53 protein-coding genes and 1 tRNA gene (1 of these 54 cut by a window edge) are annotated in these 55,849 nt (G+C 61.6%); 30 read left to right on the forward strand and 24 right to left on the reverse strand.

Annotation, left to right across the window (positions count from 1 at the left end; translation table 11 throughout):
- Window positions 1-20: 20 nt before the first annotated feature.
- The 4 genes from fusA to ACNA0I_RS17765 form a co-directional block, all read right to left on the reverse strand.
- A complete protein-coding gene (fusA, locus tag ACNA0I_RS17750; RefSeq protein ID WP_415807336.1) occupies window positions 21-2,132 on the reverse strand; it encodes an elongation factor G in 2,112 nt (703 codons plus the stop codon).
- Between the two features lie 510 nt (window positions 2,133-2,642).
- Window positions 2,643-3,110 (reverse strand): universal stress protein, encoded by a 468-nt coding sequence (locus tag ACNA0I_RS17755; protein WP_415807337.1) that lies wholly within the window; start codon window positions 3,108-3,110, stop codon window positions 2,643-2,645.
- A 91-nt stretch (window positions 3,111-3,201) separates the two neighbouring features.
- Entirely contained in the window at window positions 3,202-3,549 is a 348-nt protein-coding gene (locus tag ACNA0I_RS17760; protein ID WP_415807338.1) for a protein tyrosine phosphatase family protein, read from the reverse strand.
- Between the two features lie 76 nt (window positions 3,550-3,625).
- Window positions 3,626-5,023, reverse strand: a complete 1,398-nt coding sequence (locus ACNA0I_RS17765; RefSeq protein WP_415807467.1) for an aminotransferase-like domain-containing protein — start codon at window positions 5,021-5,023, stop codon at window positions 3,626-3,628.
- A gap of 156 nt (window positions 5,024-5,179) precedes the next feature.
- Between ACNA0I_RS17765 and ACNA0I_RS17770 the strand changes: the two genes are divergently transcribed.
- The 3 genes from ACNA0I_RS17770 (at window position 5,180) to ACNA0I_RS17780 (ending at window position 7,846) form a co-directional block, all read left to right on the forward strand.
- Window positions 5,180-6,103, forward strand: coding sequence for a DMT family transporter (locus tag ACNA0I_RS17770; protein ID WP_415807340.1), 924 nt, complete (start codon window positions 5,180-5,182; stop codon window positions 6,101-6,103).
- Between the two features lie 46 nt (window positions 6,104-6,149).
- A complete protein-coding gene (locus tag ACNA0I_RS17775; RefSeq protein ID WP_415807341.1) occupies window positions 6,150-6,785 on the forward strand; it encodes a LysE family translocator in 636 nt (211 codons plus the stop codon).
- A 146-nt stretch (window positions 6,786-6,931) separates the two neighbouring features.
- The gene (locus ACNA0I_RS17780; protein ID WP_415807468.1) at window positions 6,932-7,846 is read left to right on the forward strand and encodes an alpha/beta hydrolase; all 915 of its coding nucleotides are present in this window, start codon (window positions 6,932-6,934) and stop codon (window positions 7,844-7,846) included.
- A gap of 181 nt (window positions 7,847-8,027) precedes the next feature.
- Here the strand turns inward: ACNA0I_RS17780 and ACNA0I_RS17785 are convergent, their stop codons facing one another.
- Window positions 8,028-9,038 (reverse strand): LacI family DNA-binding transcriptional regulator, encoded by a 1,011-nt coding sequence (locus tag ACNA0I_RS17785; RefSeq protein WP_415807342.1) that lies wholly within the window; start codon window positions 9,036-9,038, stop codon window positions 8,028-8,030.
- A 365-nt stretch (window positions 9,039-9,403) separates the two neighbouring features.
- Between ACNA0I_RS17785 and ACNA0I_RS17790 the strand changes: the two genes are divergently transcribed.
- The 7 genes from ACNA0I_RS17790 (at window position 9,404) to ACNA0I_RS17820 (ending at window position 16,609) form a co-directional block, all read left to right on the forward strand.
- Entirely contained in the window at window positions 9,404-10,498 is a 1,095-nt protein-coding gene (locus tag ACNA0I_RS17790) for a Gfo/Idh/MocA family protein (protein WP_415807343.1), read from the forward strand.
- Window positions 10,499-10,537: 39 nt separating this feature from the next.
- Window positions 10,538-11,452 (forward strand): sugar phosphate isomerase/epimerase family protein, encoded by a 915-nt coding sequence (locus ACNA0I_RS17795; RefSeq protein WP_415807344.1) that lies wholly within the window; start codon window positions 10,538-10,540, stop codon window positions 11,450-11,452.
- 77 nt (window positions 11,453-11,529) lie between these two features.
- Entirely contained in the window at window positions 11,530-12,726 is a 1,197-nt protein-coding gene (locus tag ACNA0I_RS17800) for an aldose 1-epimerase family protein (RefSeq protein ID WP_415807345.1), read from the forward strand.
- Window positions 12,723-13,493 (forward strand): SDR family NAD(P)-dependent oxidoreductase, encoded by a 771-nt coding sequence (locus ACNA0I_RS17805; RefSeq protein WP_415807346.1) that lies wholly within the window; start codon window positions 12,723-12,725, stop codon window positions 13,491-13,493. Before ACNA0I_RS17800 ends, ACNA0I_RS17805 begins: the two co-directional genes overlap by 4 nt.
- Before the next feature lie 11 nt (window positions 13,494-13,504).
- The gene (locus ACNA0I_RS17810; protein WP_415807347.1) at window positions 13,505-14,701 is read left to right on the forward strand and encodes a CaiB/BaiF CoA transferase family protein; all 1,197 of its coding nucleotides are present in this window, start codon (window positions 13,505-13,507) and stop codon (window positions 14,699-14,701) included.
- Window positions 14,698-15,846 carry an extracellular solute-binding protein gene (locus ACNA0I_RS17815; protein ID WP_415807348.1) on the forward strand — a complete coding sequence of 383 codons (1,149 nt, stop codon included), beginning with the start codon at window positions 14,698-14,700 and terminating at the stop codon, window positions 15,844-15,846. The genes ACNA0I_RS17810 and ACNA0I_RS17815 overlap by 4 nt, the downstream gene beginning before the upstream one ends.
- Complete coding sequence (locus ACNA0I_RS17820) at window positions 15,839-16,609, forward strand: enoyl-CoA hydratase/isomerase family protein (RefSeq protein WP_415807349.1); 771 nt, start codon at window positions 15,839-15,841, stop codon at window positions 16,607-16,609. The genes ACNA0I_RS17815 and ACNA0I_RS17820 overlap by 8 nt, the downstream gene beginning before the upstream one ends.
- Here the strand turns inward: ACNA0I_RS17820 and ACNA0I_RS17825 are convergent.
- Window positions 16,606-17,520 (reverse strand): ChbG/HpnK family deacetylase, encoded by a 915-nt coding sequence (locus ACNA0I_RS17825; protein WP_415807350.1) that lies wholly within the window; start codon window positions 17,518-17,520, stop codon window positions 16,606-16,608. The two genes, ACNA0I_RS17820 and ACNA0I_RS17825, sit on opposite strands and share 4 nt — an antisense overlap.
- Window positions 17,521-17,793: 273 nt before the next feature.
- On the opposite strand from ACNA0I_RS17825, the gene ACNA0I_RS17830 reads away from it, so the two are divergent.
- The 8 genes from ACNA0I_RS17830 (at window position 17,794) to ACNA0I_RS17865 (ending at window position 25,776) form a co-directional block, all read left to right on the forward strand.
- The gene (locus ACNA0I_RS17830) at window positions 17,794-18,480 is read left to right on the forward strand and encodes a GntR family transcriptional regulator (RefSeq protein ID WP_415807351.1); all 687 of its coding nucleotides are present in this window, start codon (window positions 17,794-17,796) and stop codon (window positions 18,478-18,480) included.
- 27 nt (window positions 18,481-18,507) lie between these two features.
- On the forward strand, window positions 18,508-20,220 hold the full coding sequence (ilvD, locus tag ACNA0I_RS17835) for a dihydroxy-acid dehydratase (protein ID WP_415807352.1): 1,713 nt from the start codon (window positions 18,508-18,510) through the stop codon (window positions 20,218-20,220).
- Window positions 20,217-21,116: an NAD(P)-dependent oxidoreductase gene (locus ACNA0I_RS17840; protein ID WP_415807353.1), complete on the forward strand. Its 900-nt coding sequence runs from the start codon at window positions 20,217-20,219 to the stop codon at window positions 21,114-21,116. The genes ilvD and ACNA0I_RS17840 overlap by 4 nt, the downstream gene beginning before the upstream one ends.
- Window positions 21,113-21,907, forward strand: coding sequence for a hydroxypyruvate isomerase family protein (locus ACNA0I_RS17845; protein WP_415807354.1), 795 nt, complete (start codon window positions 21,113-21,115; stop codon window positions 21,905-21,907). Before ACNA0I_RS17840 ends, ACNA0I_RS17845 begins: the two co-directional genes overlap by 4 nt.
- Window positions 21,904-22,854, forward strand: coding sequence for an SDR family oxidoreductase (locus ACNA0I_RS17850; RefSeq protein ID WP_415807355.1), 951 nt, complete (start codon window positions 21,904-21,906; stop codon window positions 22,852-22,854). The genes ACNA0I_RS17845 and ACNA0I_RS17850 overlap by 4 nt, the downstream gene beginning before the upstream one ends.
- A gap of 57 nt (window positions 22,855-22,911) precedes the next feature.
- A complete protein-coding gene (locus tag ACNA0I_RS17855; protein ID WP_415807356.1) occupies window positions 22,912-23,937 on the forward strand; it encodes a TRAP transporter substrate-binding protein in 1,026 nt (341 codons plus the stop codon).
- A 64-nt stretch (window positions 23,938-24,001) separates the two neighbouring features.
- Window positions 24,002-24,487 (forward strand): TRAP transporter small permease, encoded by a 486-nt coding sequence (locus ACNA0I_RS17860; RefSeq protein WP_415807357.1) that lies wholly within the window; start codon window positions 24,002-24,004, stop codon window positions 24,485-24,487.
- Window positions 24,484-25,776: a TRAP transporter large permease gene (locus tag ACNA0I_RS17865; protein WP_415807358.1), complete on the forward strand. Its 1,293-nt coding sequence runs from the start codon at window positions 24,484-24,486 to the stop codon at window positions 25,774-25,776. Before ACNA0I_RS17860 ends, ACNA0I_RS17865 begins: the two co-directional genes overlap by 4 nt.
- Window positions 25,777-25,821: 45 nt before the next feature.
- Here the strand turns inward: ACNA0I_RS17865 and ACNA0I_RS17870 are convergent, their stop codons facing one another.
- Genes ACNA0I_RS17870 through ACNA0I_RS17885 form a run of 4 tightly spaced genes read right to left on the reverse strand, consistent with a single transcriptional unit; the run spans window position 25,822 to window position 29,799 of the window.
- Window positions 25,822-26,595 (reverse strand): enoyl-CoA hydratase/isomerase family protein, encoded by a 774-nt coding sequence (locus ACNA0I_RS17870; RefSeq protein WP_415807359.1) that lies wholly within the window; start codon window positions 26,593-26,595, stop codon window positions 25,822-25,824.
- A gap of 1 nt (window position 26,596) precedes the next feature.
- Window positions 26,597-27,565, reverse strand: coding sequence for a Bug family tripartite tricarboxylate transporter substrate binding protein (locus tag ACNA0I_RS17875; RefSeq protein ID WP_415807361.1), 969 nt, complete (start codon window positions 27,563-27,565; stop codon window positions 26,597-26,599).
- Window positions 27,566-27,604: 39 nt separating this feature from the next.
- A complete protein-coding gene (locus ACNA0I_RS17880; protein WP_415807469.1) occupies window positions 27,605-28,609 on the reverse strand; it encodes an NADPH:quinone oxidoreductase family protein in 1,005 nt (334 codons plus the stop codon).
- Between the two features lie 5 nt (window positions 28,610-28,614).
- Entirely contained in the window at window positions 28,615-29,799 is a 1,185-nt protein-coding gene (locus tag ACNA0I_RS17885; RefSeq protein WP_415807363.1) for a CaiB/BaiF CoA transferase family protein, read from the reverse strand.
- A gap of 200 nt (window positions 29,800-29,999) precedes the next feature.
- Here ACNA0I_RS17885 and ACNA0I_RS17890 point away from each other — a divergent pair, with 200 nt between their 5' ends.
- The 4 genes from ACNA0I_RS17890 (at window position 30,000) to ACNA0I_RS17905 (ending at window position 34,178) form a co-directional block, all read left to right on the forward strand.
- Window positions 30,000-31,166, forward strand: a complete 1,167-nt coding sequence (locus tag ACNA0I_RS17890; RefSeq protein ID WP_415807364.1) for an acyl-CoA dehydrogenase family protein — start codon at window positions 30,000-30,002, stop codon at window positions 31,164-31,166.
- Between the two features lie 20 nt (window positions 31,167-31,186).
- Window positions 31,187-32,257, forward strand: coding sequence for a hypothetical protein (locus ACNA0I_RS17895; protein ID WP_415807365.1), 1,071 nt, complete (start codon window positions 31,187-31,189; stop codon window positions 32,255-32,257).
- A gap of 22 nt (window positions 32,258-32,279) precedes the next feature.
- Window positions 32,280-33,431: a CaiB/BaiF CoA transferase family protein gene (locus tag ACNA0I_RS17900; RefSeq protein ID WP_415807366.1), complete on the forward strand. Its 1,152-nt coding sequence runs from the start codon at window positions 32,280-32,282 to the stop codon at window positions 33,429-33,431.
- 123 nt (window positions 33,432-33,554) lie between these two features.
- Entirely contained in the window at window positions 33,555-34,178 is a 624-nt protein-coding gene (locus ACNA0I_RS17905) for a TetR/AcrR family transcriptional regulator (RefSeq protein WP_415807470.1), read from the forward strand.
- Between the two features lie 73 nt (window positions 34,179-34,251).
- Here ACNA0I_RS17905 and ACNA0I_RS17910 read toward each other — a convergent pair.
- Window positions 34,252-34,810, reverse strand: a 559-nt coding sequence (locus ACNA0I_RS17910; RefSeq protein ID WP_415807367.1) for a helix-turn-helix transcriptional regulator, incomplete at its 5' end; no start/stop codon positions are given.
- A gap of 675 nt (window positions 34,811-35,485) precedes the next feature.
- Here ACNA0I_RS17910 and ACNA0I_RS17915 point away from each other — a divergent pair.
- Both ACNA0I_RS17915 and ACNA0I_RS17920 read left to right on the forward strand, forming a co-directional pair.
- On the forward strand, window positions 35,486-35,941 hold the full coding sequence (locus tag ACNA0I_RS17915; RefSeq protein ID WP_415807368.1) for a hypothetical protein: 456 nt from the start codon (window positions 35,486-35,488) through the stop codon (window positions 35,939-35,941).
- Between the two features lie 85 nt (window positions 35,942-36,026).
- Window positions 36,027-36,224: a hypothetical protein gene (locus tag ACNA0I_RS17920; RefSeq protein ID WP_415807369.1), complete on the forward strand. Its 198-nt coding sequence runs from the start codon at window positions 36,027-36,029 to the stop codon at window positions 36,222-36,224.
- Between the two features lie 382 nt (window positions 36,225-36,606).
- Here the strand turns inward: ACNA0I_RS17920 and ACNA0I_RS17925 are convergent.
- Together ACNA0I_RS17925 and dnaQ are read right to left on the reverse strand one after the other, a co-directional pair.
- A tRNA-Val gene (locus tag ACNA0I_RS17925) sits at window positions 36,607-36,681 on the reverse strand.
- A gap of 105 nt (window positions 36,682-36,786) precedes the next feature.
- Complete coding sequence (dnaQ, locus tag ACNA0I_RS17930; protein WP_415807371.1) at window positions 36,787-37,518, reverse strand: DNA polymerase III subunit epsilon; 732 nt, start codon at window positions 37,516-37,518, stop codon at window positions 36,787-36,789.
- A 308-nt stretch (window positions 37,519-37,826) separates the two neighbouring features.
- On the opposite strand from dnaQ, the gene ACNA0I_RS17935 reads away from it, so the two are divergent.
- The gene (locus tag ACNA0I_RS17935) at window positions 37,827-38,066 is read left to right on the forward strand and encodes a hypothetical protein (protein ID WP_415807372.1); all 240 of its coding nucleotides are present in this window, start codon (window positions 37,827-37,829) and stop codon (window positions 38,064-38,066) included.
- Between the two features lie 4 nt (window positions 38,067-38,070).
- Here ACNA0I_RS17935 and ACNA0I_RS17940 read toward each other — a convergent pair whose 3' ends face one another.
- From ACNA0I_RS17940 to ACNA0I_RS17955, 4 genes are all read right to left on the reverse strand, one after another.
- Entirely contained in the window at window positions 38,071-41,169 is a 3,099-nt protein-coding gene (locus ACNA0I_RS17940; protein ID WP_415807373.1) for an efflux RND transporter permease subunit, read from the reverse strand.
- On the reverse strand, window positions 41,166-42,314 hold the full coding sequence (locus ACNA0I_RS17945) for an efflux RND transporter periplasmic adaptor subunit (RefSeq protein ID WP_415807374.1): 1,149 nt from the start codon (window positions 42,312-42,314) through the stop codon (window positions 41,166-41,168). The genes ACNA0I_RS17940 and ACNA0I_RS17945 overlap by 4 nt, the downstream gene beginning before the upstream one ends.
- A 180-nt stretch (window positions 42,315-42,494) precedes the next feature.
- A complete protein-coding gene (gene rnhA, locus ACNA0I_RS17950; RefSeq protein ID WP_415807375.1) occupies window positions 42,495-42,956 on the reverse strand; it encodes a ribonuclease HI in 462 nt (153 codons plus the stop codon).
- A gap of 42 nt (window positions 42,957-42,998) precedes the next feature.
- Window positions 42,999-43,775 carry a methyltransferase domain-containing protein gene (locus tag ACNA0I_RS17955; protein WP_415807376.1) on the reverse strand — a complete coding sequence of 259 codons (777 nt, stop codon included), beginning with the start codon at window positions 43,773-43,775 and terminating at the stop codon, window positions 42,999-43,001.
- Window positions 43,776-43,795: 20 nt separating this feature from the next.
- Between ACNA0I_RS17955 and gloB the strand changes: the two genes are divergently transcribed.
- From gloB to fabI, 3 genes are read left to right on the forward strand one after another with little or no spacing between them, the layout of a single operon-like run.
- Window positions 43,796-44,608: a hydroxyacylglutathione hydrolase gene (gene gloB, locus ACNA0I_RS17960; RefSeq protein WP_415807377.1), complete on the forward strand. Its 813-nt coding sequence runs from the start codon at window positions 43,796-43,798 to the stop codon at window positions 44,606-44,608.
- 10 nt (window positions 44,609-44,618) lie between these two features.
- Window positions 44,619-45,998 carry a transglycosylase SLT domain-containing protein gene (locus tag ACNA0I_RS17965; RefSeq protein WP_415807378.1) on the forward strand — a complete coding sequence of 460 codons (1,380 nt, stop codon included), beginning with the start codon at window positions 44,619-44,621 and terminating at the stop codon, window positions 45,996-45,998.
- 54 nt (window positions 45,999-46,052) lie between these two features.
- Window positions 46,053-46,835: an enoyl-ACP reductase FabI gene (gene fabI, locus ACNA0I_RS17970; RefSeq protein WP_415807379.1), complete on the forward strand. Its 783-nt coding sequence runs from the start codon at window positions 46,053-46,055 to the stop codon at window positions 46,833-46,835.
- A gap of 170 nt (window positions 46,836-47,005) precedes the next feature.
- Here the strand turns inward: fabI and ACNA0I_RS17975 are convergent, their stop codons facing one another.
- The 3 genes from ACNA0I_RS17975 to ACNA0I_RS17985 all read right to left on the reverse strand — a co-directional run bounded on the left by ACNA0I_RS17975 (window position 47,006) and on the right by ACNA0I_RS17985 (window position 51,120).
- Window positions 47,006-47,932, reverse strand: coding sequence for a dihydrodipicolinate synthase family protein (locus ACNA0I_RS17975; RefSeq protein WP_415807380.1), 927 nt, complete (start codon window positions 47,930-47,932; stop codon window positions 47,006-47,008).
- 29 nt (window positions 47,933-47,961) lie between these two features.
- On the reverse strand, window positions 47,962-49,284 hold the full coding sequence (locus ACNA0I_RS17980; RefSeq protein WP_415807381.1) for an MFS transporter: 1,323 nt from the start codon (window positions 49,282-49,284) through the stop codon (window positions 47,962-47,964).
- A 99-nt stretch (window positions 49,285-49,383) separates the two neighbouring features.
- Complete coding sequence (locus tag ACNA0I_RS17985; RefSeq protein WP_415807382.1) at window positions 49,384-51,120, reverse strand: IlvD/Edd family dehydratase; 1,737 nt, start codon at window positions 51,118-51,120, stop codon at window positions 49,384-49,386.
- 129 nt (window positions 51,121-51,249) lie between these two features.
- Between ACNA0I_RS17985 and ACNA0I_RS17990 the strand changes: the two genes are divergently transcribed.
- On the forward strand, window positions 51,250-52,236 hold the full coding sequence (locus ACNA0I_RS17990) for a LysR substrate-binding domain-containing protein (protein WP_415807383.1): 987 nt from the start codon (window positions 51,250-51,252) through the stop codon (window positions 52,234-52,236).
- Here ACNA0I_RS17990 and ACNA0I_RS17995 read toward each other — a convergent pair.
- Entirely contained in the window at window positions 52,211-52,609 is a 399-nt protein-coding gene (locus ACNA0I_RS17995) for an OsmC family protein (protein WP_415807385.1), read from the reverse strand. The genes ACNA0I_RS17990 and ACNA0I_RS17995 overlap by 26 nt on opposite strands.
- 256 nt (window positions 52,610-52,865) lie before the next feature.
- Between ACNA0I_RS17995 and ACNA0I_RS18000 the strand changes: the two genes are divergently transcribed.
- On the forward strand, window positions 52,866-53,579 hold the full coding sequence (locus tag ACNA0I_RS18000) for a tellurite resistance TerB family protein (protein ID WP_415807386.1): 714 nt from the start codon (window positions 52,866-52,868) through the stop codon (window positions 53,577-53,579).
- A 23-nt stretch (window positions 53,580-53,602) separates the two neighbouring features.
- Here the strand turns inward: ACNA0I_RS18000 and ACNA0I_RS18005 are convergent, their stop codons facing one another.
- The 3 genes from ACNA0I_RS18005 to ACNA0I_RS18015 all read right to left on the reverse strand — a co-directional run.
- A complete protein-coding gene (locus ACNA0I_RS18005) occupies window positions 53,603-54,433 on the reverse strand; it encodes an IclR family transcriptional regulator (protein ID WP_415807387.1) in 831 nt (276 codons plus the stop codon).
- 117 nt (window positions 54,434-54,550) lie between these two features.
- Window positions 54,551-55,342, reverse strand: a complete 792-nt coding sequence (locus ACNA0I_RS18010) for an SDR family oxidoreductase (protein WP_415807388.1) — start codon at window positions 55,340-55,342, stop codon at window positions 54,551-54,553.
- Between the two features lie 77 nt (window positions 55,343-55,419).
- Window positions 55,420-55,849, reverse strand: partial view of a tripartite tricarboxylate transporter substrate binding protein gene (locus ACNA0I_RS18015; RefSeq protein ID WP_415807389.1) — the final stretch only. Its footprint extends 545 nt past the window's final position; the window shows 430 of its 975 coding nt (coding positions 546-975); its start codon lies beyond the right edge, outside the window; its stop codon occupies window positions 55,420-55,422.

Raw genomic sequence — 55,849 nt, forward strand, 5'->3', positions numbered from 1 at the left:
CCGCCCAACAGCGTCCCCCCTTAACGCCCCCCACCATGCGCAGCAATGACCTGCTCCGCCACCTGGTTAGGCGTCTCGGCATAGTGCTTGAATTCCATCGTATAAGTCGCCCGCCCCTGCGTCAGCGAGCGCAGCGACGTGGAATAGCCAAACATCTCCGATAGCGGCACCTCGGCGCGTACAAGCTTGCCGCCGCCGCCCGCGATGTCCTCCATTCCCTGCACCATCCCGCGACGCGACGACAGATCGCCCATCACGTGTCCCGTGAATTCCTCTGGCGTCTCGACCTCGACTTGCATCATGGGCTCCAGCAGCACCGGCTTGGCGCGCCGCATGCCTTCCTTGAATGCCATCGATGCAGCCATCCGGAATGCGTTTTCGTTCGAATCGACATCGTGGTACGAACCGAACACCAGCGTAACCTTGATATCGACCACCGGATAACCCGCCAACACCCCGGCATTCAAACTCTCGCGCACCCCGCGATCCACCGCCGGGATATATTCGCGCGGCACCACGCCGCCCTTGATCGCATCAACGAACTCATAACCTTTGCCAGGCTCTTGGGGCTCGAGTTTCAGCACCACGTGACCATACTGGCCGCGCCCGCCCGATTGCTTCACGAACTTGCCCTCGACCTCGTCGCAGGTCTTGCGTATGGTTTCGCGGTACGCCACCTGAGGTTTGCCTACCGTGGCCTCGACTCCGAACTCGCGCTTCATGCGGTCGACCAGGATCTCCAGGTGCAATTCACCCATGCCCGAAATAATGGTCTGGCCGGACTCTTCATCCGAGCGCACCCGGAAAGAAGGATCCTCCTGCGCCAATCGATTCAACGCCACACCCATCTTTTCCTGATCGGCTTTCGTCTTGGGCTCGACCGCCTGAGAAATCACCGGCTCGGGGAATGTCATGCGTTCCAGAATGATCACATGCGCCGGATCAGTCAGCGTGTCGCCGGTGGTGACCTCTTTAATCCCCACTGCGGCAGCAATGTCGCCAGCGTAAACCTCGCTGATCTCGCGCCGTTCATTGGCATGCATCTGCAACAGACGTCCCAGCCGTTCCTTTTTACCCTTGAGCGGATTCAACACCGAATCCCCGGATTTGACGACCCCCGAATACACGCGGAAGAACACCAGCTGCCCCACGAACGGATCGGTCATGATCTTGAATGCCAAAGCCGAAAACGGCTCCTTGTCATCCGGATGGCGTTCGAGCTCGCGGTCTTTCTCATCGTGCCCCTTGATGGCGGGCACATCGACCGGCGACGGCAGATAATCGATCACCGCATCCAGCATGGCCTGCACACCTTTATTCTTAAAGGCGCTGCCGCACAGCATCGGCACGATTTCATTGGCGATCGTGCGCTTGCGCAAACCGCGCTTGATATCGTCCTCGGACAGGGTCTCGCCTGCCAGATATTTCTCCAGCAATTCCTCATCGGCCTCTGCGGCCTTTTCAACCATGTGGTCATGCCACCGGCGCGCCACATCCTGCAGCTCGTCCGGAATATCGCGATACTCGAACCGCACGCCCTGGCTCTCGTCGTCCCAGATAATGGACTTCATCTTGACCAGATCGACCACGCCTTGGAAATGATCCTCGGCCCCAACCGGAATCTGAATCGGCACCGCATCGCCCTTCAGGCGGTCGACGATCTGCTTTTGCACCCGAAAGAAATCCGCGCCGATACGATCCATCTTGTTGACGAACGCAATGCGCGGCACGGCATATTTATTCGCCTGCCGCCACACCGTCTCGGATTGCGGCTGCACCCCGCCCACCGCGTCGTACACCATACAAGCGCCATCCAGCACGCGCATCGAGCGCTCGACCTCGATCGTGAAATCGACGTGTCCCGGAGTATCGATGATGTTGATGCGATGTTCAGGATAATTCCCCGCCATCCCACGCCAAAACGCCGTCGTCGCCGCCGACGTGATCGTAATACCGCGCTCTTGCTCCTGCTCCATCCAATCCATCACCGCGGCGCCGTTATGCACCTCGCCCAATTTATGGGTGATCCCGGTATAGAACAGAATGCGCTCAGTCGTCGTGGTCTTGCCCGCGTCGATATGGGCACTGATACCGATATTGCGATATTGATCGATGCGCGTTTTGCGAGTCATAGCCTTTCCTGGTGAATTCAATCCAGTAATCCAGCACAGTCATGGAACTGCGCTCAAAGCATATTACGCCCACAAAATAACGCCCACCCCCTATAGCCCTATCCTCGCAACAGGTTTGCAAAAGGGCGCGTCAAACTGCGCCACGCGTCAGCGAGCAGCGCCTCCAACAAGACCCGTTGAAAATCAAAAGCCGTAGGAGAAAGCTGCTCGGCAAAACCCGCAACGATGGCATTCCCCCACCGCGAGCCGTCGTCCGCCATGTAAAGGCCTCACCGGCCCGTAGAGCACGGATCCCAGTCCGCGCAGCGGACCGAGCCCCCTGCTAACGGGGCGAGTCCGTGCGATAGGGCCGGTGAGGCCTTTACACGGCGGACGGCGGCGCCAAAAGAACGCCACCCTCTCGCCAGCAAAAGCCCATCCGGCCTGAAAAAATTGGTCCCACGCCGCCCGTCGACCTGCGCCCCAGAAAAGAGACGCCGTTTTCGACCCAAGGACGACGCAGAACCCTCGCTATTTCTTCTTTTCTTCTTTAACGCGATAAACCAATACCGCATTGGTAGCCAACGACAGCACCTTCGCCGTCACGCTTCCCAACAGCAAGCGCGACAACCCGCTACGCCCGTGGCTGCCGATAAAAATCAAATCGCATCCGTTCTCAGTAGCCGCCTGAACAATCCCATCGGCCACATTGAAATTGGATACCGCGCGCGAATCGGCCTTGACGCCGGCCGTCTCCGCCCGCGCGAGGATTTGCTTCAGATACTTTTCCGCCTGCTCCGCCGACGCTTTCTCGTAGTCTTCGTCAGTGATGGCATAGGCCGCGGCCATCCCATCAAATCCGATGGTGGCAGCAAAAGGCTGTGTCACATGCAGGGCAACGACCTCGGCGCCGACGGACCGGGCAAAGCAGATACCCGCATTGGCGGCCTGGGCCGAGAGCGGGGAGCCGTCGGTAGGAATCAAGACTTTCTTGAACATAATGCCTGCTCCTGTCTGCTAGTAGGAAATACCATGCTACCGGAAAACGCCGGCCGCAACATTGCGGGCTTTCCGCAATATTTGATGCGGATCAAGGGAGCTGCTGCGAGGCAACGAACAAATTCGTGCAACGCGTCCCGGTACGGCAATATGCCAGCACCGGACCAGGCAACGTACGCAGCAATTCCGCAAATCGGACCACGTCATCAGCCGTCATCGCACTGCCGACCACCGGCTGGTACTCCACCTGCAATCCCGCTTGGCGCGCCGCCTCGGACACATCCGCAGCCGTAGGCTGATCGGGGCCGCCCTCATAGTCGGGACGATTGATGATCACACTTTTGTAACCTGCGGCAGCCACCCCTGCCATGTCTGCGGGCGAGAGCTGCGGGGCCACCGCGAACTGCTCTGTCAATGGGCGAATCTGGACGTCAGACATGAAGATTTCCTCGGGTAAATACGTAGAATGAAAAAACAATCCCTGTAAGCAATCAGTATAGGACGTCCGAACAAGCCTAGGCTGCCAAGACTGCAGACAAGGCCGGCCAAATTCCCGGCGTGTCCACCATCGAAACGGAAAACCGCAACATGGTCGAAGGCGCCTGAGACGGCGAAAACAAGCTGCCAGGCGCCAGCAACAGGCCACGATCAGCCGCTGTGCGGGCCAGCACCTCGGCATCACGGCCGCAATCCGCCCAGACAAACATCCCGGCGTGGGGCTCGTGCGGCACCGTCATTCCCATCGACATCAGTTGGGCCAGGCACTGTTCACGAGCCGTATTGACGCGTGCGCGCACCCGTTCGACATGCCGGCGATACTGGCCCTCGATCAACACCCGATGCACCACTCGCTCGCCCAATTCCGGCGTCGTCAGACCCGCCAGCATTTTCAGGTCCCCCAGTCGGCGCAACACCTCGGCATTGGCCGCCAGGTAACCCACGCGCAAGCTGGCCGCCAGCATCTTGGAAAAACCGCCGGCCAGGATGACCCGGTTCAAACGATCCAACGACGCCAATTTGACGGCGCCGCCGGGATGTAATTCCCCATACGTGTCATCCTCGACCACCCAAAAATCGTGCCGTTCAGCCAGGCGCAAAATATCGTACGCCGCGCCCGCCGACAGGGTATGGCCGGTCGGATTGTGCACCGTCGTATTGGTGATGAATAAACGCGGCTTATGCAGCGCCGCGAGCCTGTCCAGTTGTTCCAGATCCGGGCCATCCGGCCCCCGCGGCACCCCGATCAAGCGCGCGCCGAACGCCGCCAAGCGCCCGAAAATCACGAACCAGGCGGGATCCTCGACCAGCACGGCGTCTCCTGGCTGCACGAAATGCCGGCCGACCAGATCCAGGCCATGCGTCACCCCGTTGGTGGTCAGCAGGTTGTGTTCGGGATGGGCAGGCACACCCTCGGCCTGCAGACGCGACGCCAACTGCTGACGCAACGGGGCGTATCCCTGCGGCGAACCATAGGACACCAGATTGCCGCGTACAGAGCGTCCCACGGCACGGACAGCGGCCGATACCATGTCCGGATCCAGCCAGTCCGCCGGCAAAAGCCCCGCCCCCCCAGGCATGGACGAGGTTGTGGGCTCGCGAAACATACTGCGCAGCAACCACGTCACATCAATGCGGGCTGGCGGTGCCAAGGGATCTGGCTTGGCGACCTCCTCGGCACTCAGCGGCTCGCGACGCGCGCGCACAAAAAAGCCTGCCCCGCGGCGCGACTGCACCAGACCGCGTGCGACCAGGCGATCGTAGGCCTCGACGACCGTAAATCGGCTGACGCCTGTCTGCTCGGCCATCGTACGAATGGACGGCAACCGGGTTCCCGGGCGCAAACCTTGGTCGTCAATACGGCGCGCAACGTCCTCGGCCAACTGGGCCACCAGCGTGGCATCGGCCTGACGCACCGGCCGCCAGTTGGAGGTAGGGGGAGATATTTCAACTGTCATGGTTGTTTTACCAGGCCAGACATCAAAGTGAACTGAAAAAGTGTATAGGTACTGTACCGCTTTATTTGCGTAGAGTGTGGGAAATCACAACGCTCAACCACGCCTGCTGAAATCATGTCGCGCCCGACCACTTATGCTGCGCCCGCCCCCGTTGCTTCGCCACTCTGGGAGGGCTATAGCTACGGCCTGATCGGGGTATTGGTGTTTTCTCTCACCCTGCCCATGACCCGGATCGCCGTGGCCGACATGTCGCCGCTGCTGATCGGCCTGGGACGCGCGCTGCTGGCGGCTGTGCCGGCCGCGTTGCTGCTATGGCTCACCCGCAGCCGGCTGCCCAATCGCGACGAGTGGCCCGGTGTGGTCCTGGCCGCTCTGGGCATTGTCGTCGGGTGGCCACTGACCTCGACACTGGCCATGGCCACCGTGTCGTCCTCGCACGGCGCGGTCTTTAATGGATTGTTGCCGCTTTGCACGGCTATTTTTGCTGCCTGGCGCAGCGGCGAACGCCCGTCGGGCGCGTTCTGGGGCTGGGCCGGCGCGGGGGCCGTGCTGGTCATGACCTATGCCTTGCGCCAAGGCCATGGCAGCCTGCAGACAGGGGATCTGTGGCTGTTGGTGGCCGTCATCCTCGGCGGCATGGGGTACGCCGAAGGCGCCCGGGCCTCGCGCACCCTCGGCGGCGCACGTACGATTTGTTGGGCGCTGGTCATCAGCGCGCCTGTCCTGGCCGGGCCTGTCATCTGGATGGGCGTGGATCTGATCGCGACCCGCGGTTGGCCCGACATGGGCGTACTCGGCGCATTCGCCTACCTGGCGTTCGGGTCGATGTTCCTGGGATTTTTTGCGTGGTATCGCGGCTTGGCGATAGGCGGTATCGCCCGCGTCGGGCAGGTACAGCTGTTGCAGCCCTTTTTGACCGTATTGGCCGCTGCGTGGCTGTTTCATGAGCCGGTTGAGCCGATGACCTTTGTGTTTGCGCTGGCTGTCATTGCCATCATTGCAGGCGGCCGCCGCGCTATTGTGAAAAAAGCGGTATAGCACCTAGCACCTAGCACCTAGTCATTGTCATTGGCCTCGATCCCTCATGTCTCTCGCAACCGCCGTGCCCTCCAGCGAACAACTCTGGCTCTTGCTGGGCCCGCTATCGCTATTCGCCCTGGTCACCTCCATCACGCCCGGGCCGAACAACATCATGCTGGCCTCGTCGGGCCTGAACTTTGGCTTTCGCCGCACGATTCCCCATATGTTGGGGGTGAACCTGGGGTTCACGCTCATGCTGGTCCTGGTGGGGCTCGGCCTGGACACCGTATTTCATCAGTTCCCCTGGCTCTATACCATCCTGAAATACGTGGGCGCTGCCTACCTGCTTTATCTAGCCTGGAAAATCGCCCAATCCGGCCCGCTGGAAAGCGGTCAACAACGCAGCCGGCCCTTCAGCTTTCTGCAGGCCGCATTGTTCCAATGGGTCAACCCGAAAGCATGGATCATGACGGTGGGCATCATCGTCACGTATACCCCCCAAACGGGTTTCTATTGGAACCTGATGCTTGCAGCCCTGGTGTGCTGCCTGGTCAACCTGCCCAGCCTGGGCGTCTGGGTCGCCTTTGGTGCCGCCCTGCAGAAATTTCTGCATCGTCCCCACGCGATACGGATGTTTAATATCGGCATGGCCTTGCTGCTGGTCGCGTCGCTATACCCCATTGTGCAGGACATGATCTAGTAACGATCCGTTGTCGACCTCCCCTCAGCAGCACACACGTCACCATTGCGCTGCGCAGCGGGCTCGCGCCTCGATGACGCGACGCAGTGTATGATCGACAACGCATTCCGTATTCGGCCGCAGAGACTGTGGCTACCACCTTGCTTATGCCTTTGCTGCCGCGATTCTCTTTACGGCGTCTTATCGTCGTCGGTCTGCTGGCTTGTGCCAGCGTGGTGGGCTGCACGCAACTCGATGCCTGGCAGCGGCAAGCGATTTTTTCTCCCGAGCCTGAACCGCAGCGCTGGTGGAGCGAACCACCGACCGGCACGAAGGTCTTTGACCTGACGCTGGCCGACGGCGACAAAGTCCATGCCTGGTATTGGCAACACCCGAACACGTCGGCCCCGACAGTGCTCTATCTGCACGGCGCGCGCTGGAATCTGAACGGTAGCGCCTTTCGTATGTCCGGCTGGACTCGCATGGGCTACTCGGTGCTTGCCATCGACTACCGCGGCTTTGGCCAATCGACACCCCGGTTGCCATCGGAAGACTCCGCGATCGAAGACGCCTCGGCAGCTTTACACGAACTCGCTCGCCGCCAACCCGATCCCGCCAAGCGATTTGTCTATGGCCATAGCCTGGGCGGCGCGATTGCGATCGACCTGGCCTCGCGTCCCGACATGCCTGCCTTTGCGGGGCTCATCGTCGAATCCAGCTTTACCAGCATTGCCGCCATGCTGGGCACGTTGAAATGGGGCAAACTTCCCGGCGCGAGCCTGCTGGTGACGCAGCCCTTTGCCTCCATAGAAAAGCTGGCGACACTGAGCACGCCCATGTTGTTTCTGCATGGCACGGCAGACCGCGTCGTGCCGCACACCATGAGCGATGAGCTTTTCGCCGCAGCCGTCAAAGTCCCGGAAAACCTGAAACGCGTCATCAAAATCGAGGGCGCCTCGCATTCGGGTGCGATCCGCAGCGGTGCGGTCTATGAGACCGCTGTGCGAGACTTCATTCGCGATGCAGGCAAAGCCTATCCAGCTGCAGCTGCCGACAATACCGCGGCCCGATCGGCGGGATGAACACCGCTGCAGTTTTCCCGTTTCTGCCGGCAGGCTTCACACTCGCCAGCCTCACATACGCAAACAAGCATCGAGCTTGAAACGTACCGATTGCCAGCATAGGCATTTTTCTCGTTATGCAAGGCCCATGGTGGTCACGCGGCCCCGGAAAGGGAATTCGTGACCGCCAAGGCAACGCAACTCAACTCGATGGGATGTTTTCGCGAAAAATCACTTGCAGCCGCGGCATATAGGTAGGCTCGGACAAACCTCGGACCGCTGCCGCAAGCATGCTGATTGCTTCGCGCGCCTCGACGCGTGGATTTTGGTCTATCACCGCGTCCATCGTGCGATCCAGGAGAAACTGCCGCGAGGTCGTCGTCAGATCGTGTCCCACAAACACGACTTGGCGCTGCACGCCGGCCTCTTGCAAGGCGCGGCCAATGCCTGAGTTGCCGGCACCGACGTTATAGATGCCTGCCGGCGTGGACTGCTGCAACACCCGCCGAGTCAGCTCATAGGCGCGCGCGCGATCGTCGCCGATTTCCAGCATGCGTTCGATCTTCAGATGCGGGAACTCCTCGTTGAGCAACGCGCGAAAACCCATTTCGCGTTCCTCGTGTCCGCGGTAGGCCAGCGAGCCCAGAAATACGCTCACGCCCTGCGATACGCCAGGGGGCAAAAAGCGTCCCAGCAAGCTGGCGGCCAAACGTCCCGCCGCCCGATTATCGATACCCACATAACCGATGCGCGATGACGTCGGAATATCCGACACCAGGGTACATACAGGAATGCCGCTGACCTGCAATGCCGCGATGGCATCTCGAACCTGGGGGTCATCCAACCCGACCAGCCCGACACCGTCGGTATTGCCCTTCAGTTGATAGAGCTGCGCCGCCAATTTGTCGGCATTAAAGCCCTCGACCAGATGCAATCTCGCCTGAATGTCTGGCCGGCATTGCGCCTCGGCCAGCAGGTGTTGCCGCAACAGCACCATAAAGCTGTTGTCGCCGGCTGGCAGCACAAAATCGAGGCGCATGGCGGTGCTTTCGGACTGGCCCAGCTCGGCGCCGTGACCCAGCTTGCGTGCAATTGCCAAGACGTGATCCCGCGTCTGGCGACGTACGCCTTCGCGTCCGTTCAGCACACGGTCTACCGTGGCAGTAGAGACCCCCGCGGCCTCGGCAATCGTCGTGATGGTGGCTCGCGCCATCGTGGTCACCTTAACGTCATCATCAGTCGGTATAGGGATTGATGATATCACATCAATTTGATTGAAATACATCAAAATGATGGGATCAACTCAAAACGCATCCTCCCCTAGGATTGGTCCCCGTGTGCCAAGACAATAGGAAGCCCTCTGCGCGCCCAGTGATCTCACTGCTCAGCGTCGGCACACGCCTGATCTGGATAGACGAAAGGCACTCTTTCTGTCAATAAGGACTATTTCTGATGTTTATTGATGTTATTTAAAGATTGAAATGATGTAATAATCACCTCTAATTAGATCAATCAAGCGCCTGCTGTGAGTCCGCCCTTTGGCCTGGCTTGCAAGACCGGCCAGCCTCGGAGACCGCCATGCCCCCTCTTACCCTCCTGCCCGATCCACCAGTGCGAGAGCACCAGTTTCGTATTGGATGTATCGGCGCCGGGATGATCATGGCAGAGTGCCATCTCGCGGCCTATCGCGAAGCCGGTTTTCAAGTGGTCGCCATTGCCTCGCGCACGCCGAGCAAAGCTCAGGCCGTCGCGCAGCGGTGGGAGATCGGGCGAGTCCATGACACTCCCCATGCGCTCATCAACGATCCCGGCGTCGACGTCGTCGATATTGCTTTCCCGCCGGATCAGCAACCCGCACTGATCCGCGCCGCACTTGCAGCACCGAACGTCAAAGCGATCCTGGCACAGAAACCATTAGCGTTGTCTTTGCCAGAAGCCATCGCATTGCGTGATGAGGCGCAGCGCGCCGGCAAACTGCTTTCGGTCAATCAGAACATGCGCTATGACCAATCCATGCGCGTGCTCAAGCAGTTGCTCGACCAAGGCGTGCTCGGCACCCCGGTGCTGGCCCAGATAGACATGCACGCCATTCCCCACTGGCAGGGATTCTTAGCTGACTATGATCGGCTCACGCTCTCGAACATGAGCGTGCATCACCTGGATGTGCTGCGCTATCTGTTTGGCGAGCCGACCCATGTCACCACACTGACTCGCAGCGACCCGCGCACGGCATTTCCCCATCACGACGGCATCGTCACCACGACGCTGCAATTCGCATCCGGGCTGATGGCCTTGTCATTGGAAGACGTATGGGCCGGGCCTCGCGGCGAGGGTCATGCCGACGACCAGTACATCCATTGGCGCGTCGAGGGCACCGAGGGCGTGGCCAAGGGCACCATAGGCTGGCCGCACGGCCAACCCTCCACGCTGTCCTACACGTCGAAGCAGGCCACCCAGGGGCAATGGGTCACGCCTGAATGGTCCTCGATGTGGTTTCCGCAGGCCTTTATCGGCGTGATGGAACAACTGCAATACGCCCTGGCCAGCGGCACCGAGCCCGCGCTGACCGTCGCCGATAACGTCAAAACCATGGCGCTGGTCGAGGCCGCATACCTATCCGACGCCGAGCGCCGCACGGTGCGCCTGGACGAAGTTCCGATTCAACACAAGTAAACCAAAGGGGCAGCACCGCCCTCCACCAAGGAGACAAACGTGATTCAAACCGGCATTTTTTCAGGTTATTTCCCCTACGACCTGGCGACCTCGGCCGCCAAGATCCGGGCACAGGGTTTCAACACCGTGCAATTGGACCTGCATTTCAAGGACATGGACCTCAGCGCAGGCCAGATCACGCCCGAAAAATGCAAACGCATCCGCGATACCTTTCGCGAACACAACCTGCCTGTTTCCTGCATCTCGGCCTATACCAACATCGTGCATCCCGAGCCTGCAGAACGGCAACGACGCAATGGCTACCTGAAAGAAATCATCGCGCACGCACAGTACCTCGGGTCCCCTTACGTAATCTCCGAGACCGGCACATTCGCCACCGAGAGCGATTGGGTGCATCACCCGAAAAACAAGACCGAAGAAGGCTGGGAACAATGCCGCTCGGTGATTCAAGGCCTGGCACAACATGCCTACGATCATGGCGCGATATTTTTGCTGGAGACCTATGTCAACAACGTCGTGGGCTCGGTAGAGGAAACGTTGCGCATGTTTGCCGAAGTCAACCATCCTGGCCTGGGGTTGTTGATGGACCCGACGAATTATTTCGAAGACCACAACATCGACGACATGGACAAGACGCTCAACCAAGTATTCGACGCGCTGTCCGACAAGATCTGCATCGCCCACGCCAAGGACGTCAAGCGCGCCGACGGCGACAAATCGGAAAAGCACAGCGACATCGGTGATGCTGACGCTGCAGAAAGCCATACGTTCCGAGGCGTGGGTGAAATCGAATTGCCGGCACCGGGGCTGGGCAGCCTGAACTACGACCTGTATCTGCAGCGCCTGGCCAAGCGCCATCCCAACATCCCCATCATCATCGAGCACTTGACCGAAGACGACGTCCCGCGTGCCAAGGCATTCCTGGACGGCAAGTTGCTGGCCAACGGCGTGTGATCCGTGCACACGCACATCTCTAGTCATTTCCCTTTATCCGGTGCGGCAGCGCGCCGACCTCTGGAGTAGAAGCACCCATGGCACAGTTATATGCCACCGCCATGACCCGGCAACAAATCGAATCGCGCTGCGGACAACTGGCACAGTTTGCCGGCGTGCGGCTCGTCACGCTGCAAGACGGCGTCGAACGTGATATCCGGCTGCTGGAGTTTCGCAGCGGCACGGGCCTGAGATTCACCGTGCTGGTCGATCGTGCCATGGACATCGCCGAATGCGAGTTCCGTGGTTATGCCGTGGGCTGGCACTCGCCAGCGGGCTTTCGCCATCCAGGGCTGCATGAATACGAGGGCGAATCTGGGCTGGGATGGATGCGTTCATTCTCCGGCCTGATGATCACGTGCGGCCTGGATCACATTCTGTTCATGCACGACTCCCCGGCGGACAACTACGTCTATAAGCCGCGAGAAAAAGTGCAGCACTCGATTCATGGCCGCGTCGGGACGATTCCCGCACGTTTGACAGGTTATGGCGAACGCTGGGACGGCGATCGCTGCTTTCTCTGGGCCGAGGGCATGGTGTCGCAAGGCACCGTGTTTGGCGAACATTTGGAACTGCACCGGCGTATCGAAATCGAGGTCGGCACCAACGATATTCAATTGCACGACCGGGTAGTCAATCGCGGCTTTTACCGCACGCCACACATGTTCTGCTATCACTTGAACGTCGGCTATCCCGTGCTGGACGAGGCGTCGCGCTATCTCGCCCCCATTCAGGATGTCGTCTGGGCGGCCCATGCCAATGAATACCGTGCACAAGGCGTAGGCTATCAACGCATGCCCGCGCCGCAGCTGGGATTTCACGAGCAGGTGTGGCAGCACGAAATGAAAGCGGACCAGAACGGCTGCGTGCCGGTCGCGCTGGTGAATGACCGCCTGAACATCGGTATCGAAGTCACCACACGCAAAGATCAATTCCCTTGCCAGTATCAATGGCAGAATTTTCAAGCCGGGCAATATGCCATGGGCATCGAGCCGTCCACCAATCATGTGCTGGGCGAAGGCGCGGCCCGTGAACGCGGCGAACTCATCTGGCTCGAGCACGCAGAGGAACGCCGTTACGACACGTGCATCCGCATCCTGGGCGATGCCAACGACATCGCGCAATGCGAACAACGCATACGCGCCATCGCTCAGCAACCAGGCGACGACTATCCGGCACTCTCGGGCGAGTTTCTGCCCCTGAACGGTGGCACGGATTCGGGAGCCTCGACATGAACCCATCGAGCATGTCGTTTTCCTTGCAAGGCCGTCGCGTGCTACTGACTGGGGCAGGCGGCGGGCTGGGACATGGCGTCAGCCTGGCGCTGCTGCACCAAGGCGCACAATTGTTTGCCGTGGATCGCGATAGCGAAGCACTGCGACAACTGCAAGAGGCCGTGCCTGCCGCCCTCGCCAGTCAATTGCAGACCCTGTCCGTCGATCTGGCCGATACCACTGCCCTGCAGCGCACGCTGGATTCGCTGACGGCCGACCACGCCATCGATGTCGTGATCAACAATGCCGCCATCTACCCGTCCAAACGTTTCGAAGACTACAGCGACGACGACCGTGCGCTGATTCATCGCATCAACGTCTCAGCGGCATTGCAGATCGTACGCGCCACCCTGCCCAGCATGCGGCAACAACAGTGGGGCCGCATCATCAACATCGTGTCCATCACGCTGTCGGGCGGCTGGGAACTGCTGCAGCCGTATGTCGAATCCAAGGGCGCCATGCTGGGCAACACACGGGCCCTGGCACGCGAATTCGGCGCATCGGGCATCACCTGCAACGCGATCTCGCCGGGCGCCTTTCCCACGGCGGCAGAGGCTATCCATCCCGACCTGCCCGGCTACGAACGCATGGTCCTCGATCGCCAGTCCATCAAACGGCGCGGCCACGCCAACGACATCGCGGCTGCCATCGTATTCCTCGCTTCCGAAGAAGCGGGTTTCATCACCGGCCAGACCCTCGCCGTCAACGGCGGCTGGGTCATGCACTGAAAGGTTTCATCATGGGAATTTTGACGGGTTACAAGGTCCTGGATTGCTCGATCGCCATGGCCGGTCCATTTGCCGCACAGCGGCTGGGCGACCTAGGCGCGGACGTGATCAAGATCGAGCCCAAAGAGGGTGAATGGCAACGCCATGCGCCCGCGGGTGGGATCAAGGGCAACAAAATCAATGTGTCCTTTCTTTCTCTCAACCGCAACAAACGATCGCTCGCCGTCGACCTGAAAAGCGAGGACGGCCAGGCCATCATTCGCCAGATGGCAAGCCAGGCCGATGTGTTCATTCAAAACTACCGTCCGGGCGTCGCTCAGCGCCTGGGCGTCGACTATGAAAGCCTGTCGGCGTTGAATCCAAGACTGATTTATGTCTCGATGTCGGGATTCGGCGAAGACGGCCCCTATGCCCGCCGGCCCGGACAGGATCTGCTGTTGCAGGCCATGTCGGGTGCGATGCTGTCGGCCGGCCGCGATGGCGAGGCGCCGCGTGCTGCAGGCCAATACCTGGTAGACGCGGTCACTGCCTACTGCGCCTTTGAGGGCGTACTGGCCGCGCTGCTTCATCGCGAACGCACCGGCGAAGGCCAGAAAGTCGAAGTCAACATGCTGGACGCGATTACAACGCTGCAAATGCAGGAGTTGTCCGTCTTCACAGTAGGCGGCAAGCCGCAGACTCGTAGCGCTGAACCCCATGCGCACAGCTATATTCGCGCGCCCTACGGCACTTTTGCGACGCAAGACGGCTATTTGGCGCTGGCCATGCCTGACATGACCGTGTTGGCGCGCGAGCTGGAACAACCTGCGCTGCTCGACTATGCCGATGAGGCAGCGGGCTGGAATCAACGCGACGAGATTTTCTGCCTGGTGCGCGAAGCGATGACCCAACGCACGACGAAAGACTGGTTCGAACGGCTCAACGCCGCCGGTATCTGGTGCAGCCCTGTGTATGGTTATGCCGAGCTCGTAGCAGACCCGCAGATCGCGCACAACGGGACCTTTGTCGAATACGAACACCCCACCGAAGGCCACGTTAAAACGCCGGGCTTTCCCATTCGCTTTACCAAAACACCTGCGCGCGTGGAGCGCGGCGCGCCCTTGACTGGCCAACATAGTGCGCAGATTCTGCGCGAATACGGCTTCGATGCGGATCGTATCGCGTCCTTTGAAGCGCACGGCGCCATTGTGTGCGGGGAACAGGCATGAGCCGACGTTGGCAAGGACTGACCTGGGATCATCCCAGGGGCTATGCCGCGTTACGAGCCGCCGCAGATCGGACCGGATTGATCGACTGGCATACGCATTCGCTTGAGGGCTTCGAGTCCGCCCCCATCGCGCAATTGTGCGAGCAATACGATCTGATTGTGCTCGATCATCCGCACTTGGGCGAAGCCTTGGCACAAGGCTGCCTGCAACCGCTGGATCGGCTCTTGCCTAACGAAGCACTGCGTTCGATAGAACGCAACAGCATCGGGCTGACCTACGCCAGTTATCACATGGCCGGCCAGCAATGGGCGTTGCCGTTGGACGCGGCAACACAAGTGATGGCGGTACGTCCTGATCTGCTGACGCGAACGGATCATGCCGTGCCTGTGCAATGGCAGGATGTTCTGGCGCTGTCACGCCAAACGAAACAAGTCGCGCTGTCGCTGGCAGGTCCACATGCCTTTCTGACGCTGCTGTCGATGTGTGCTGCGCTGGACCCGGATCTCACTTTAGATGACGGCAAACGCTGGCATCAACGTGAAGTACTTCAACAAGCCTGCGAATGGCTGGCCGAACTTGCCGCACTCAGCCCCGTTTCCGTGCGAGATGCCAACCCGATCGCCCTGCTGCATCACATGACCACGCACGACGATGTGCTGCTATGCCCCTTGGTCTATGGCTACGTGAACTACACACGAACTGCCGCTGGCAACGCATTGACGTTTCATAATGCACCACGCGTTGCATCGAATGCGCCTGGCTCCATTCTCGGCGGCACTGGTATTGCGATTTCGCAGCGTTGCCAGATCGACGCTCCCCTGATCGAGCATCTACTGTGGTTGCTCGGCGAACATGCGCAAACCCATTTCATTGCGCAGCATGCCGGCCAGCCCAGCCACCTATCCAGTTGGCGAGATCCAGGGGTCAACGCAGACAGCAGCCATTTCTATCTCGCCACGCTCGATACATTGAATGCGGCCAGCCTGCGCCCTCGTCATGATGGATTCATCGCTTTGCAAAGCCGCGCGTCGGCATTTCTGCGTGAAGGGCTGTTCAACAGATCCTCGCCCGCAACACTGGCCGACGGACTGAACACGCTGTGCGCACCGCACTCTACGATTGCTGAAAGGAATTTTTGTGACTAACCTCGTCAACCTGCACATTCAGGACCATGTGGCCTGGATCGAACTGAACCGGCCAGAAAAGCTTAACGCGATGACGCCCGAGATGGCCGAACTGCTCGTTCAAGCGATTGAGACTTGCAATCAGAGCGACGACGTACGTGCCGTCGTGTTGACTGGCGCGGGACCCAAATCATTCTGCGCAGGCTCGGATATCGTAGAGCTCGACAGCTATGCCACACCATGGGATTTTCGCAACCGCCGCGACTACTGCGATCTGATTCGCGCGCTCAAAAAACCTGCCATTGCGGCAATCAATGGCTATGCGTTTGGCGGCGGTCTCGAAATGGCGTTGGCATGCGATATTCGCATCGCCTCGGACAATGCCAAGCTCGGCTCTCCGGAGATCAAGCTCGGTTGGATCGGCGGAGGTGGCATGACGGCGCAACTGCTGCATTCGATCGGCGCTTCGAACGCCGCGTTGATGGTCATGACGGGCGACCCTATATCGGCTCAGCAGGCATTGAATTGGGGCTTGGTCAGTGACGTCGTTGCCGCTGATGCATTGCGCGAACGTGCCGCCGCGATTGCCAGCGCGATCGCCGCCCGCGCACCCATTGCAGCCGAAACCGCCAAGGTCAATCTGCGCGCGGCATTGAGCATGCCCATGGAACAAGCCACCGCCTACGAACGCGATCTACAAACCATCTGCTTTGCCACTGCGGATGCCATGGAGGGACGTCGGGCGTTTCAGGAAAAACGTTCGCCTACGTTCCAGCGGCGTTAAGGGTTGATCAAGACCGGCCGCGCCACACGCACGCCGTTCCAGCGCATCCATTCGCCGAGCTCGGGGCGTGCCAGCACCTCGAATTCCGCCACCCGCTGCGATGCCTGCGCATCGCAGCCACCGGGCAACGCCGGGTGGCACATGACCAAGTCGCCATCGCGCGCGTTGTGCAGCCAGCGCTGCAACAGGCGCGAATAACGGCGCCCGCCGCCCTGCTGGTCATACACTCCCAATAACCGGCGATTCGTCCGCCAGCCATCTCGATCCGCCACGCGAGCGACGGCGCTCGCCCCTAGTGCGCCCACCAGGCGTGCCTTGGCCGACTCGCGCAGCGGAATACCATCCTGCATACCCGGCGCCGTATGACGCAGCCAAGGAGCGCGAGAGCCGTAGCGGCACTCCAGCAATTGCAGCAAACGTGGCAACACCCCAGGCAACTGATGCACATGCTGATGCCCGTCTACGTAATCCGGGGCTCGGCCCATCACAGCCTCGAATGCGTCGAACTGGCGCGCCAGCTGCGCATCGATCCATGCCTCGTCCAGACGCCCCGCATAGGCGCGTGCGATCAGGACAGGCAAAGCCATGACCGGCGCCTGGGCGGGGTCTCCCAGGCTCTGGGTCAGATTCAGATGTACGCCTAAATCCAGATCGAATTCACGTAAATCCGGGCCGTGATCGGCAAATGTCTGCCCCTGCGATAAACAACTGACGGCGCTCAGACGCCCGAGCCGAGCGAGTCGCATGACTCCGGCGTCGATGCTGGCGTTCATGCCAAAATCATCGCCGCACACCACAATGCGTTTCCACCACTGCCCGGTGCCCGCGTCCGACGAGGGCCGACCAACGGGCGGCTGGGCAAGTTGGGAGTGGTAATCGAACAATCTGGTAGCGGCGTTATCGTCTGGCATTCTTGGCTCACTTTTCGCCGTGGGACGGGAAATACCGGTAACCATAACCGCACAGCATGTCGTTCTGATTGCAACGCTCAACCGGCGACCCCGAATCAGACCGATGGATGACAGAACGCCTGCGGTCCGTTGTATCACCATGACCTTTCCCATCAGCTACCACTGGCCCGGCTGTGCTAGCCGCCCAGCCGGCGTGCCTAGGGGAAACCTGGATAGGCGGAACGACCGGTTTTTGCCCAAACTAGCATCTTTGATTTTTGATCAAAGATCTAAATGCCCCCGACTCGCACTCTGGAACCCCTGGTCCACACCTCGGTCAACGAAGCCGTCTACCGGCGACTGCGCGACCACCTGATGCGGGGCGACTACGCGGCAGGCGAAGTACTGGGCATCCAGGAGCTCGCCGACGCCTTCGGCACCAGCGCCATGCCTGTGCGCGAGGCGCTGCGCCGGCTGGCAGCTCAACGCGCCCTGGAACCCATGAAAAGCCGGTCGATGCGGGTGCCGGTCATTTCTCGCGCACGTCTAGAAGACATCCGGCGCGCCCGCGTGCTGATCGAAGGTAGCGTGACGGCGTGGGCGGTCGAGCACATCACCGACGACGAACTGGCCGAGCTGCGCGGTTTGGCCGCTCAGATCGGCCAGTCGCTGGCCGATCCGCGCTCGGTGCCGGACGGCCTGGAAACCAACCAGTTGTTCCACTTCACGATCTATCGCGCTGCGCGCTCGGAATCGATGATGGCCACCATCGAAAGCCTGTGGTTGCAATCGGGCCCTTACCTGCGCGCCAGCCGAGAACTGATGCATTCCGATGAACGGCCGTCCGACGAACTCCACGCCACTATCGTGCAAGCCATCGCCCGGCGCGACGCCGACGCGGCTCGCGCCGCCATGGAGCGCGACATTTGCTGGGCGTTCGACCAGCTCACGGCACACCGCACCGCCCTGGCCGGCGCATAGCGCCCGCACACTTCACAAGGAACCCGCATGTCCCTGCACAAGCACCGCTCCCGCATGGTCACTCATGGCTTGACCCGCACGCCACACCGCGCATTCCTGCGCGCCACCGGCTTTGACGATGCGGCCCTGGAGAAATCCATCGTCGGCATCGTCAGCACGCAGGGCGAAAACACACCCTGCTCGATGGCACTGGCCCCGCAAGCCGACCGGGCTCGCCTGGGCGTGGCGGCGGGCGGCGGCGTGCCGGTCAGTTTCTCGACCATCTCGGTATCCGACGGCACCTCGATGAACCACGCCGGCATGCGCATGAGCCTGCTGTCGCGCGAAACGATCGCCGACAGTGTCGAGCTAGTGGTGCGCGGCCATGCCTACGACGGGCTGGTCGCCTTCGCCGGCTGCGACAAGACGCTGCCCGCCATGATGATGGCCATCGTGCGCCTGAACGTGCCGGCGGTGTTCCTGTACGGGGGTGCCACGCTGCCGGGACACGCTTTGGGCCGCCAGGCCACCATCCTGGACACTATCGAAGCAGTGGGCCGTGTCCAGCACGGCACCATGACGGCCGCCGATCTGAAAACCATGGAGCGCACCTGTACGCCGTCGGCGGGATCGTGTCCCGGCCAGTTCACGGCCAATACCATGGCCATGGTGGCCGAGGCCCTAGGTCTGTCGCCGCTGGGCTCGGCCATGATGCCAGCGGTCTACAGCGAACGCCTGGCCATTGCCCAGCAGGCCGGCGAGCGTGTCATGCGCGCGCTGGCGCAAGGCGGCCCGTTGCCGCGCGAGCTGGTCACGCGAGCCAGCCTGGACAACGCCTGTGCGGCCGTTGCAGCGACAGGCGGCTCGACCAACGCCGCGCTGCACATCCCCGCCATCGCGCACGAAGCGGGCATCCGCTACACCCTCGACGATGTCGCCGAGGTGTTCCAGCGCACGCCGCTGATCGCCGACCTGCAGCCCGGCGGTCGCTTTCTGGCCCGCGACCTGCACGAAGTCGGCGGCGTGCCGGTCATGCTCAAGGCCCTGCTGATGGGCGGCTACGTGGACGGTAGCGTGCTCACGCTCGACGGCCGCACACTGGAACAAGCGCTGGCCGATGTCCCCGACCCCGACGGCGAGGTGGTGCGGCCCTGCTCGCGCGCCATTCATCCGTCGGGCGGCGTCACGGTGCTCAAGGGCAACCTCAGTCCGCAGGGAGCGCTGCTCAAGATCGCTGGCCTGAAATCGCTGCAGTTCTCCGGCCCGGCCCGCGTATTCGAGAACGAGGAGGATTGCATGCGCGCCGTTTCGCAGCGCACCTACCAGCCGGGCGAGGTGCTGATCATCCGCAACGAAGGCCCCAAGGGCGGACCCGGCATGCGAGAAATGCTCAGCGTTACGGCGGCCTTGTATGGGCAGGGCATGGGCGAGAAGGTGGCGCTGCTGACCGATGGCCGCTTCTCCGGCGCCACGCGCGGCCTGTGCATCGGCTATGCCGGCCCGGAAGCCGCAGCCGGCGGTCCGATCGGCCTGATCCGCGACGGCGACATCATCCACATCGACGCGCAGGCTAACGCCTTGAATGTCGAACTGAGCGACGCCGAGCTGGCAGCCCGCCGCGCCGCCTACACGCCGCCGCAACAGGCTCGGCTGGCCGGCGCGCTGGAGAAATACGCGCTGCTGGTGCGGCCCGCCCACGAGGGCGCGGTCACGCATTCCGGCAACGTGCAATGGCCGTACGAAACCCCGGAGGCCGAATGAGCGCGACACTGGCATTCTGCGGTACCGGCCTGATGGGCGCGCCTATGGTGCGACGCCTGTTGGCCGCCGGCCATCGCGTCCGAATCTGGAACCGCAGTCCCGAAAAAGCCCGCGCGCTGGCGGCCGACGGCGCCGAGCTTGCCGCTACGCCGGCCGAAGCGGCGCGCGGCTGCGACGGTGTGTTCCTGTGTCTGACCGACGAGCGTGCCGTGCAAGACACCGTGTTCGGCGCGCAGGGCGTGCATCATGCCGCCGGTGCCTGGCTGGTGGACCACTCGAGCATTGCCCCCGACACGGCGCGGCAGTTTGCCAGCCAGCTGGAGCAGGCCTGCGGCCGCGTCTGGATCGATGCGCCGGTCTCCGGCGGCGTGGCAGGCGCACAGGCCGGCACGCTATCCATCATGGCAGGCGGGCCAGCCGACTCGATCGATGCGGCCTCGCGCTACATGCGCGCCTATGGCAGCCGCGTCACGCGCATGGGGCCTGTGGGTGCCGGTCAAGTGGCCAAGCTCTGCAATCAAACCATCGTAGCCAGCACTGTCAATGCCATCGCCGAGGCCGTGGCGCTGGCACAGCGCAGCGGCATCGATGCGGCGGTCCTGAACACCGCTCTGGCGGGTGGTTGGGCCGACTCCACGCTGCTGCAGATTTTTATCCCGCGCATGACGGCGCCGGTGGACCAGTTGCTAGGCACCGTGGCCACTATGCTCAAGGATGTCGAAAACGTCGCCGCGCTGGCACACGCCACCGGCACCGAGCTGGCCGGCCTGAATGGCGTACTCGCCAGCTACCGGATCGCGGCCGCGCAAGGGCTGGGCCCGGCCGACCTGTCCGACATCGTGCGCGTTGCCTGGCCCGAACGCCCGGGTCCGGCCGCACTTCAGGACCCATCATGAAGCTGGCTGCCAACCTTTCGCTGCTCTACCCCGGACTGCCGTTGGCGCAGCGCATGGCCGCGGCCGCCCGTGACGGTTTTGCCGGCGTGGAGATCCTGTTCCCCTATGATCTGGAGCCTCACGAACTGGCCGCCATGTTGCGCGACCACGGCCTGCAACTGGTCCTGATCAATACCCCGCCCGGCCAACCTGGCGAGAAAGGCTTGGCCAGCCTGCCTGGCCGCGAGGTCGATTTCAACCACGCGCTGCAACGCGCATTACAAGTCTGCGAGGCCACGCAGTGCGGCATGATCCACGCCATGGCAGGCGTGCCGGCGGCAGACGTTGCACCGGGAGCTTGCCGCGCCACTCTGATCGACAACCTGCGTCAGGGCGCAGTACTCGCCAGCCGCGCCGGCGTGTCACTGACCCTGGAAGCGCTCAACCGGGCCGACGTGCCAGGCTATTTTTATAACCGTCCCGACCAGGTCGCCGACATCATCGCTGCAGTCGGTCACGACGCAGTGCGGCTGCAGTTCGACCTGTACCACACGCAACGCGAGGCCCTGGACATGGACGCGGCGCTAGACAGCGTGCTGCCCTTGGTGCGCCACGTGCAATTCGCCAGCCCGGCAGGCCGCCACGAGCCCGACCCGACTGTCCCCGCCGTGGCGCGCGCACTGCGCACGCTAGCTCGCCACGGCTACACCGGTTGGGTCGGTTGCGAATACATCCCCGCCGGCGACACATCTGCCGGACTGGCCTGGCGCGAAGCCTACCAAGCCGTACTAGACGCGGACGATACACCATGAACATTCTTGTCACGGGAGCCAATGGCTATGTCGGTCGCGCGCTGGCGCAGCGGTTGTGCGCGCTGCCCGGTCTGCCCGGCTACGGCACGCCGGCCACCATCACGTTGTGCGACCTGACCATGGACGAACCGCCGGCGGACTTACGCGTACGCGTCGTCACCGGCAGTTTCGCCGATCCGTCGGTGCTAGCCGCGATCACCGATCCCGCGCCGGACCTGGTATTCCACCTCGCCTGCGTGGCCAGCGGACGCGCCGAAGAACAATTCGAGCTTGGCCTGCAAGTCAATCTGGCCGGCTCGCTGCAGTTGCTGGAACATCTGCGCCGGCAGGGCAAGTCGCCCGGCCTGATATTCACCAGCAGCATCGCGGTATTCGGCGCGCCACTGCCCGATCGCGTCGATGACGACACACCGACCGCGCCGGCCTTGAGCTACGGCGCACACAAGCTGTCCATGGAAATCCTGCTGGCGGACTATACGCGGCGCGGCTTTCTGCGCGCCCGCTCAGTGCGCCTGCCCGGCATCGTGCCGCGCCCGCCCGCCCCGAACGGCGCCTGGTCGGCCTTCTCCAGTACGCTGATCCGCGCGCTGACCGTTGGCGAACCCTGCACACTGCCAGTCGGCCCGCAAGCCACGCTGTGGCTGATGTCACGGCAATGCTGCATCGACAACCTGCTGCACGCTGCGTGGCTCGCCGCGCAGCCGGTCGGCGACCGCACGGCCTGGACTTTGCCCGCGCTACGCGTGTCGGTACAGGACATCGTGCAGGCGTTCGATGAGCGTGGCGACGGCCAGGCAGGCACGCGGGTGCGTTATGCCCCCGAACCTGCCATCGAAGTGCAATTCGGTAGTCAGCCGCCGCTGTTTACGCCTGCTGCCGATGCCGAGGGTTTTCGCCATGACGGCAGCCTGGCGGCGCTGCTGGACCGTGCGGCGCAAACGCCATAACCCTCCCCCCCCATCGACTCAAACCAAAACACGAAAACCACCTGAGGAGAGACATCCATGATCAAAGCCCTTGCCACACTCGCGATAGCCGGCGCGGCACTCGCCGCCACCGTGCCTGCGTACGCCCAGAAAGTGCAGTTGACCGTATCCAGTTGGCTGCCGCCCACGCATGCCCTGGTAGCAGACTTCATTACGCCTTGGGCGAAAGAGATCGAGCAAGCCACCGACGGCCGAGTCACGCTGCGCCTGCTGCCCAAGGCGGTCACCAATCCGGCGGGCCATTTCGACGCCGTGCGTGACGGCCTGGTCGATATCACGTTCATCTCGCACTCGTACTACCCGGGCCGTTTCCAGTTGACAAAGTTCGCCGTGATGCCGCTCTCCGGCAACACCGCGCAGTCGCGCTCGGTCGCCGCGTGGGACACCTACGAGAAATATCTGCTCAAAGCCGACGAGCACAAGGGCGTGCGGCTACTGGGTATTTACACACACGGCCCCGGCATTGCGTTCACCACCAGCAAATCGATCACCCGCGTCGAAGATTTCGAAAGACTGAAGATCCGCGTCGGCGGCGGCATGGCCACCGACGTGGCCAAGGCGCTGGGCGTCAGCCCCATCGCCAAGCCAGCTCCCGAATCGTACGAACTGCTGAGCACCGGCGTGGTCGACGGCGTGTTCTTTCCGGCCGAATCGTTGGTGTCGTTCAAGCTGGACAGCATCATCAAGCATGCCACGACGTTCCCCGGCGGCCTGTATTCCGATACGCACGCCGTCATCATGAACGAAGACGCCTTTGCTCGTCTGTCCAAGCAGGACCAGGACACCGTGCTGAAGCTGTCGGGCCGGCACCTGGCCGAGCTGGCCGGCAAGGCCTGGGACAAGCATGATGCGGTTGCCAGGAAAGTGATGGACGGCGGCGATATCCAGGTTGTAAAGGCCGACGACGCCCTGGTAGCAGCAGTGCGAGAGCGCACCAAAGGCTTTGAGCAGACCTGGCTGGATGCTGCCGCGGCCAAGGGTATCGATGGACCTGCCGCGTTGGCGTCGTTCCGCGCCGAGCTCAAGCAGCTCGACAGCCAATGACCGAACTCGAATGCGAGGCGTCGGCCCAGACTCCGCGCCTCGTGCCCGTCACACCGAGAATGCTATGAAAACCCTGAACTGCGCGATCACCGTCCTGCTCAAGGCCATCGCCGTAACGAGCCTGTGCGGCATGAGCCTGCTGACGGTCGTCGATGCGACCGGCCGCTACTTGCTCAACTACCCCATCATTGGGTCAGTCGAACTGGTCGAACTGATGATGATCGCGGTGATCTTCTCCAGCATTCCCCTGATGACCCGCTCGCGCGGACACATCACGGTGGACGGCTTCAGCCATCTGTTCTCGGCACGCGCCGTCGCCCTGCAAGACCGGTTCGGTGCAGTGCTAGCCACCGTGGTCAGCGGCTTCCTGGCCTGGGTCACGTGGGGCAAGGCTACCAGCACGGCCGACTACGGCGACATGACCGCCATGCTCGGTATCCCGCTGGCGCCGTTCGTCTATTTCATGGCGGTGCTGCTGGCTCTGGACGCCATCTATCACGCGGCCAATGTCCTGCGCCCCATTGCCGACACCGGGAGCGAAACACCATGATCGAATCCCTGATCGCCCTGGGCGCCATGCTGACGCTGGTGTTCCTGCGCGTGCCAGTCGCCTTTGCCATGGCGCTGGTCGGCTTCATCGGCCTGGGGCTCGTTCGCAATTGGAACTCGGCCTACGCCATGGTTGGATCCGTCATCTATGAAAGCGGTTTTCAGTACCTGCTGTCTGTGCTGCCGCTATTCATCCTGATGGGCAATTTCGTGACCGAATCGCGCATGTCGCGCGAGCTGTATGCGGCCGCCCATGCTGTGTTAGGACACCGACGCGGTGGCCTGGCCATGTCCACCATCGTGGCCTGCGGCGGCTTTGGCGCAATCTGCGGGTCCAGCCTCGCTACAGCCGCCACCATGGCGAAGGTGGCTTACCCCGAGATGCGCCGCATCGGTTACAGCGAGAAGCTGGCCGCCGGCTCGATCGCGGCAGGTGGCACGCTCGGCATCCTGATCCCGCCGTCCATCATCATGGTGGTGTACTGCCTGCTGACCGAACAGAGCATCGGCAAGATGTTCGCCGCTGGCGTGTTGCCCGGCCTCTTGGCCATGGCTTGCTACATGCTGGCGGTAGCGTGGGTGGTGCGGCGTGACCCTGCCGCCGGCCCCAAGGGCGAGCGCCACACCTGGCCACAGATCCGCCACGCATTGAGCCGAGTCTGGGCGGTGCTCGCCCTGATCGCCTTGTTGATGGGCGGCATCTATGTCGGCATGTTCACGCCCGCCGAAGCGGCAGGCATCGGCGCGTTCCTGGGCTTCCTGTTCGCGTGCTGCCGCCGTACATTGAGCTGGCGCACCTTTGTGAATGTAGTAGTGGAGTCGGCCAAGACCACAGGCATGATTTTCGTGGTCATGATCGGCGCGCTGATGCTGGCCAACTTCATCAATTTCACGTCGCTGCCCGGCGACCTGCTCGAGCTGGTCGAACACTATCAGCTCAGTCCCCTGGCCGTGATCTTCGCGATCTGCGCCATCTACATCGTACTGGGCTGCGTACTGGAGAGCATGTCGATGATCCTGCTGACCGTGCCGGTGTTCTATCCGCTGGTGCAGAGCCTGGGCTTCGATCTGATCTGGTTCGGCATCATCGTGGTGGTCGTCACCGAACTCAGCTTCATCACTCCGCCGTTCGGCATGAACGTCTTCGTACTGCGCGGCCTGCTGCCTGGCGTGAGTACACAGACGATTTTCCGGGGAGTGATGCCGTTTGTGGTCAGCGACATCGGGCGCCTGACGATCCTGATCCTGTTTCCGACGATATCGCTATACCTGCCGCGCTTTGTGAGCTAGCGTGGCAGCTCTACAGCAACCGCGCTCAACGCAGCAACAACTCGCTCAACGCCCGTGAAAAACCGGCTTGCGCTTTTCCACAAAGGCTCGGGCGCCCTCTCGACGGTCTTCGCTATCGTAGGGGTCGGGACCTACTGATAGCCGCAGCGCGGCAGATATCGGCAAGCCGATACTTCTGGACGCGACCGCCTTCATGCGCTGGACTGAAAGCGGCGCGTTGTCCGCGATGCGGCGCGCCAGCTGTTCGACCTGTTCCAACAGCTCGGCGGCGGCGCAGACACGGTTGACCAGCCCGAGTTCGTGCGCGCGCTGCGCGCCGATCAGATCACCGGTATAGAGCGCCTCGAGCGCCAGGCCACGGGGAATCAGTTGCGGCAGCACCACGCTGCCGAAGTTGGCGCCCATGCCGACGCGCGCCTCTGGCAGCCCCAGCCTGGCACTATCGGCCGCGACGCGAAGATCGCAGGCCAGGGCCAGTTCGCAGCCCCCGCCGGCAGCCACGCCGTTGATGGCCGCGATCGTGGGCTTGGACATCTCCAGCACGACCTCGTTGAGGTTGCGCGCCGGCCCGTCCATGGGATGCAGCATGCTGCCCGCGCTGTCCAGCTCTTTCAGATCCACGCCGGCCGAGAATGCGCGGTCACCTGCACCGGTATAGACCACTACCCTGACCTCGGGATCCCGATCCAAGACTAGCGAGACGTCAACCAGGCGCGCGAAAGTCGCGGGCGCCAATGCGTTCATCCGGTGCGGACGATTGATGGTGACCCAGGCGATCTGGTCCTGGATGCGCGTCTGGATTTCGTCGGATGTCGTCATGTCAGTTGGCCGGTTGCATGTTGGCGCGCTTCATGACTTCCAGCCATGTCTTGCGTTCGCTCTGCGCGAAAGCGGCGAACTGCTCGGCAGTCAGGCTGCTGGGAGTCACGCTGAGCGCTTCCATTCGCTTGAGCGCTTCGGGACGGGCAGAGGCTTCGCGCATGGCCTTGTTGATGGCATCCACGATCTCGGTAGGGGTGTCTTTGGGCACCCACACACCGTACCAGGCCGTCACGTCGAAATCCGGTATGCCGAGCTCGGCAATGGTGGGCACGTCGGGCAGCTCGGGCATGCGGCTTTTGGTAGAGACCGCCAACGCGCGCAGCTTGCCGCCGCGGATCTGCGACATCACACTGGCAGCAGTGGAGTAGAGTAGGTCCACGTGCCCGCCCATGACGTTGGTCAGTGCAGGGGCGGTGCCGCTGAAGGGTACGTGGGTCATGTTCAGCTTGCCCTGGAAGGCGACTCGCTCGCCCGTCAGGTGCGGCAGCGAGCCCTGCGCGCCGGAGGCGAAGGTGATGTTCTGCGTCTTGGCGGTGTCCAATACTTGCCGGAAGGTCTTGTAAGGCGAGTTCTCGCCGGTGACGACAATGATCGGCGCCGACCCCAGCACGCCCACCGGACGGAAATCCTTCATGGGGTCGAACGACAGGTTGGTGAACATGCCTTCGTACATGACGTGCTGCGAGGTGTTGGCCAGCAGCGTATAGCCGTCGGGCTTGCTCAGCGCCACGAGGCGGGCGCCGATCGTGCCAGCCGCGCCGGGCTTTTGTTCCACTACGATCGGCTGGCCGAGGATAGCGGCGACGTCGTCGATGATGAGACGGGCGAACGTCTCGGTCGTGCCGCCAGCCTGGTAGGGCGAGATCAGGGTAATGGCGTGGCTGGGGTATTTGTCTTGGGCCTGCGCGGTGCTGGCACCGATCGCCAGCAATGCGGCCGCGCCGATCAGGGTGAAGCGCTTGAACATGGTTGTCTCCTTTATGTGTGCTTGGGCAAAAAAGGACCGCTATGGCTGCGGCCGCATGATGACCCTGCCAATCGCCTGTCTGCCGGCGATCATGTGCAGTGCGGTCTTGAATTCAGATAGGGGCAGTGCGGCGTGCACCCGTGGCCGGATCCTGCCCTGCGCGGTCCAGTCGAACAGTTGCGCATAGGCCTGGCGCAGCTTTGCATCGTTGCCGGGAGCGACCGGATGACGCCCCCAACCGAAGTAATAGCCCCAGTAGACGCCGATGACGCTGATGTTTTTTACCAGCACGATGTTGGCGGGCACGGTGGGAATGGCGCCGCTCGCGAAACCCATCGGGATGATGCGGCCGTTCGGCGCGATGCATCGCAGCGAGGTGTCGAAGGTTGCGCCGCCGACAGGGTCGTAGATGACGTCAGCGCCGCGTCCGCCGGTCAGTGCCAGTACGGCGTCGCGCCAGTCGGCTCGGTGGTAGTCAATAGCGTGGTCGGCGCCGTGCTCCAGCACGACATCTTGCTTGGCCTTGGAGCCCGCCGTGGCGATCACCGTGGCGCCCAGCGCCTTGGCCACTTCCACCGCGGCCAGTCCGCTGCCGCCGGCCGCGCCGTGCACTAGCACGACCTCCCCCGGTGCCACGCGGGCGCGCCAGTGCAGCGCGCCGTAGGCCGTGCCGTAGATCGTGGGAAACTGGGCTCCCGCATCGAAGCTGACGCCGTCGGGCAGGTGAAAGACCGTCTCTTCGGGCGCCACCACTTCCTGGGCGTATCCGCCCGACTGCACGCCGGCGATCACGCGCTCGCCGACCCGGAAGCGGGAGGCGCCCGCGCCGGTTTCCACCACGACACCCGCGACTTCCGTGCCGGGTATCAGCGGCAGCGGCGCGCGATTCTGGTGCTTGCCTTCCATGACCAGCAGGCTGGCGAAGCTGGCGCTGCACGCATGTACCTGAATGCGCACCGATCCGGCGCGCAAGGCCGGCGACGGAATGTCTTCCAGCGCCGCCACTTCTGGGCCACCGTACTTCCTGCACACGACTGCTTTCATGGTTTTCATCCTTGCACCGCTCCGCTGGCGAACATGGTTTGCACTTCCTCTTCCGAAAAGCCCGCTTCGTGCAGCACTTCCCTGCTGTGTTCTCCCAAGCGGGGCGTGGGACGGGTTGGCTCCGGCTGAGTGACCGACCAAGTGCTGGTACGTGTCATGCTGCAGATCCGGCCCTCTGTGGGGTGGTCCACTGTGGCGAAGAATCCGGTCTGCCGCAGGTGCGGGTGAGCCAGCAGCGATTCCATGGTTTCTATCCGGGCCACCGGGATATCTGCTTCTTCCAGGCAGGCGATCCAGGCATCGGTGCCGCGCCCGGCGAGTACCTCGGACACGATGGCGTACAAGGCCTCGAGGTTCTCGGTGCGATTCGCCATCTTGCTAAAGCGTGGGTCTTCCATGATTTCGGGACGGCCAACGGCGGAGAAAAACGCACGCCATTGGCGGTCGGTGAGCACCATCATGCAGAGAAAGCCGTCCTGCGTCTGGAAGGGGCGCCGGATGGAGGCATAGCGCTGGAATACTGGCGGACCGATGGGCGGCTCGAACGTCAGACCGGCCATGTGGTCAGCCAGCACCAGCGAGGCGATGGACTCGAACATGGGGACTTCGACGTGCTGCCCCTGGCCGCTCACCGCCCGGTGGTATAGCGCTCCCAGGACTGCGTTGGCCGCACAGATGCCGGTAACGCGGTCGGCCAGCGCCACCGGCGCATAGCGCGCGGGCTCGCCGGGCGCGCGCAGCGAGGCAATGCCGGCAGCCGCCTGGATCAAGTCGTCGTAGGCAGGCTTGTCGGCATGTGTGCCGCCCTGGCCATATCCCACGATGTTCACATAGACGATACCCGGGTTGTGCGCCGCCACCTGTTCGTACGCCAGGCCCAACCGTTGCATGGCCTTGGGCCGCGTATTGCAGACGAGCACGTCGGCGGTTTGCGCCAGCCGCATGAAAGCGGCCCGCCCGCCATCGAGCTTCAGGTCCAGCACGATGCTGCGCTTGCTGCGATTGGTGTGCAAAAACATGGCACCCATGCCGCGATGCCGCGCCGGGCCCAAGTCGCGGATGCTGTCGCCTTCGGGAGGTTCGATCTTGACGACATCGGCACCCATGTCTCCCAGGATCTGCGTGGCGACTGGACCCGACAACGCCGCTGTCATGTCCAGGACCCGTATGCCATTCAACGGTCCGCTCATGTGTTTCGCCTTGTCGGCCGCCGCGCTCCGCAGGTCATGCCGAGTAGTAGTGTTGGATAGAACATACTACCTAGTATCATATTAAATTACGCAATTGACAAGTCGCGATATCACCATGAAAAACTTTCCAACATCCCCTAGAAAATTATAATGATACCAAGTAGTATGTTGCCAAATACTTGTACTTGGAGAAGCAATTCATGGCAACCATTTGGAAACCTTCGTTGGATGACGATGCCCGCAGTTGGCGGGATACGGCCCGTCAACTGACGGATACGCACTTTGCGCCAGCGGCCGACGCAATTGACCGTGATCAGCGCTATCCGGTCGAACACCTGGAACCGTTGCGGCAATCCGGCGTCGGCGGCATGTTCATTCCTCGGCAGTACGGCGGCGGCGGAGCGCCGTTGACGGCACTGGTGGCGGTGGTGGAGACCATTGCTGAGGGCTGCGGCTCCACCGCCGCCATCATGGCGGCACTGTCGCTTGGGGCGTTCCCCGTGCTGCTGGGCGGCACCGAAACGCAGAAGCAGGCGCTGCTGGGCGGCCTGGCTCGCGAAGGAACCGCGGTGAACTTCGCCTTGAGCGAGCGCGGCGCTGGTTCCGATGCCGCAGCCATTCAGACCACGGCCGTGCGCGAGGGCAAGGACTGGCGGATCCGTGGCGAAAAGTGCTGGCTCGGCAACGGCGGGCATTCCAAGCATTTCATCGTGTTCGCCCGCACCGGCGAACCCGGCACGCGCAACAACATCACCGCGTTCTGGGTGCCCCGCGACACCGAGGGCGCCGCGGTCGATTTCTATGAAGACAAGATGGGCATCCGCGGCACCACGACCACCAATTTCAAGGTCGACGTCCGGGTGCCCGATTCCAGCATCGTGGGACAAGAAGGGCTGGGCCTGAAACTGGCCCTGTCGACCCTCAACGTGGGGCGGGTGGTGGTGGCCGCCCAGGCGCTGGGCATAGCGCTGTGCAGCTATCGCGCCGCCAGCGCGTTCGCGGCGTCGCGCCAGACGTTCGGCCGGACCATCATCGACCACCAGGGCGTAGGCTTCATGCTCGCCAATGCCGCCACGCAATTGTCGGCCGCCCGTATGATGCTATACGAAGCCGCGCGAGCCTACGATAAAGGGCAAGACATCAGCACCCTGGGCGCCATGGCCAAACTTTTTACCAGCGAAGCCTCGCACACCGTGTGCGACGATGCGATGCAGATCCTGGGAGGCAGGGGCTATGTGAAACCCAATGCGGTCGAGCGTTGCTATCGCGACCAGCGCATCACCGAGATCTACGAGGGCACTTCGGAGATCCAGCGCGTGGTGATCGCGCGCGCCATCAAACGCGAAGCAGAGGCCGCAGGGTCCTGACCGATCGTGCTATCAAGCCTATGGAGCAGACAGTGAAGCAAGAGCACACCCCAGACGAACCAACCGCCGCCTGGCGCGCGGTGGCCGAGTGGTATCACGCGTATTTCACGGGCATCGTCCTGTACGTGTCGTCGCGGCACGGCACGGCCAGCACCGCAGAACTGGTATACGAGATATTCTGCCGGCAGCGCCGCGAACGCTTTCTTCCCGGCTTGCAAAAGTTGGGCCTGGACAACTTGCCGCACGCCGTGGCAGCAGCCCAATACCACTATCTTTCCAATCATATCGGCGGAGTGTCCGTCGAATACATTTATGAATCCGACCGCAAGGCCTGGATCCGATACGCCGCGCCGCGGTGGATCTGGGCTGGCACAGCCCTGTGCGGCATCGCACCGGAAGTCTCGCAGGCCATGCTGCGCGGCTGGCATGCCCAGAACGGAACGATGTTGAGCAACCCACGCCTGGGCTTCGTATGCACCAAGCAGACCGTAGATGCGCAATCCGGCCTGGAAGGCTACTACTACGAGTACGACCGCGACCTGCTACCCCACGAGCGGCTGCGCTTCGCCCGCGACGAAGACGCGCCAGATTTCGACGCGGCCCAGGCCCCGCAACTGCCCACCGACCAATGGCCAGCGGCCAGATTGGCCAAGGCGCACCGCAACTACGCCATGGAATATGTACGTTCGGCATACCCTACCGCACTGCAGTTGTGGGGCCCTGACGAAGCGGCGCATCGTCTACGGATGGTCGGCCGGATGATCGGTATGCAGTTCTATCACGAAGTGGCGCGCGCGCTGGGTGGAGACTACACGCCCGATGCCGCGGGCTTCGCGCGCTTTGTCGCCGACCTGGGCACTGCGCATGGTGACGCATGCCAAGTCGTTCAACACCTTGACGACAGCCATGAGGTTCGCCAAAACGGGTGGGTATTCATGGATGGCATCAGGGAATATCACCCCATGCTGGCTGACGCCTGGAACGGCCTCATCGAGGGAGCTTTGCAGGCGCACAATCGACGCCTCAATATGACCTTCGATGTTCGTGCAATCGGCCAGGGATACGACCTAGCCTGGAGAATTGGCAACTAGGTCCGTGATGAGGAATAGAAGCATGACCATGCAGCAACATCCCGTTGGAGCGCTTGCGGGCCTGAAGGTAGTAGACGCCGCCAGAGTGCTGGCCGGCCCCTTTGCGGGGCAGATCCTGGGCGACCACGGTGCCGACGTCGTCAAAATCGAAAGCCCGGAGGGCGACGAGTGCCGCGGCTTCGGCCCGCCGTTCGTTAATGAAAGCTCGGCTTATTTCAATGCCGTCAACCGCAACAAGCGCAGCGTCGTTCTCGATCTGGGGCAGGCCAACGAACGCGACAAACTCTTTGCCTTGCTGGAGACGGCCGACGTATTGATTGAGAATTTCAAGCTGAGCACGCTGCAGGCATGGGGCATTCCGCATGCACGATGGTTCGTCGAGAGGTATCCTCGGCTTATCCATTGCCGCATTACCGGCTTTGGCGACGAAGGCCCCTACGGCGGCTTGCCGGGCTACGATGCCGCCGTGCAAGCCATGGCCGGGCTACTGTCGATCAACGGCGACCAAGCGGGCGAACCTGTCCGAATCGGTGTGCCGGTAGTGGACCTGACAACCGGCATGAATGCCGCGATGTCCATCCTGCTGGCCTTGCAGGCCAGACACCGCACAGGGCGCGGCCAGATGGCCGATGTCAGCTTGTACGACAGTGCGGTATCGGTGGCGCATCCGTTCCTGACCAACTATCTGCATTCAGGCAAGGTACCGGGCCCGTCGGGCAATCGACACGCCAACATCGTGCCGTACAACGTCTACCGTACCGCTACCGTGCCGCTATTCGTGGCCGTGGCCAACGACAGGCTGTTTGCCCGGTTGTGCTCGCACTTGAGCGTGTCTGGCCTGCCGTCTGACCCGAGATTCGCCACCAACCGCGCTCGCGTCGAGAACCGCGAAGCGCTGGAAGACGAGCTGTGTCGCGCATTCGCAAACGTCGACGGGGAACAGCTCGGGCCTGTCTTGCTGGCCGCGGGCGTCCCGGCCGCGCCGATCCTGGACATCCGGGCGGTGGCCGACGCCGAGCACGCCAAGTTTCGAGGCATGGTCGTGCGCACGGCCGACTATACGGGACCCGGCATTCCCATCAAGCTCAGCGACACGCCCGGCAGCATCCGAGCCCCCGCGCCGACGCTGGGCAACACGACGATCGCCGCCAACGAAACCTTGTTCAACACTTGAACGTACCGCGCGGCGTACAGCCGGGCTTTGCCGCTATACTGCTGTACGCCGCCAGCCAGATCTGCAAATACCGTGATCCTGACCTCCGAACTCGAAAACTGGGTGGGCATCGACTATGAAAACATGCCCGCCATCCAACTCAAACTGCTGGACGCGGCGGCCAAGGCGTTCACCATCTATGGATTCACCGCAGCGTCCATTGACGTGATTGCCAGCCAGATTGGCGCCACCAAAGGCAGCGTCTACTACCACTATCGCAGCAAGACCGACCTGTTCTTCGCCGTGCACAAGCGCGCGATGGTCATGAATCTGAAGACGCAAGTTCCTGTTGCTTGCGACGACAAGCTCGCGCCGCGGGAAAAACTTCATCGCATGGCCTACTTGCACGCGATGCTGATGATGGACTCGCTGTATTACCAGCGCGTCACCGTCCAGGGTGTCGAGCTGCATCAGTCCGTCAGCACCACGCCCATGGAACGTGAAGCATTGGCTGAAGTCATTGCTATGCGGGATTCCTATGAAGAATTGTTCCACCACGTCGTGACCGAAGGCATCGCGGGTGGACTATTTACTCAATTGGATCCCTCTTTTGCGGTCAAAAGCATTCTTGGAAGCCTCAACTGGATCACTGTATGGTATCGGCCGCGAGAAACTGAGGCCCCAGATCTCAAAGAACGAATAGCGAAACAGCTCGCCACCCAAGCGGTATATGGCATTGCCACCGACTGGCAAATCTCCAATCACTGATCAGCCAAACTCGGCGCTGCCGGTCATCGTGGCCTGCAGGGATACGTAGCAACGCGGCTGAACCGCAGCGCCCCTACAACCCCAACTTCGTCAATAGTTCGATGCGGTGACTCGCCCCCAATCGGTTATAGAGCTGACGGCGATGGTAGACCACTGTGTTGAGACTGATACCCATGCGTTGGGCGATTTGCGATTCCGACAGGCCTCGCGCCAGCCAATAGGCCAATTCATATTGGCGTTGCGGCAGGCGCAGCGCGTTCAATGCCGACATCAGCCGCACGCCGCGCGCTACGTGCTGAGTGATGTATACCCCCACTGCTTCGCCATGACCGAGGGCCGCGGCCAGACGTACGGCGCGTAGCGAGAACCGGCCTTGCGCGTTACACCAATCCATGTACGGCGGGAGCGGCAGAACACCCGGTCGCGGAGTAAGACGCTGCAACAGCGCTTTCACGGCCGCGGGCAATTCAGCACCACGCCGCCAACGCCAGCCGAACGCCAGCGGCATCAGCACCTCGGCCTCCGGGCATATCCACAACGGCCTCGCATCGAGAGTGGCAATCAACAGGCCTTGGCGATGCGCATCCCGCTCGTCCGCATCGAATGCGCCGGGTTGCAGGGCGCGCGCCAAANNNCCTNAGCGTGTTGGAAGGCCTGCGCGCCCGCGGGACGAAAGAGGAACAGCATGCCGATGCCCTGCCCTTGCTGCGTGCGCAATGCCAGGCACAACCAGTCGCCGACACCGGCCGGGCGCATGACCACGTTGTAATAGTCACTGCGAAGCAGCCCCGGATAGGTTCCCCTAAGCATCTGGCTCAGCGTGCGAGGACCGTATTCATGCAGAGCGATATCGCTGGACTGGCGCAAGGTGTTATGGAACATCTGACTTTCGCTGCGCAGGATACACGGATCAAAATGCTCGGGGACTGAAGCCGCAACGCCGGGATCTTCCATGTGCGCTTCCAGCTCGCCATCGCCGCCCGGATAGAAATAACCGCCCGATTCAAAGCCGATCAACTGGTGCATGCTTTGCAGCAAAGGCTGAATCAACTGCGGACCGCCCGTATCCAGACAGGTCATCTGATGCAGGCTTGCCAGCGCACGACTCGTGGAACGGCGGGTAGACATGGACTCTCTCCGTTGGGCTTCCCATCGAAACAACCGCTGGGCGGATTTTATCCACGCGAGGAACAGGCGAGCGCCATCGTTACCATTTTGCGACACCTACCCCGTCGGGGTGGGGCGCGGCACATGACAGACGGGTAGATTGCGGGCCTTCTGTGTGGTTTTCTTGAATGGAAAGAACCATGTCTTTCTCCTGCAACTCTTGTTCTCGGCGCTTTGTTGCGGCCTTATGTTTGATGTTCGCGCTGGCCGCAGGCCAGGTCTGGGCGTCCTCGGATGCTGACCCGGCAAGCTTTGCCCTAACTCCCGCCATGCTGGAGCGTATGGCCGCCGTGACGGTGGAACTAGGCACCGTGCAGCTAGCGGGCGACGGCGACGCAGACGATGACGACGATGACAGCGATGACGCCGAGTCAGTCGAGGGTCTCGCGCGCCGGCTCGATGCCCAGCCGGAGGTACGCGCGGCATTGGCACGGCACGGATTGTCGAGCCAGCAGTATGTTGCGGCCACGCTGGCCGTCCTGCACGCCGGCATGTATCTGGCAGTGGAACAGAGTGCCGGTCCGCAGGCGCTGGCATCGTTTACCTCGCAACAGCGGGACAACATTGAAGTGGTACGTGCACATCGAAAGAAATAGCCGGCGCCGGGCACGAATTTTTAGTCATTCCTTTGCTAACTGATCTCTGCCGATAAAAATGGAAAGCCTCGACCAGAAGAAGAATATGAGAAATGCCCCTATCAGCGCGGGAGAACTGTGCGCGCAACGCACATTACAGGAGGCTCAGCGCTTGATGGGGACACCTCCCAACGCCTTTCGACCACCGAGCGCAGAAGAAGAGCTGAAGGCCTACCTGGCAAGGCGGTACCCAAAACGCCAGGACCGTACCAGCGAGATGCTGGACTACTACTTCAAGCGATAGAACGACAGCGGACTGCCTGACACTGGATCTGCCCTACGACGAGCAGTGTCAGTGACACGGTGAAGACCGATACCGGGCTACACGAACGGAAATTTACATGAGGAGAGGGGGATGGCCGGTTTTCTGATCATTGGATTACTTTGGATGTATGAGGCGGTACAAGAGCGAATCGCCTCGCCACAGCAAAACAACGGCACGTAAGGGGCATCCTGGCTTCCTGACGGTATCTGTAGCGATGATATGGGGAGCTACCGTTAAGGATACCGCCAGCCAAGACGGCATGTCTATGCCCCTTCGTAGAGGACAATAGACAACAAAAAAGCCCCAAGCTATTGAAAACTAGGGGCTTTTAGGCTTTGGGAGACTTCATCAGAGAAGTCTTTGGTGGGTGGTACAAGGTTCGAACTTGTGACCCCTGCCGTGTGAAGGCAGTGCTCTACCACTGAGCTAACCACCCAAAGAAGCGGAATTCTAGCATAGAAAAATCCCGCACCGCAAACACGGCGACACTCTTGGGGTTTTCTCTCGATAACAATGACGCTACCGGGAGCAGCCACCCGTATCACGCGTCGGCGACCACCTCTTTCGGCGCGTCCAGACTACGCCACACGCAGTCACCCCCTACGGATTTATCCAGACTCGCCAAATACTCCTCATGCTCGACCAACTCCTCCGCCGATGCCGCCAACACGGGTAGCGCACTGCCATCAAACGCTTTCAGCGTCACGCCCGCGCCAGTGGACGGCCCGCTGTCGTCGACGTCGATCAACAACGCGTCCTGCCCTCGTGTCATGGCCAGCCAGACTTCGCCCAGCAGTTGCGAGTCAAGCAAAGCGCCGTGCAGCGTCCGGTGCGCATTGGACACCCCGAGACGATCACACAGGGCATCCAGCGAGTTCCGTTTACCCGGATACAGCGTCCGCGCAAACAACAGCGAGTCCGTGATCTTGTCGCACAAGCCGGCCAATTCGCCCCGGCCGATGCGTTTAAGCTCGGCGTTGAAGAACTTGACGTCAAACGCCGCGTTATGGGCGATGAGTTCCGCACCCGCGATGAATTCGAGAAACTGATCGGCCACTTCGCTAAAGCGCGGCTTGTCCGACAGAAAGTCCGTAGTCAGACCGTGCACCGCCAACGCCTCTGGGTCGCTATCGCGGTCCGGATTCAAATAAATGTGCAGGTTATTCCCGGTGACAGTCCGGTTGACGATCTCGACGCAGCCGATTTCAACAATCCGGTGTCCCTGATTAGGGTCCAGGCCGGTGGTTTCAGTATCGAAAATGATTTGGCGCATGTCAGGCAATTTGGTAACAAGGAGATATGCCGCGAGGCTCGGCACAGCTGGCATCCAAGCCAGCACACTGGACGTGCGGCATGGCAGCCGCCCTCAGCGGCCGGGTACGGCACCATAAGCGAAGCCATTAGTGTACCTAGCATCTACGCACCCGGCAGGCCAGATCGAGATTTCAATCCGTCGATCATGTCCGCGCCGGCATGAAACTTGCGAGGGACACATGTCGTCACGGCCCGCGAGCTGGCGCACACCTAAGCTGGCAATGCGTCGCGGCCCGCGCCGCACTCATTCCCCATCAGGAGTTCATCATGGAAAAAACTGCCCGAGAGAATGTTCCCTCAGAACACACTGATACCGATGCTCGGTCTCCGAAAACGCCCACCGACCCCGTCCATGGCACCGGCATCATGCCGATGCCGGACGACGCGCCCGAGGTCGCCGGGCGTCCCCGCCAGGGGCGCGTGATTACGCCCCCTGGCGAACCGGGCGTGATCACCCCCGAAGACGACGTGTTGGACACATCACAATCGGATAGGCAGGACCGCTGAGCCGTTAATGCTCGCCCGAAGCCGCAGCCTTGGTACTGGCGGCGGCGTGCGCCTTGTCGTCGCCGCCCGCGTCGCGGCGCAACCGGGCCTTTGCAATCAGCGTGTACGCCACAGGTACCACGAACAAGGTCAGAAACGTCCCGAGCATCAGCCCGCCAACCAGCACCCATCCAATCTGCTGCCGGGACTCCGCCCCCGCGCCGGTGGACACGGCGAGCGGGAGGGTGCCCAACACCATCGCCCCAGTGGTCATCAAAATCGGACGCAAACGCAGCACGCTGGCTTCGATGACTGCCTCAAACAGCTCATGCCCCTCGTCACGCAATTGATTGGCGAACTCGACGATCAGGATGCCGTGTTTGGTAATCAGACCAACCAGCGTGATCAAACCGATCTGGCTGTAGATCGACAAGGTGCCTCCACTCAGCCAGAGCGCCAGCAACGCCCCCGTCATGGACAAGGGCACTGACAACATGATGATGAACGGATTGCGCCAGCTCTCAAACTGCGCGGCCATCACCAGATAGATGAACGCCAACGCCATGGCGAACACGAGATAGATACTGCCCGACGAATCGCGGAATTCGCGTGACTGGCCGTCCAGATCGGTCTGCAAGGTATGGGGCAGCACCTGACGCGCCACGTCTTGCATGTGAGAGAGGACTTCGCCCAACGCGTAACCAGGCGCCACCTCGGCCTCGATCTTCACTGCGCGCAGGCGATTGAAATGGTTCAACGATTGAGGCGAGACACTCTCATGCACCGACAACAGATTGTCCAATTGCACCATGCTGCCGTCGCGCGTACGGACATAAATACCCGAGATATCTGTTGTATTGCTGCGGTCTTGCGGCAACACCTGCACGATCACGTCGTACTGTTCACCGTCATCTTTGTAGCGCGTCACCTGCCGTCCGCCCAGCATCGACTCCAGCGTACGGCCCACGACGTCGACCGCTGCGCCCACGTCGGCCATCTTGTCGCGATCCACCTGCACACGCAGTTCGGGGGTATTCAAACGCAGATCCGTGTCCAGGTTGATCAACCCCGGATAATCACGCAACGCGTTCACATACACGCTCACGAGCTTGTCCAACTCGGCATACGAGGACTGGCTCATGATGATGAACTCGACGGGTTTGGAGCGTGAGGATTGCCCCAATGAAGGCGGATTCGTGGGAAAGGCTTTGACCCCGGGCAGCGAAGCGAATTTAGACTGCAGCTCGCGCGCAATCTCCTGCTGTTTGCGATCGCGTTGCTCCCAGGGCGCCAAGCGCAAAATCGCCGTGCCGTCGGTGACGGTAGGAAAACCGATCGACGACTGATAGGCCTCGGTTTCCGGGATCTGGGCATAGAACTGTTCGATCTGCTGCACACTCTCGAGCATGTAGCCCAGCGTAGCGCCCTCGGGCGAGGTCACCCTGCCGTAAATCGCCCCGCGGTCTTCGACGGGCGCCAACTCGCTTTTCACCACTGAAAACAGAACACCGCTACCTGCCGCCACGAGCAGGCCGATGATCACGATGAGTGCCCGTTGATGCAGGGCCCACAGCAAAGTGCGGCGATAGCCGTTCGCCAAACCATTGAGCCAACCCTCGATCAGGTTGTACCAGCGGCTATGGCTGGATTGGTGGCGCAACAAGACTGAGCACATCATCGGTGTCAGCGTCAACGCGACAAAACCCGACACCAGTACCGCGCCAGCCAATGTCAGTGCAAACTCGATGAACAGCTTGCCGGTACGCCCCGTTGCGAATGCCAGCGGCGCGTACACCGTGACCAGGGTCAGTGTCATTGCCACCACGGCAAAACCGATTTCTTTCGATCCCTGCAATGCCGCCTCGCGGCGTGGCATCCCGTTTTCGATATGGCGGAAAATATTCTCGAGCACGACGATGGCGTCATCGACCACCAGACCGATCGCCAGCACCATGGCCAACAACGTCAGCGTGTTGATCGAAAAGCCAAACATGTACATCAGACCGCAAGCGCCGACCAGCGACACCGGGATTGTCACGATGGGGATGATGCTGGCCCGCAAGTTCCGCAGGAAAAAGAAAATGACCAGCACCACCAGCACAATGGCCTCGAGGATGGTGTGGTACACCGAACTGATGGAACGCTCGATGAATGTGGACGTGTCGTAGGCGATGTTCAACCTCATCCCATCGGGCAAGGTCTCATTCAATAGCGCCACCTCATCACGCACAGCCTTGGACAGATCCAGGGGATTCGCCGTGGACTGCTTGGTCAGGCCGATGTTGATCGCGTTCTTACCGTTAAAGCGTGACAACACGCGATCATCTGCCGCACCGACCTCGACCCTGGCCACATCGCGCATCCGTACGGGATAGCCTTTGACGTTCGCGACCACGATATCCGCGAACTGTGCAGGCGTCTGAAGGTCCGTTGACGACACGACTGTGAACTCGCGATCACGCGATTCGATACGGCCCGCAGGAATCTCCACATTCTGGCTGGACAGCGCGTTCTCGACATCCTGAACGGTCAATTGATAGGCCGCCAGCTTTGCTCGATCGACGTAAATCCGCATAGACGGCAGACGTTCGCCATACACACGCACTTCCGCGGCCCCGGGCAGCACAGACAGGCGTGTCTTGATATAGCGATTGATGTAGTCGGACGTCTGGATCACGGATAACGAGCCGGACTCCACCGCGATATAGATGACGGGCGTAGCATCAGCCTCGACCTTGCCGATAATGGGCTCGTCGATCTCGTCCGGCAGATAGCGGCGCGCGCGGGATACTTTGTCGCGCACCTCGGCGGCAGCGGCATCGGGATCTCGCGACAGATTGAATTTGATGTTGATATAGCTGCGTTCGGACCGGCTGCGCGAGGTCATCACATTCACCCCTTCTATACCGGCCAGTTGGTCTTCTAGGGGTTTGGTGACCTGCGATTCGATGACCTCCGGAGAGGCGCCTTTATAGGTAGTGCTGACCGAGACGATAGGCTCGTCGATGTTGGGATATTCACGCACCGTCAAGCGCGAATACGAGATCAGGCCGATCAAGACAATGATCAACGACAAGACCGATGCAAATACCGGCCGCTTGATGCAGACCTCGGACAAAATCATGATCGACTCGCCTGTGGTCCCTGCGCCTTGCTCTGCGCCGGCCTCGAGGCGGCCGCCGGGGCCACCTCGACCGGCGCCCCGTCAGTCAGCCGCTGAAAGCCGGCGACCACGACCTGGTCGCCCGCGGCAACGCCCGTCAGTATCTCGACCTGGCCATCCCGACGCTCGCCCAGCGTGACCTCGGTGCGGCGAGCGTGCCCCTCTCGCACCGTGAAAACGTACTGCGCCTGGCCCGAGGGCGCGAGCGCCGCTTCCGGTACCGCCAGCACATCGTCGGCCCCAAACAAGAGTTGCACGCGAGCAAACATACCCGGTCGCAATCGCGCATCCGGGTTCGGGATCGTGGCCCGCAGCAGGATCGAGCGGCCTCCCGCATCCACCAGCGGACTCACGGCATATACCTGCCCCTGGCGCTCTGAGCCAGGCAGCGCATCCAGACGGATAGTCAGCGACTGGCCAACCTGGATTTTGTTGAAATACATTTCGGGCACACGGAAATCGACCTTCAGAGGATCAATCGCCTCCAATGGCGCGAGGTCCTGCCCCTGATCGACATAATCACCAACCGACACGCTGCGCAGACCCACGATGCCGGCAAAGGGTGCTCGTATAGTCATCTTGTCGAGCCGCGCCTGTGCCAATGCGGTGGCCGCCTGTTGGACTTTCAGGTTGCTGCCGGCCTCGTCGCGCGCCTGCTGGCTGACGAAACCACGGCCCTGCAACTCGACGGCACGGCGATAATGTGTTTGCGCCAACGCCAAATTAGCACGCGCCTGATCGAATTCGGCCCGTGACACCGAATCGTCCAGGCGGATCAGTACCTGTCCGCGCTCTACCGGCTGGCCTTCTTTGAAATCGATGGTCTTAATACGGCCCGCAACCTCGGGACGCAACACGACCGACTCATCAGAGCGCAGGCTGCCGACCGCGGAGATGCCACGCGTGAATTTCAGTTGCTGGACTTGCGCGACCTCTATCCGCACCGTATCCAGGGATTTGGTTTTCGGTGCGGCGGATACCGCCGTTGAAGCGGCATCTGCGACAGACCCCGCAGGGGCCGCCAACCAGCGCGGAACCCAATACCCCAAGGCCGCGCCCGCAGCGAGCCCGACCGCAATAGCAGTCAGCAGTACAGCTTTTTTCATGCGCAATGATCGCGGTGCGTAAACATGCCGAGCCGCGCGCGTTGCTGGCCCGACGGGATGGAAACAAGCTATGGAGCTGGCACTGTAGCACCAGCGGTTTACATACTGGCACAAAGTTGGCCGGCGAGCGCGATCTGCGGACTATTTCCAGGGTATTCCCGCATGAAACCGCCGTAAAAGTTATCCCTTTCGCACGCTCTCCACGCCCTGATTGGCCAGTGCGTCAGCACGCTCATTGCCCGGGTCCCCGGCATGACCGCGCACCCAGCGCCAATCCACCTGATGGCGCGAGACCTGTTCATCCAGCGCCTGCCAGAGCTCTGAGTTTTTCACCGGCTTTTTATCCGCAGTCATCCACCCGCGGCGTTTCCAGTTGACCAGCCACTCGGTCATGCCCTTCATGACATATTGCGAGTCGGTATGAATCCGTACCTTGCATGGCCGCTTGAGCGCGCGCAGGCCCTCGATCACGGCCAGCAACTCCATGCGGTTGTTGGTCGTACCGGCTTGCCCCCCATACAGCGTCTTCTCGTGTGCGCCGGCACGCATCAACACCCCCCAGCCACCCGGCCCGGGATTGCCTTTGCATGCCCCATCCGTCCACATTTCTACCTGCAGACCGCTATCGTTGTTTGTTTGCATTGTTCCTACTGTTAAGTCCGACGAGACACCCTTGACGTCTCATCACGTTTTGCCCGGCCCGGCTTCGCGATTGACGACGACCGGTGCGGCGCGGGTGCGACGGCGGCGTTTGGCGGATTTCCAGGCAGGGCCGACCAATCGCATACCCGCCACCCGCTTGACGGCGGACACCACGTAGACCGCCCCGCCCAATGCCCACCAACGCTGGCCATAGGTTTCCATGAAGTGCCATCGCTGCAGCCATTTTTCGGTCCGGCATGCCGGGGCATAGCAGCCAAAACGGCCCGACCCGACATCGAATGACATGAGCTTCAGCCAATCCTTCAGGCGCGGCAAGGATACCTGAGCCGAAGGCGGCAGCGGCAGCCAGGGCTCCATACCGGGAGTCCGGTTGCGCGCGCCCCAAAGGCTCCAGGGATTGAAACCCGAGATCACCAGGCGCCCCTCTGGCATCAGCACACGTTCGGCCTCGCGCAGCACGTCGTGCGGTGAGTCCGTGCACTCGAATGCATGCGGCAACACCAGCAAGTCCACGCTTTGCGATTCGAACGGCAATGCGTCGGGACTCGCCACCACACACCCTTGCCACAGGGCCGCCTGCTCGGGGCCGGGCATCTGCGCTCCGACCCAGCCCTTGAAGGGCATCCGGTTGGCCTGCAGCAAATTAAACTCTGCAAAACCGACTTGCCAAGCGTAATATCCGAACACATCCGCCACGATAGCGTCGAACTGCGAGCGCTCCCACGCCAGGACATACTGCCCTGGCGGTGTCTGGAACCACTCGGCTAGTTCTACAATCGGCGGAGTTTCCTCGGTCACGTCGACGTTCCTGAAAAATGATGCAAACTCTGCCCGTCACGAATGGCGACGGCCCTATCCTGCCGCTGCCCGCCTTTTCCGACAACTATATCTGGGCCATCGTGCGCGGAAATAATGCCGTCGTGGTGGACCCGGGCGAAGCCGGACCGGTGCTGGACCTGATTGCGCAGCGCGGGCTGCAACTGCGCGCCATTCTACTCACCCATCACCACGGCGACCATGTCGGAGGTGTGCTTGAATTGCTGCACCATGCCCCGGCCACCGTCTACGGCCCTGCAAACGAACGTCTGCCGCACTGCGATGTCCGACTCGTCGAGGGCGACCACGTCACCCTGCCTGAGGTCGGCCTGACGCTATCAGTCCTGGACGTTCCGGGACATACAGCTGGACACATTGCTTACTTTGGCCAGGTCCAGGACCAGGAAAAACCCGTATTGTTTTGCGGCGACACCCTGTTTGCGGGCGGCTGTGGCCGGTTATTTGAGGGCTCGCCCGCACAAATGCACGCCTCTCTGGCAAAATTCATATCCTTACCCGCCGATACACAGGTTTGCTGTGCGCACGAGTACACTCTATCCAACTTGCGCTGGGCCATGGCAGTTGAACCTGCCAACCATACCCTGCAACAGTGGTATCAGCGGGCCCAGCAATTACGCGAACACGGCTGTCCTACCGTGCCGACCACTATGGCACTAGAATTGGACACCAATCCGTTCTTGCGCACCAGCCAAGCCGCTGTCATTCAGGCTGCCCGCCAGCAGTCCGGACTAGCGTTGGACACGCCTGTGGCCACGTTTGCGGCTTTGCGTGAATGGAAAAACGATTTCAAGTGACAATGACCCGATGACCTTGTTTAGACTTCTGCTACCTGTTGTTCTCGCCATCCTTGCCGGTTGTGCCGGCACGCCGCGCCAATCGGCGACGCTGGCCCCCTCCACCAACAACAAGCAGCAGTATGTCGCAGCAGACACCTCGCGTACTGTCGATCTGACCAATCCCCCCGTAGATGCCTGGGACCGTATCCGCCGCGGTTTCGCCATCCCCAACCTGAACACCGAACTGGCGCAGGAATGGACTGACTACTATGCGGCCCACCCCGAATCGGTTCAGCGCATGGCCGAGCGGGCCGGCAAGTATCTGTATTTCATCGTTGACGAAATCAACCGCCGCGGCCTGCCCACCGAGCTGGCCTTGCTGCCTTTTGTCGAAAGCGCCTACAACCCCACGGCGCTGTCGCGCTCCCAGGCATCTGGCCTCTGGCAGTTTGTCCCCGCGACGGGCCAGTATTTCAATCTGAAGCAAGACTGGTGGCGCGACGAACGGCGTGACCCCATCGCCTCGACTTACGCCGCGCTGGATTATCTGGAAAAGCTGTTCGAAATGCAGGGCGACTGGTATCTGGCCCTGGCCTCATACAACTGGGGCGAAGGCTCGGTACAGCGCGCGATGGCCCGAAACGAAGCCGCCAATCTGTCCTCGGACTATTTGTCGCTGAACATGCCCGAGGAAACGCGCAACTACGTTCCCAAGCTGCAGGCCATCAAGAACATCATCGCCAACCCGCGTAAATACGCGGTCGTTCTGCCCCCCGTCGACAATTCGCCCTATTTCGCCATGGTGCGCAAGAACCGCGACATCGACCTCGAAGTCGCGGCCCGGCTCGCAGAAATGCCGCTCGAGGAATTCAAAGCCCTGAATCCCTCGTTCAACCGTCCGATTATCCGCGGCGAACACCAGCCCACGCTGCTGTTGCCGACAGATCGCGTGGACAAGTTCAATGCCAATCTGCAAGCCTATAAGGGCGATCTGAGCTCCTGGAAGGTCTACCAACCTCGCCGCGGCGAATCCTATGCCTCGATCGCCAAGCGTTTTGGCGTCACCGAAGTGGCGCTGCGCAGTGCCAACGGCGTCTCCCGCCGCACCAAATCTGCCAGCGGCGCCAGTCTGTTGATCCCGGCCAGCGAGCCTGGCGGCGTCCAACTGGCCTCTCTCGAAACCCCGGCCGGCGTAGCCGTCCCGCCCGCCTCTCGCTCGGCTCGACGCACCACGGCAACTCGCCCCAACGTGCGCACTCACAAAGTGCGCTCGGGCGACACCCTGAGCAGCGTCGCCCGGCGCTATGGCACCTCGGTCGACGCCTTGCGCGCGCTCAACAACATGAAGGGCAGCAACCTGAAAGTCGGCGCACAACTGCGCGTGCCGGGCACCGGCACGCGAGGCTGATCGTTACGCTTTAAAATAGCTGCCTTTCCGCACGGAATTCATAGGACACGACACATGGGCTTTCTCGCCGGCAAACGCATTCTGGTCACCGGGGTGCTTTCCAACCGTTCCATCGCCTACGGCATTGCACAAGCCTGCCACCAACAAGGCGCTGAACTGGCTTTCACCTATGTGGGCGACCGTTTCAAAGACCGCGTCGGCGAATTCGCCGCCCAATTCGGCAGCGATATCGTGCTGCCCTGCGATGTGGCCGAAGACAGCCAGATCGAGGAAACATTCGCTGAATTAGGCAAACGCTGGGATGGCCTGGACGGACTGGTGCACTCGATCGGCTTTGCCCCGCGCGAAGCCATCGCAGGCGATTTTCTGGATGGCCTCTCACGCGAGGGCTTTCGCATCGCCCACGATATCTCGGCCTACAGTTTCCCCGCCCTGGCCAAGGCCGCCCTGCCCCTGATGGAGGGCCGCAAGGCATCCGTATTGACCTTGACCTACCTCGGCGCCGAACGTGTTGTCCCCAACTACAACACGATGGGCCTGGCCAAGGCCTCGCTCGAAGCCAGCGTCCGCTATCTGGCGACAGCGCTCGGCCCGCGCGGCATCCGCTCCAACGGCATCTCGGCTGGCCCGATCAAGACCCTGGCCGCCAGCGGGATCAAGGACTTCTCCTCGATCCTGAAATTCGTTGAGGCCCATGCTCCGCTGCGCCGCAATGTCACCATCGAAGAAGTCGGCAACGTCGCCGCCTTCCTGCTGTCGGACCTGGCTGCCGGCGTGACGGGTGAAATCACCCACGTCGATGCGGGTTTCTCGACGGTCACACCGGGCATGGAATAAGCTGCTAGCGCCCCGCCGCTAAGGTCAGCGACCAACAAAAAACGCCCCTCGTCGGGGCGTTTTTTTGGCTAAGCGCTAGGACGTTCTGCATTCAGGCTGTCACCGTGGGCAGCGCCGCGTCGATGTCAAAGCGCTCGCGCCAGGAACAAACCAGCTTTCACCCAAGCATCTCAGCGCCCCCAGCGCAACACCAGCGGATCGAGCCGGCGTGCGATATCGAGCAGCTCACGCCGTGTTTCGGGGTGCATCGGCGGCAGAGGATGGCGGGGTGCGTCGCAGGCAATCACGCCGCCTTCTTTCATCAGCGCCTTGGCTGCCAGCATGCCGGCCTGCCGGTTCTCGTGGTTGATCAGTGGCAGCCAACGCTGATACAGCGTAAAGGCCGCATCGGCATCTCCGGTTCGGAACGCTTCGATAATGGGGCGAATCCCATCGGGGAAACCGCCGCCCGTCATCGAGCCGGTCGCGCCAGCGTGCAGGTCGGCCAGCAGCGTAATGGCCTCTTCGCCGTCCCACGGGCCTTCGATCGCATCGCCGCCCAAACGGATCAATTCACGCAGCTTGGCCGCCGCGCCGGCGGTTTCGATCTTGAAATACGAAACGTGTTCGACTTCCCGCGCCAATTTCGCCAAGAACGCCGCGGACAGCACAGTACCGCTGGCAGGCGCGTCCTGCACCATGATCGGAATGTCGATGGCATCTGACACACGGGCATAAAACTCCGCTATCCCGGCCTCTGGCACCCGAAAGGTCGCACCGTGGTAAGGCGGCATCACCATCACCATCGCCGCCCCCAGATCCTGTGCGCGGCGGCTGCGCTGCGCGCAGACCTGACTGGCATAGTGAGAGGTCGTCACGATCACCGGGACACGCCCCGCCACATGCTCCAGTGCCGTGCGCGTCAGCACGTCGCGCTCATCGTCGGCCAGCGAAAACTGTTCGGAAAAATTAGCCAGAATCGCCAGTCCGTCCACGCCGGCATCGATCATGAAGTCAATGGCGCGTTTCTGGCTGGCCAGATCCAGCGTACCGTCCTCATGAAACGTGGTCGGCACGACCGGGAAAATGCCACGATAAGGTGTCGAAGGATGAGCCATGTTATGTGTTCCGTATCAAATCCATCAAATCAGCGCTTGCCGTCCAACGCGGCCCGCACGACAAAGGTCATCACCACCGCAAACACCAGCATGATGGCCAGAAAATACAAACCGCCCGAGGTGCTGCCGGTAGCGTCCTTGATATAGCCGACACCGAACGGGCCGATATATCCGCCCAGATTCGCCAGCGAATTGATCATCGCAATACCCACCGCGGCGCTGCTGCCAGTGAGAAACTGCCCAGGCAACGCCCAGACCACGGCCTGGATAGAGTAAATGGAAAACGCGGTCAGGCAAATAAAGAAAAACTGCAGCGCCGGCGACGTAAACCAGGCGCTGGCGGCCAAGGTAATCGCCGCAGCCCCTGACACGATAGCGATATGCCAATAGCGCTCGCCGTGCTTGTCCGAATGCCGAGGCACAATGAGCAGGCCCACCACCGCGAACAAATAAGGCACCGCAGACAAGAACCCCGTCATCGAGTCGGTCACACCGAACTGTTTGATGATAGTCGGCAACCACATCGACAGACCGTAAATCGCCAGCGGAAACGGCAGGAACAGCAATGCCAGCATCAGCACGCGTTTATCGGCCAACGCCTTGAGGGGATTGCCATGTGATTTCAATGCATGCGTAGAGGCATCGGCAGCCAGCTCGCGTTCGATCCAGGCGCGATCATCCGCGCTCAACCACTTCGCCGTCGCAGGCGACTCCGGCAAAATGCGCAGAGTCGGTAAGCACAGCAATACCGCCGGCAGGCCGCTCACCACAAACAGCGTCTGCCAAGGCGAGAGCCCAAACCATCCACTCCCGTCCAATAACAAGCCCGCCATCGGCCCGGTCACGATCAAGGCAATCGGCTGGGCCAGCACCAATAGTCCAATGATGCGCGCCCGGTGGCGCAACGGAAACCATTTGGTCAGAAAATACAGGATGCCGGGGTACAACCCCGCTTCAGCCGCACCCAGCAAAAACCGCGCGATATAAAACGTCGTGGCGTTATGGATCAACGCCATGGCCATCGTAATCGCGCCCCACGTAAACAAAATACGCGCAAACCACCGACGCGCGCCAAAGCGCTCCAGCGCCAGATTGCTGGGGACTTCAAACAAGAAATAACCGATGAAAAACAATCCCGCGCCAATGCCATAGGCGGTTTCGCTGATGCCGATGTCGGCATTCATATGCAGCTTGGCAAAGCCCACCACAGCGCGATCGATATACGCCACGATATAGATCAACGCCAAAAAAGGCAGCAGCTTGCGCACGAGCATGCCGATGATGCGTGACTCTTCTCCTTGCTCGGCGGTGGCGGGCGCGGCCAACTGGCCGCTGGATGCGACAGTAGTCATTATTGGTCTCCGTTTTAATTTCTGTACAGAATGACGACTCAGCGCTACGCGAACCCTGCAACAAAGGGCTCGGCACGAATCGTCATCCTGGTCTTGATGTCAATGCGAATGGCGCGGCACTGCCGACCCTCGGCGACCGACGAGAAAGTCCAGATCGCAACCTTCGTCGGCCTGCAGCACGTGATCGACGTAGAGACGCCGATAGCCGCCGTCGGCGGGAGCAGCATTCTTCTGCACGGTCGCCATGCGACACTGATACTCGTCTTCGGGAATATCGAGATGCAGGCGGCCAGCGTCGCTATCGAGCTCGATCCAGTCGCCGTCTTGCACAATGGCAAGCGGTCCGCCGGCTGCCGCCTCGGGCGCCACATGCAGCACGACCGTGCCATATGCCGTGCCGCTCATACGCGCATCGGAAATGCGCACCATATCCTTGATGCCCTGGCGCAGCAGCTTGGGGGGGAGTCCCATATTGCCGACCTCGGCCATGCCCGGATAACCACGCGGACCGCAATTTTTCATGACCAGGACCGAGTCGGCATCGACGTCCAGGTCCTCGTCGACGATGCGCTCTTTGTAGTGTTCCAGATTCTCGAACACCACGGCCCGGCCACGATGCTTGAGCAACGCGGGCGTTGCCGCCGAGGGCTTGAGCACCGCGCCGCGAGGCGACAGATTGCCGCGCAGAATACGAATGCTGCCATCGTTGATCAGCGGGTTATCCAGCGGACGAATCACCTCGTCATCGTAGATGGGCGCGTCTTTGACGTTGTCCCAGATCGTATGGCCATTGACAGTGAGCGCCTGCGGATGCGGCAACAACCCGGCCTCGCCCATGCGGCGCAGCACGGCAGGCAAGCCGCCGGCATAGTAGAACTCTTCCATCAGGAAACGCCCCGAGGGCATCAGGTCGACAATCGTCGGCATGCCCTGCCCCACGCGCGTCCAGTCTTCCAACTCCAACGGCACGCCAATGCGGCCCGCGATGGCCTTCAGATGGATGACGGCATTGGTCGAACCGCCGATTGCCGCATTCGTGCGAATCGCGTTTTCAAACGCTTCGCGCGTGAGAATTTTCGACAGCGTCAGGCCTTCCAACGCCATCTCGACAATGCGCCGGCCCGACATATGCGCCAGCACGTAGCGACGTGAATCCACCGCAGGAATCGCCGCATTGTGCGGCAAGCTCACGCCCAGCGATTCCGCCATACATGCCATCGTCGATGCCGTACCCATGGTGTTGCAGGTACCCGCCGAACGCGACATCCCTGCCTCGGCCGACAAGAACTTGTGCAGATCGATCTCGCCGGCCTTGAGCGACTCGTGCAACTGCCACACCGCCGTACCCGAACCGATATTCTTGCCATCCAGTTTGCCGTTGAGCATCGGACCGCCTGTCACCACCATAGCTGGCACATCACAGCTCGCTGCGCCCATCAGCAACGCAGGCGTCGTCTTGTCACAGCCGCACAGCAACACCACCGCGTCGATCGGATTGCCGCGTATCGCTTCCTCCACGTCCATCGCCGCCAGGTTACGCGTCAGCATCGCGGTGGGGCGCAAATTGGATTCCCCAGTGGAGAACACCGGAAACTCGACCGGAAAACCTCCCGCCTCGTACACGCCGCGCTTGACGTGTTCGGCGATCTTGCGGAAATGCGCATTACAGGGGGTCAGCTCGGACCAGGTATTACAGATGCCGATGACCGGACGCCCATCGAACGCATGATCCGGCAGCCCTTGGTTCTTCATCCAACTGCGGTACATAAAGCCGTTTTTATCGTTGGTGCCGAACCATTCGGCAGAACGCAGCTTGGGCTTGGATTTGTCGGTCATATTGTGTCTCTTCCGGGAATCGCTATGCCGTCGTCGCGGCAGGAAGCGCTAATGTAGATACTTTTTTGTTATCGTTCTAATGAAAATACAGCCGCTTTCGATATCAATTTACATATTCTCGAAAACCCTATGCTCAACCCCCAGCCCTGGTATATCCGCTCGCGGCTGAAGACACGCCATCTGCTGTTGCTCGTCGCGCTGGCGGAAACGGGCAACATCCACCGCGCAGCCGCCGCGCTATCCATGACACAGCCCGCAGCCTCCAAGATGCTGCGAGAAATGGAGCACATGCTGGATGTCCCCTTGTTCGAGCGCTTGCCACGCGGCGTACGGCCCACGGAATATGGGCAGGCGCTGATTCGCCATGCACGGCTGTTGGTTGAAAGTCTCGATCAGGCGCGCGATGAAATTGCCCATCTCAAGGACGGACAAGCGGGCCACATCCGTATCGGCGCCATTACCTCGCCCGCGGTCAGTCTGCTGCCCGCGGCGATTGCCGAGATCAAACAACAATGGCCACGGATGACCATCGCTGTTGAAGTCGAAAGCAGCAATTTGCTGCTGGAACGCCTGGCCCAGGAGCGGCTGGACCTGGTTATCGGACGCCTATCGCCCGAACACGACAAGCTGGCGCTGAATTTCGAGCCCTTGGATTTCGAGCCAGTCAACGCCGTCGCGCGCCTCGGCCATCCCCTGTTGCAACAGCCTGAGCTCTCATTGGAACAGGTCGCTGACGCAAGCTGGATCGTGCCACCCATGGGCTCGGTGCTGCGCCACCGTTTCGAATTGATGTTCCAGCACGCCAGCCTGCGGCCCCCGACGAGCGTCGTGGAAAGCCAGGCCCTGCTGTTCATCACCAGCCTGCTCGAACGCAGCGACATGCTGGCTGTCCTGACTATCGACGTGGCCAGGTACTACTCGGCATGCGGTCTGGTCGCGACCTTGCCGCTGCCGATGCCCTGCCAGATGGACGACTACGGTCTCATCACCCGTAACGACCGTCTGCTATCACCGGCGACAGCACGTTTGCTGGAGATACTGCGCGCCCGTGCTGGCGCTCGGACGGAGTCGCCGCGGCATGCTGCGCCTGCTATTGCGGCCGCACCACCAACGTAGACACCTGTACATCCACCGCCGTCATCAACTTGTGCACCGGGCATTTCTCTGCCACGGAATGCAGCTCGTCGATCTGGGCATCGCTGAGTTCGCCGTGCAGCGTGAGCTTGGCGGTCAGGCGATACACCCCCTTGCGCTCCTCCGATGCGTCCCGCACGACGTCGACATCGATGGACTCCAGAGGCATTTCCTTGCGCTGGGCGTACCACAGCACTGTCAGCGCCTTGCATCCCCCCAGAGCCGTGTCGAAATAATCATGCGGATCAGGGCCGTCGCCTTGCGGTTGAGGCATGGCCAACGGCAGCGAGTGGCCTTCGGCCATCGCTGTGAATTCCATGGTACGTGGGGCATTCTGGCGGACGCGAATGGTCATTTTTTGCTCCGAAAAGCCTCGGTATTCATACCGGGCAGAAAAGGGACGCAGCCGCAATGCGGCGGGACAGGTTTGATTTGCAGTGCGTTCGCGCACCGGCGGACGTTATGCGACGGGCCTTCTTGCTATTTGTAGCATTTTCCGACGACGTTCCCCCAGAGATACCGCGTAATCTTGCATCCTGACAGAAAACTGAACTTCCTGGCCCCCAGGCAGTCAGATATTGTTCCGCATTCTCGACAGGAGCCCGCCTTTCATGAGCGCCCGCCAGCTTTTAGAACAACTTCTGCAATCCGGCCAGGGTCTGGCCCGTGATGCCAGCGCACGAGTGCAATCCGCCACCTCTGGCGGCGGCAACACGTCGTCCTTTCTGACCGGACTGGGCGGCGGCGCCTTGGGCGCTGGTGCGTTGGGCCTGCTGCTAGGCAGCAAAAAGGCCCGCAAGGTGGGCGGCAAAGTCGCCATGTACGGCGGCATGGCAGCCCTGGGCGCGCTGGCTTATCGCGCATACGGTGATTGGCAGAAAAAGCAGGCTCAGCAGCCCGCATCGGCGCCGGCTGCAGCAACGACGCCCGCGCTGACGGCCGAGTCCTTCCAGAGCCTGCCCGCGAGCCAGCTCGAGCAGCACAGCTCAGCCGTGCTGACGGCCATGATCGGCGCGGCCAAGGCCGACGGCCACATCGGCCCCGAAGAACGTCAGCTACTGGAAACAGAACTCGGCAAGCTGTCCACAGACGCAGCCGACCGCCGGTGGCTGGAGGCTGAACTGGCCCGGCCGCTCGACCCCAGCGCCATTGCCGCCGCCGCCCAAAGCCCCGAGATGGGCGCGGAAATGTACCTGGCCAGCCTCATCATGGTCGACGAAGAAAGCTACATGGAACGCGCCTACCTGGACGAACTGGCACGCCAACTCAAGCTGGCGCCTGATTTGAAGGCACACCTGGAAAGCCAGGTGAAAACACCGGCGTAATGGCAGGGCCTCTCAGACAGGCCCTACAACATATCCGCAGAAGACAACGCCGGCGTCTCGGCCAGACGCTGGCTGATCGCCCGGCAGGCCTGCAGCAGCGGCGCGACATAAGCCGTCCCGGGGTCGGGTTTTTGGCGAAAGCGCAGCGTACTGACGCTGATCGCCGCGACCGGCATACCGTCACGGCCAAAAATCGGCGCGCCAAAACAATAAATGCCCGCCTCGTTTTCCTCGTCGTCCACCGCCCAGCCACGCTGACGGACCTGCTCCAGCACCCCACGCAAGGCCTTGAGGTCTTTCACCGTGTTCGGCATATAGTGCGGCAACGGCTGCGGCAATGTCTCTAACACGGCTTGCTGCGACGCTCTGTCCAGCATCGCCAGATAAGCCTTGCCCACCGCCGTCGAATGCAAGGAAACGTTGGTCCCGATGCGCGAGTTCATCTGCACGGCGCTCGGACTTTCGAGCTTTTCGATGTAGACCATGTGCTGGCCATTGGGCACCGCCAGATGGACGGTCTCACCCGTCACATCGCGTAGCTGCTTGAGCGCCTCGACAGCCGCCAAACGCAACTCCGAACGCCCCCAGCTGCGGCTGGCCAACTGAATCAAACGTGGCCCCAGCGTCAATTTTCCCGTATGGGGATGCTCGGCCAACAAACGTTCGGCCAGCAAAGCGGCCACGGTGCGGTACACCGTAGGACGCGGATAACCGCTCAGCTTGCTGAGCTCTGCAATGGTCATCGGATCCGACGTGTCCGCCACCAGCTGCAATATATGCATGAACTTTGAGAATGCAGCAGTCCCTGCGACCTGGGCGGTGGGAGGAGACGCGACGGACGTAGAGGCTGGCATGGCAATCAATGATGGCGAATCGAAACATGGCGAAGTGTGGGCGGCCACACAAGGAGACGCCCACACTGTCTGCGTATTGTACGGAGCCCGTCAGACAAAGCCCAACACGCGGAACGCCTAGAAAGTGCCAGGATATGTACCGCCGTCGGCCAGCACGTTTTGCCCTGTCATGTAGCCCGCCTGCACGCTGCACAAAAACGCGCAGATCGAGCCGAACTCCTCGGCGTTGCCGAAACGTTTGGCAGGGATTCCGGCCAGCCGTGCGGCGCGCAACGCATCGACCTCTTTGCCGGTCTTGGAGGCCGCAGCGGCCATCGTCGCCTTCAGGCGATCCGTCTCGAATGCTCCGGGCAGCAAATTATTGATCGTCACGCCGTGGGCCGCGATGCCGCTGCGCGCCACACCCGCCACGAAACCGGTCAACCCGGTGCGCGCGCCATTGGACAAGCCCAGCACATCGATCGGCGCCTTTACCGCACTGGACGTAATGTTCACGATACGCCCAAAGCCACGTTCGGCCATGCCGTCCACCGTGGCCTTGATCAACTCAATCGGCGTCAGCATGTTGGCCTCGACGGCCTTGAGCCACTGCTCGCGATCCCATTCGCGAAAATCACCGGGAGGCGGGCCGCCCGCATTCGTCACGACGATATCGTAATCGCGGTGCTCGGCAAACACAGCGTCGCGACCCTGCGGCGTCGTGATATCGACGGCCACGGCTTTGACAAAGGTGTCAGCATTCGAACGAGCCTGCAGCAACTGCTGCTGTGCCGCATTCAGCGCCTCTGCGCCGCGCGCGACGATCACCACATTCACGCCTTCGCGCACCAGCGCCAACGCGCAGCCGTAGCCCAGGCCCTTGCTTGCCCCGCCCACCAGGGCAGTCCTGCCCGCGATTCCTAAATCCATCCTTGATTCCTCGTCTAAAAAGCCACGCTACGCCTTCGGCGTGCTGACCCCAAAGGGAAACACGCCGCACACAACGCTTACGGCTTCATGTTGAATTTTTCGATCAGAGCCTTAAAGGTAGCATTGTCGCGCTCGATCTGTGCGGTAAACACTTTCTGGTCCTCGACGACATAGCCCAGATTCTGTTCATCCATAAATTTCTTCAGGCTGTCTTCCGCTGCCGCTTTGCGAAAAGCTTCGCCCAGTGTATCCAGCACAGGCTGAGGCGTGCCCTTCGGCGCGGCGATGCCTCGCCATGTACCGATAGACAGATCGATGTTGCGCTCTTTCAGCGTCGGTACATTCTCAAAGCCTTTGACTCGTTGATCCGCCATCACAGCCAGCGTCTTTAGTTTTCCGGCTTTCACGTATTGGATGACCTCTGCGGGACTGACTGCCACCGCATCAATATGGCCTCCCAGCAGCGCCAATACAGCGGGGTTTCCGCCTGTGAACGGGATGTGATTG

Source organism: Bordetella muralis (assembly GCF_965139205.1).
Lineage (GTDB): Bacteria > Pseudomonadota > Gammaproteobacteria > Burkholderiales > Burkholderiaceae_B > Bordetella_A > Bordetella_A muralis.

What these genes read in the sequence shown, in the direction of transcription:
- ACNA0I_RS17845 (WP_415807354.1), top strand. Translation starts at nt 21,113, where the DNA reads ATGAAGCTGGCTGCCAACCTTTCGCTGCTCTACCCCGGACTGCCGTTG.
- ACNA0I_RS17885 (WP_415807363.1), bottom strand. Translation starts at nt 29,799, where the DNA reads ATGAGCGGACCGTTGAATGGCATACGGGTCCTGGACATGACAGCGGCG.
- gloB (WP_415807377.1), top strand. Translation starts at nt 43,796, where the DNA reads ATGCAAACTCTGCCCGTCACGAATGGCGACGGCCCTATCCTGCCGCTG.
- ACNA0I_RS17985 (WP_415807382.1), bottom strand. Translation starts at nt 51,120, where the DNA reads ATGACCGACAAATCCAAGCCCAAGCTGCGTTCTGCCGAATGGTTCGGC.
- ilvD (WP_415807352.1), top strand. Translation starts at nt 18,508, where the DNA reads ATGTCCCTGCACAAGCACCGCTCCCGCATGGTCACTCATGGCTTGACC.
- ACNA0I_RS17975 (WP_415807380.1), bottom strand. Translation starts at nt 47,932, where the DNA reads ATGGCTCATCCTTCGACACCTTATCGTGGCATTTTCCCGGTCGTGCCG.
- ACNA0I_RS18010 (WP_415807388.1), bottom strand. Translation starts at nt 55,342, where the DNA reads ATGGATTTAGGAATCGCGGGCAGGACTGCCCTGGTGGGCGGGGCAAGC.
- ACNA0I_RS17895 (WP_415807365.1), top strand. Translation starts at nt 31,187, where the DNA reads ATGGAGCAGACAGTGAAGCAAGAGCACACCCCAGACGAACCAACCGCC.
- ACNA0I_RS17775 (WP_415807341.1), top strand. Translation starts at nt 6,150, where the DNA reads ATGTCTCTCGCAACCGCCGTGCCCTCCAGCGAACAACTCTGGCTCTTG.
- ACNA0I_RS17980 (WP_415807381.1), bottom strand. Translation starts at nt 49,284, where the DNA reads ATGACTACTGTCGCATCCAGCGGCCAGTTGGCCGCGCCCGCCACCGCC.
- fabI (WP_415807379.1), top strand. Translation starts at nt 46,053, where the DNA reads ATGGGCTTTCTCGCCGGCAAACGCATTCTGGTCACCGGGGTGCTTTCC.
- ACNA0I_RS17860 (WP_415807357.1), top strand. Translation starts at nt 24,002, where the DNA reads ATGAAAACCCTGAACTGCGCGATCACCGTCCTGCTCAAGGCCATCGCC.
- rnhA (WP_415807375.1), bottom strand. Translation starts at nt 42,956, where the DNA reads ATGCAAACAAACAACGATAGCGGTCTGCAGGTAGAAATGTGGACGGAT.
- ACNA0I_RS17940 (WP_415807373.1), bottom strand. Translation starts at nt 41,169, where the DNA reads ATGATTTTGTCCGAGGTCTGCATCAAGCGGCCGGTATTTGCATCGGTC.
- ACNA0I_RS17905 (WP_415807470.1), top strand. Translation starts at nt 33,555, where the DNA reads ATGCCCGCCATCCAACTCAAACTGCTGGACGCGGCGGCCAAGGCGTTC.
- ACNA0I_RS17965 (WP_415807378.1), top strand. Translation starts at nt 44,619, where the DNA reads ATGACCTTGTTTAGACTTCTGCTACCTGTTGTTCTCGCCATCCTTGCC.
- ACNA0I_RS17995 (WP_415807385.1), bottom strand. Translation starts at nt 52,609, where the DNA reads ATGACCATTCGCGTCCGCCAGAATGCCCCACGTACCATGGAATTCACA.
- ACNA0I_RS17830 (WP_415807351.1), top strand. Translation starts at nt 17,794, where the DNA reads ATGCCCCCGACTCGCACTCTGGAACCCCTGGTCCACACCTCGGTCAAC.
- ACNA0I_RS17755 (WP_415807337.1), bottom strand. Translation starts at nt 3,110, where the DNA reads ATGTTCAAGAAAGTCTTGATTCCTACCGACGGCTCCCCGCTCTCGGCC.
- ACNA0I_RS17900 (WP_415807366.1), top strand. Translation starts at nt 32,280, where the DNA reads ATGACCATGCAGCAACATCCCGTTGGAGCGCTTGCGGGCCTGAAGGTA.
- ACNA0I_RS17805 (WP_415807346.1), top strand. Translation starts at nt 12,723, where the DNA reads ATGAACCCATCGAGCATGTCGTTTTCCTTGCAAGGCCGTCGCGTGCTA.
- ACNA0I_RS17825 (WP_415807350.1), bottom strand. Translation starts at nt 17,520, where the DNA reads ATGCCAGACGATAACGCCGCTACCAGATTGTTCGATTACCACTCCCAA.
- ACNA0I_RS17915 (WP_415807368.1), top strand. Translation starts at nt 35,486, where the DNA reads ATGTCTTTCTCCTGCAACTCTTGTTCTCGGCGCTTTGTTGCGGCCTTA.
- ACNA0I_RS17945 (WP_415807374.1), bottom strand. Translation starts at nt 42,314, where the DNA reads ATGAAAAAAGCTGTACTGCTGACTGCTATTGCGGTCGGGCTCGCTGCG.
- fusA (WP_415807336.1), bottom strand. Translation starts at nt 2,132, where the DNA reads ATGACTCGCAAAACGCGCATCGATCAATATCGCAATATCGGTATCAGT.
- ACNA0I_RS17800 (WP_415807345.1), top strand. Translation starts at nt 11,530, where the DNA reads ATGGCACAGTTATATGCCACCGCCATGACCCGGCAACAAATCGAATCG.
- ACNA0I_RS17865 (WP_415807358.1), top strand. Translation starts at nt 24,484, where the DNA reads ATGATCGAATCCCTGATCGCCCTGGGCGCCATGCTGACGCTGGTGTTC.
- ACNA0I_RS17870 (WP_415807359.1), bottom strand. Translation starts at nt 26,595, where the DNA reads ATGACGACATCCGACGAAATCCAGACGCGCATCCAGGACCAGATCGCC.
- ACNA0I_RS17935 (WP_415807372.1), top strand. Translation starts at nt 37,827, where the DNA reads ATGGAAAAAACTGCCCGAGAGAATGTTCCCTCAGAACACACTGATACC.
- ACNA0I_RS17790 (WP_415807343.1), top strand. Translation starts at nt 9,404, where the DNA reads ATGCCCCCTCTTACCCTCCTGCCCGATCCACCAGTGCGAGAGCACCAG.
- ACNA0I_RS17880 (WP_415807469.1), bottom strand. Translation starts at nt 28,609, where the DNA reads ATGAAAGCAGTCGTGTGCAGGAAGTACGGTGGCCCAGAAGTGGCGGCG.
- ACNA0I_RS17760 (WP_415807338.1), bottom strand. Translation starts at nt 3,549, where the DNA reads ATGTCTGACGTCCAGATTCGCCCATTGACAGAGCAGTTCGCGGTGGCC.
- ACNA0I_RS17780 (WP_415807468.1), top strand. Translation starts at nt 6,932, where the DNA reads ATGCCTTTGCTGCCGCGATTCTCTTTACGGCGTCTTATCGTCGTCGGT.
- ACNA0I_RS17920 (WP_415807369.1), top strand. Translation starts at nt 36,027, where the DNA reads ATGAGAAATGCCCCTATCAGCGCGGGAGAACTGTGCGCGCAACGCACA.
- dnaQ (WP_415807371.1), bottom strand. Translation starts at nt 37,518, where the DNA reads ATGCGCCAAATCATTTTCGATACTGAAACCACCGGCCTGGACCCTAAT.
- ACNA0I_RS17875 (WP_415807361.1), bottom strand. Translation starts at nt 27,565, where the DNA reads ATGTTCAAGCGCTTCACCCTGATCGGCGCGGCCGCATTGCTGGCGATC.
- ACNA0I_RS17770 (WP_415807340.1), top strand. Translation starts at nt 5,180, where the DNA reads ATGTCGCGCCCGACCACTTATGCTGCGCCCGCCCCCGTTGCTTCGCCA.
- ACNA0I_RS17890 (WP_415807364.1), top strand. Translation starts at nt 30,000, where the DNA reads ATGGCAACCATTTGGAAACCTTCGTTGGATGACGATGCCCGCAGTTGG.
- ACNA0I_RS17850 (WP_415807355.1), top strand. Translation starts at nt 21,904, where the DNA reads ATGAACATTCTTGTCACGGGAGCCAATGGCTATGTCGGTCGCGCGCTG.
- ACNA0I_RS17810 (WP_415807347.1), top strand. Translation starts at nt 13,505, where the DNA reads ATGGGAATTTTGACGGGTTACAAGGTCCTGGATTGCTCGATCGCCATG.
- ACNA0I_RS17785 (WP_415807342.1), bottom strand. Translation starts at nt 9,038, where the DNA reads ATGGCGCGAGCCACCATCACGACGATTGCCGAGGCCGCGGGGGTCTCT.
- ACNA0I_RS17990 (WP_415807383.1), top strand. Translation starts at nt 51,250, where the DNA reads ATGCTCAACCCCCAGCCCTGGTATATCCGCTCGCGGCTGAAGACACGC.
- ACNA0I_RS17840 (WP_415807353.1), top strand. Translation starts at nt 20,217, where the DNA reads ATGAGCGCGACACTGGCATTCTGCGGTACCGGCCTGATGGGCGCGCCT.
- ACNA0I_RS17815 (WP_415807348.1), top strand. Translation starts at nt 14,698, where the DNA reads ATGAGCCGACGTTGGCAAGGACTGACCTGGGATCATCCCAGGGGCTAT.
- ACNA0I_RS17855 (WP_415807356.1), top strand. Translation starts at nt 22,912, where the DNA reads ATGATCAAAGCCCTTGCCACACTCGCGATAGCCGGCGCGGCACTCGCC.
- ACNA0I_RS18005 (WP_415807387.1), bottom strand. Translation starts at nt 54,433, where the DNA reads ATGCCAGCCTCTACGTCCGTCGCGTCTCCTCCCACCGCCCAGGTCGCA.
- ACNA0I_RS18000 (WP_415807386.1), top strand. Translation starts at nt 52,866, where the DNA reads ATGAGCGCCCGCCAGCTTTTAGAACAACTTCTGCAATCCGGCCAGGGT.